Below are 54458 nucleotides of genomic sequence, written 5' to 3' on the forward strand. Positions count from 1 at the left end.
CGGGCCGCGCGCTGACCGCCCACCACGCCGTGCTGGTGATGCCAGTGGTGGACGTGACCGGCCCCACCCGCGACCTCGAAGAACTGGCCGCGCCGAACGAGGACAGCCACCAGATCGTCAAGGACCTGGAAGAAATCCTGGTCAACATCAGCGCCCGCAACTACCGCGAGATGTACAACGACGCGGTGGGCGACAAGCAGACGCTGCACAACCTCTTCGACCTGGGCTACGTCACCCTGAACGACCGCGCGCGCGGCGAGGCGCTCTTCAACGCGATCCTCCGCAAGATCGCCAAGCTGATCCAGGGCGAGAAGTACGTGCCCGACGAGCTGGAAGACCTCCAGAAAGTCCTGGCCGACAAGTACATCTGCAACTTCTCGCTGTTCCAGAGCCTGCCGGACAACTGGGCGATTCAGGCGCTCTTTCCGATTGTGCCGCTCGACCGCCTCAATGAGCGCCCCACCCGCCAGGGCACGCTGGTGGACATCACCTGCGACTCGGACGGCAAGATCGAGAAGTTCATCGACCTGCGCGACGTGAAGGCCACGCTGCCGCTGCACGAACCCGGCAACCGGCCCTATTACCTGGGGGCGTTCCTGATGGGCGCGTATCAGGACGTGCTGGGCAGCGCCCACAACCTCTTCGGCAAGGTCAGCGAGGCGCACGTGACCATCCGCCCCGGCGGCAAGTTCCACATTGACCTCTTCGTGCGCGGCCAGAAGGCCCGCCGCATGATCGAGTCGATGGGCTACGAGGAACCCATGCTGCGCGACTCCATCGAGGACCAGGCCGACGAGGCCCTGGAGGCGGGCACCCTGACCACCGAGCAGGAAAACGAGCTGCTGGAGGACTACGGCGAGGAGTTGCTGGGCTACACGTACCTGGAGTACGAGGAAGGCTGAGGAGTGCCCGCCCCCGGGGCAACGTGAACAGGCCCGCCACGCTCGCCTTCTTCGGCGATGTGGCGGGCCTGCTCTCTGGCCGCCTTAGTGGTTGTCCTGCTGGGTCGTGGTCGTGGTGGTCGTGCCCTGTTGCTGGCCGGTGGAATCGAAGGTCTTGGTGGTGGTCGTGCTGGTGCTGCTGTCGGTCTGGGTCTTGTTGTCGCAGGCGGCCAGCAGCAGGACGGCGCACAGCAGGGTCAGAGCCTTTTTCATGGTTTCACTGTCGCGGCGCGGCGCTGATAGCAGATGAAAGGACCTGGCAGGCGGCCTTTACATTCCGGGGAGACGCCTTCGGTCGATCCAGATGCGTCGCCGGGACAGGGGGTTATGGCAACGGCCGAAGTGCCGAGTCTCAACGCTTCCCCGCCGGACCTGCGATTCTCTCACCGTCGCGCCAGCCATGATCCGGGCATGAATCCCTTCCTGAAATCCGCCCTCGCCGGTTGCGCCGCCACCCTGCCCATGTCGGTCTGGATGCTGGCGGCGCAACACTTCCTGCTGCCCCGGCGCGAGCGGTATCCCCTGCCGCCTGAGCAGATCACCGAACATGCGGCGGAGGCGGCCGGACTGGACGCGGTGGCCGAGAATGAGCCGGTGCTCAAGGCGGCGACTGTCCTCAACCACTTCGCCTACGGGGCGGCCACGGGTGCCCTGTACGCGCCCCTGCGCGAACTGCCCGGCTCTCCCGTCCTGAAGGGGATGGGCCTGGGCCTCGGCGTCTGGACGGGCAGTTACCTGGGCCTGCTGCCCGCGACCGGCCTGCTGAGTTCCGCCACCGAACACCCCGCCCGCCGCAACGCGCTGATGATCGCGGCGCACCTGATCTGGGGCGGATGTACCGGGGTTCTGGCGGAGCGGAAGGGGTAGGCAGGGGCTAAAGGGCGGGAGGGGGCTGACCTCTCCTCACCCCTCCGGGCCGTTCTGCCCCCCTCGCTGTCCCGTGCGGCCCTGATAGGCGCGGCTGGGCAGCCAGTAGCGCACGGCCCAGCGTTGCAGCAGCAGGGCGACCGGCGTGGCAAGCAGCGCGCCCCACACACCCGCCAGCCCCAGGCCGATCAGCACCGCGACCATCAGGGCGGCCGGGTTGATGTGGGTGGTGCGGCCCATCACCATCGGGCCGAGGACATTGCCGCCCACCTGGTTGAGGATGAAGTACAGGACGGCCACCAGCGCCAGGGTGGTGGTGCCCTGCGGGATGGCCTGGAGCAGCGGGGGGATGGTCGCCAGGACCATGCCGACGTAGGGCACCAGATACAGCACGGCGGTCAGCAGGCCCAGCGCCAGCGGGTTGGGCACCTTGAGCAGCAGCAGCCCCAGCCCCGCGAGGATGCCCACGCCCAGCCCCGTCAGGAGCTGGCCCCGGATGGAGCGGCCAAAGGAGACGCTGACATCTTCCGAGAGGCGCGCCAGGGTCGGCTGCCAGTCCCGCGGGAACACCTTCAGGACGCCGCGCCCGAAGCGGGCATAGTCCAGGGCGAAGTACAGGGCCAGTGTCAGCACCAGCCCCGCCTGCCCCAGCCAGCCCAGGATGCCGGTCAGCCTCCCCAGCAGCGAGGGGCCGGAGAACAGCACCTGGTCGAGAATCGGGCCGATGTTCTGGGTGATCTCGTGCGCCTTGGTCTGCACGTAGAGGGCCAGGCGGTACTGGAGGTCGGCCATCATTGACCCGCCATCGGTACGGCTCAGCGCGGCGTTCAGAAGCTGGGTGAGCTGGTCCGCCAGGGCAGGCAGGCTGTTCACGAAACTGCTGACCTGGGTCACCAGCCGCCAGAACAGCAGCGCCACCAGGCCCAGGACCAGCACCAGCAGCAGCAGCACGCCCCAGCCCCGTCCGATCCCGCGTGCCTCCAGCCAGCGCAGCAGGGGGTTGGCGAGGTAGGCCAGGCCGTATGCCACGGCGACCATCACCAGGACGCTCGACAGCCGCCGCGCCAGGACGTACAGCAGCACCAGCAGCAGCGCATAGACCAGCAGCCGGACCGGCGGTCTGGACCACCAGCCCTCCAGCATTTCAGGTACGGTCCATTTTCGGTTCAAGGCGGCTCCTTGAGATTGACTTTAATTCACAGGCAAGGGCAGCGTGCGGCGTCCCCCCCCGCGCACCAACAGGCCGTCCCCGCCGCGCTACCCTGTCCCCCGTATGCCTGAAGCCCTGATCACGCTGGAAATCGAGAAACTCGTCGCCGGAGGGCTGGGCCTCGCGCGGGATGAGTCCGGCGTGGTGCTGGTGCGCGGCGCGCTGCCGGGCGAGCGGGTGGAGGCGGCGGTCAGGCCGGGCCGCGGCGTGCGCCAGGGCGTGACCCGGGAGGTGCTGCGCGCGAGCCCCGACCGGGTGGAAGCCCCCGACCTCCCCACGCTGGACCTTGCCCACGCGGCCTACCCCGCGCAACTGGTCTACAAGCGCGGCTTCGTGGAAGAGGCCCTCTCGCGCATTGCCAAGCTGCGGCATCCGGTGGCCGGGACGGTACCCAGCCCGCACGAGTGGCACTACCGCAACACGGCGCAGTACCTCGTGACGCCCCGGGGCCTGGCCTACCGCGAACGGCGGGGCCGCGAGCCGCTGGTGGTCGGCCAGGACCCGCTGGTGATGGAACAGATTCAGGCCGTGATGGACCGCCTGGACCCGCAGCACCTCGACCCCGCCACGGAGGTCGCCTTCCGCGCCAGCCGCCTGACCGGCGAGGTGGTGGCGGCGCTGATCGGCGCGGGCGAGCCGAGGAACTTCCTGCGCGCCAGCGACCACCTGCTCGACGCCGGGGTGGTCGGCGTGAGCCTGGCCCAGCCCGCCGGAAGACGCTTCGGCGCGGGCGTGCGCCTGATCGCGGGCGAGGCCGAGATTCAGGAGCAGTTCGGGCGCGTGCGGGTGGGCGTGACCGCGACCGGCTTCGCGCAGGTGAACCCGGAGGCGGCGGGCCTGGCGTACCTCCACGCGGCGGAACTGGCCGGGAGCGGGCTGCACGCGGTGGACCTGTACGGCGGTGCGGGCGCCATCGGTCGCCACCTCGCCCCCCACTTCGACCGGGTCACGGTCCTCGACACGGCGGCGGAGGCCCTGTCGCGTGGTCGGCAGGCGGTGGCCCTCAGCGGTGAGCGCAACGTCACCTACCGCAGCGGCGACGCGGCCCGCTTCAGCGAGCTGGGCACCGACGTGATCGTGGTCGATCCCCCCCGCGCCGGGCTGGATGAGGGCGCCCGCGACCACATCCACGCCAGCACCGCCGACCGCCTGGTGTACGTGAGCTGCGACCCCGCGACCTGGGCACGCGACGTGGGCGACCTGACGCGGCGCGGCTGGAAGCTGGGCGAAGTCACGCCGCACGACTTCTACCCCCAGACCAGCCACGTGGAAGTGGTCAGCGTCCTCAACCGCTGAGAGGCGCCGCTCAGAGCCTCTTTGAAAGGGGGGTGGGGCGTCACGAGGCGCGACATCCCCTGACGCTCCCAAAGCGGAAGCTCCCCTGTCTTTAGGACTTCCGCGAAACGTGGTTCTCGGCGGCAGAGAGAAATCTCGGTTTCCCACACTGGGACGGCGGCGCCGTCCACCCCCCTCTGCAAGCAGCTCTGCGAGTCCCAACCTCTCGCGGTGCGAGCTGTACCAGTCCCCCGCAAGGGGGGAGGAGTAAAAGCTGCTCTACAGGCTCTCTCCTTCTGAATCGCGTAAGTCCTAAACCGAAGCCCCCCTAATCTTTTGTCTTTTCAAAATTCTGGAGGGGACGGCCAGGTTCCACCTTGCAACTGGGCAGGCTTAGCAGAGGAGCTTTCGGGCCGCAGGCCCGCAGCCGCCAGGTGGAGATCAATACGTTCCAGGCAGGAACCGCTACCGCCCCAAGCACCTCCATCGCTTAACGGGACACCCTTTGCCGAGCGCAGCGGAAAGCTCCCCCTGCCCCCGGCGGGGGGGAGGGGGCTGGGGGGTGGGGGAACGCCTTCCAACGCCACCGCCCCACCAGAGCAACCTTCCCAACCCGCCGCACAGAGGAGAGCGCCTCCGCCCTTGAGGGTTCTCTCACGCCCTGCGAGATGGGGAGAGGAAGGAGTTAGCCTGCTCGTATGAAGCGGGCCGCCCCCCCCCTCCTGCTGCTGGCCGGGCTGCTGAGCAGCTGCCAGGACCGGGAAGCGCGCGCGGAGAACGCCCGGCTGGCCGCCCGCGTCACGGCGCTGGAGGCCCAGGTGAGAGCCCTGGCGGCCCGCTCCGACACCGGCGCCATCGTCAGCCAGGCCGCCGCCCAGAACTGCGCGAACGACCTGGCGCGGTTTCTGGAAACCACGCGCCAGGACGGCGGCCGCTACCCGGCCATCCAGCTCGTGACGCTGCCCGACTCGTGCATGGACCTGCGGGTGAACTGGCACACGCTGAAGCCGAACGCCTACGCCTTCGACGTGACCGATCTCGGCGGGCACACCCTCGCCAGGCAGAGCGGCCCCTGACCGCCTGGCCTGCTAGGCTCGGCCCATGCTGGACGTTCTGGTGGTGGGCGCGGGGCTGGCGGGCCTGACGGCGGCGCGCGTGCTGACGCGGGCGGGGCGGCGCGTGCGGGTGCTGGAGGCGGCCGAGCAGATCGGCGGGCGCGTGACGACGCGCGAGGTGGACGGCTTCACGCTGGACGACGGGTATCAGGTGCTGTTCCCGGCCTATCCGGCAGTGAGGCGGCAGCTCGACCTGAACGCGCTGGACCTGGTGCCGGTGCCGTCCGCGGCCGTGGTGCGGCAGGGCACGCGGGCGCAGGTGCTGGGCGACCCCCTCCGCGACCCGGCCAGCCTGCCGGGCACCCTGACCGCCCGGGCGCTGACGCTGGGCGACAAGCTGCGGGTGGCCCGGCTGGCGGCCAGTCTGCGCGCGCCTGCTCCCCACACCCTGCTGAACGGCCCGGATGAAACCACCGAGGCATATTTACGCCGTCAGGGGTTCAGCGAGGCGGCGCTCGACCACTTCTTCCGCCCCTTCTTCGGGGGAATCTTTCTGCGGCGTGACCTGCACACCAGCGCGCGGCTCTTCCGCTACGTCTTCCGCATGCTGATGGACGGCGGCGCGGCGCTGCCCCGCGCGGGCATGGCCGCGATTCCCGCCCAGCTCGCGCGCGACGTGGACGTGAAGACCGGCGTGCGCGTCATGCGCCTGCTGCCGCACGGCCAGACGCCGGGCAGCGGCCCGGTGACCGCCGTCACCTCGGCCGGGGACCTTGACGCCCGCTCGGTGATCGTCGCCACCGACCCTCACACCGCGCAGGCCCTGACAGGCGAACCGGTCGCGCGCGGCAGCCTGGACAGCACTTCTCTCTCCTACGCCGCGCCCCGCGCGCTCGACCACCAGCCCCGCCTCCTGCTGAATGCGGAGGGCGGCCTGATCAACACCGCGCAGTGGCTCAGCGAGGTCCTGCCGGAGCGGGTGCCTGCCGGGCAGCACCTCCTGACCGTGTCGGTCCTGGGCCTGCCCGACCTGGATGACGCGGCGCTAGACGCGCGCGTGCGCGGCGAACTGAGCCGCTGGTACGGCGCAGGCGTGGACACCCTCCGGACCCTGGGCATCTGGCGCATCCGCCACGCGCAGTACCCGCAGCCGCCCGAGTACGCCGCCACGCTCCCCGGCCACGCCACCGGCCTGCCCGGCGTGCTCCTCGCCTCCGAGGTCACCTCCATGAGCAGCATCCAGGGCGCGGTGGAAAGCGGTGAAAAGGCCGCCGCCATCCTGCTGGGCGACCTGGCAGGCATGAGCCGCCCGCGCGGGGCCTGAGCCTGGCGGTAGAAGCCGGATCAGTCCCGGTCACGTGCCGCCGCCACCACGGCCGGAAAATGCCCGGTGCAAGGCCACTCACGCTCCCAGCCCGGCCAACTGTGCCCCAGCCGCAGCGGCGGGAGGAGATGGGCGGGGACTTCCAGCCCGCGCACCCCGGCCATCGCCCCCACCACACAGGCCACCGTGTCACTGTCGTCGCCGCGCAGCACGGCGGGTTCCACGCAGGCCAGCCAGTTTGCGGCCCCCGCGTGGGCCACCGCCGCCTCCAGCGTGTCCAGCACGAAGCCGCTCTGGGAGGTCAGTTGCCCCTCCAGCCCGGCGCGGACGCGGGCGCGCACCTGGGCGCGGGCCTGGCGCTCCCGTTCGCGGAAGGCGTCGTGCGCCGCCCGCGTGGTCAGGCCGAGGATTCCGGCATCCAGCAGGACGCGGCGGGCGTCCAGACCGTCCATCACGCGCAGGGCCGCCTCTGCCGCGTTCCGGTAAGGCTGCCCGGCGTGCAGGGCTTCCAGAAACGCGGTCAGGAAGACGCTCGCATAGACGCAGCGTGGGTCAGCGTGCGTGAGGGCCGTGACCGTGGCCGATTCGCGGGCCAGGACCTCCCCCCGGCAACCGGCCACCCAGACCGCCGCAATTCGCATCAGGCCACCGTTTCCAGCACTCTGAAACCCGCTTTCGGCCCAGGCCCGCACGCCGCCATCAAGTGCGCTGGACCTCAGAGCTGCGCGGGTCAGGCCGCCCACGTCCGGAGGTCCAGTCTCCAGCCACGCGCGCAGAGCAGCCAGGACGCTCTCCAGTCCCCCGCCTCGCCCGTAGCCCAGCAGGGTCGCCACCGTCATCTGGCTGTCGTCGGTGCCCTCGCCGGGCGCGAAGCCGAACACGCTCCCCGGCTGGTAGTCGGTAATGCTCTCGCCGTAGCGGGCGCGGATCACTGAAGGCGTCTTGAACTCGGTCGCCGCGCCCAGTGCGTCGGCGGCGGTCAGGGAGAGGAGGGTCTGGAGGTGGGGGTCGGGCATGGGGGCAGGGTACCGGGTGGCGGGGAGCCGAGGGCTTTTAGCCTTCTGCCTTCTCCTCCAGCCACGGAAAACCCCAGGGGTCACTTTGCGAGAGGGCGTCCACCTGCGCCGCATCATGCACGCGTACGGGCAGTGGAAAGTCAGCGGGCGTGACGGGGACACGCAGGACGGGCTGTACCGGATTCGGATTGACCCAGTGTGGTTCGCGCACCGTTCCCAGACTGGGCCAGCCGTATGGCGGCATCTGCTCGAAGCCATTCGGCGGCAGCACGTACACATAGCCGGGGGCGAGGAGCCTGCGTCCGTCCGTCACGGCTGGGTCACGCGGGGCGAGCGACAGGAAGTAGCGCATGGGGGACCAGGCCCCGTCCGGTTCCTGCACCTGAAGGGCCATGTTGAGCATCCGGCGTACGCGCGGGCGGTTGAGGAGGGCGTACATCATCGCCCACAGCCCATCGGAGGCGGCAAATACGCCCGGCTGCTTGCTGAAGTCGTCCGGGCTGAGGTCGTGCGGCGTACGCGGTTCAAACTCGGTCAGGTCACCCCGCGCCGAGCCGTGCAGCAGCCAGCCTTCGCGCGCCAGCCACTCCAGAAACAGCCAGCGGGGGACGCCTTCCGGGAACAGGTCCACATCTCCCGCATTCAGCGATGCCTGAAAGGCCAGGACCGCCGCTTCCGGCAGCTTCACGGATGGGGCTTCGAGCATCCAGGGGTGCAGAGAGCTAGCCGTTCCCCACCACCTCCTCCAGCAGATACTGGAGCCGCATCTGCGCGTTCTCCTGGCTCCCGTACACGCTCCGCAGCAGTTCGCCGCCCGGTGCGAAGGCCAGCCAGTGCGGCGTGCCCTCCGTCTCCCACGATCGGGCGAGGTCCCCGGACAGGTCCAGCGCGACGGGGAAGGGGAGCCGCGCGTAGTCCCGCGCGAACTTCACCAGCGTCGGCTCCACGTCCCCGCGCGGCAGCAGGCGGTGGCCCCGGCTGGTGTGCAGGGCCAGCAGGTTGACCCGTTCCCCGAATTCGGAGTGCAGCCGCTTGAGAAAGGGAATCCCGCGTGAGACGCAACCGGGACACTCCAGGTTGAAGAACATCACCAAACCGGGCCGTTCCCACGCGGTCGGCGGCGGGAGGGGGTCGCCGTGAACGAACTCCTCGGGAGCGGGCCAGTCCATGCAGGTCAGCGTACCTTCCGGCGGGGCCGCGCCTATGCTGAAGGCATGAAGCGTTCCCTGCTGGTGCTGTCCGCGCTGCTCCTCACCTCGGTTTCGCTCGCCGCGACAGTGGCGGAGGTCAAGAAAAAGGGCGTGCTGGTGCTGGGCACCGACCCCACCTTCGCGCCCTTCGAGTTCGCGGGGCCGGGCGGGCAGGTGCAGGGCTTCGACATCGACATTGCCCGCGCCGTTGCCAAAGACCTGGGTGTGCGGCTGGAGGTGCGTCCGGTGGGCTTCGGCGCGCTGATGCCGCAGGCGGTCACGTCGGGGCGGGTGGACATGGCGATGAGCGGCATCACCATCACGCCCGAGCGGGCGAAGGTGGTCAGCTTCAGCCAGCCGTACTACCGCAGCGCGCAGGTCTTCATTGTGCGGGGCGGTAACCCCGGCAAGTTCGCCTGGCCCGCCGACGTGAAAGGCAAGGTGATCGGCGTGCAGGCGAACACCACCGGGCAGTACGCGGCGAATGACACCCTCAAGCCGAAGGGGGCCACCATCAAGGTCTACGACGACTTCGCGGCGGGCCTCGCGGACGTACGGGCGGGCCGCATCGCCGCCCTGATCGGGGACGCGCCCACCGTGGCGGACCTGAAAAAACGCCTCCCCGGCCAGTTCGAGCAGGCCGGAAAGCCCCTCGTCGCGGAGGATTACGGTATGGCCTTCCAGAAGGGCAGCGACCTCGCCGCCGCCGCGAACCGCACCCTGGCGCGGCTGAAGGCCAGCGGCGAATATCAGAAGCTGCTGAACAAGTGGATCGTGCAGAAGTGAACTCCCGCAAGCGGGAGGGTCGAACTGTCTAAAGGTCCAATGGTCTAACCGCTCAGAACCTCGCCTGCTCCGGGTTTCTGGGCGGTTAGACAGTTCGACCCGTTCTCGCCTGAAGTACACTCGGGACGCCCAGTGACGGGCGGGCAGCATGACAAGCGGGGAACGCTGGGGCGTCAAGTCAGCCCACGACCTTCACCTCTCAAGGAAAGGAAGTGGCCGGACGCCCTGTAGCGAGGTCGTCCGGCCCGGTAATGCTATGCCCAAGACACAGCATACCAGAAAGCGCCCCAAGACCCGCAGGAAGGCCAGGAAGCAACGGAAACGGGTGACCCCGTGGAAGGAGCTGATCGGCCTCGCCTCGCTGATCTGGAGCGTCTTCCGGTTTCTATGGGAGCATGGTCATCGGGGCAGTCCCTGACTGCTCTGAACTGGGTTTAAGCCTCTCGCGCCCCGCCTGATTGCCCGCCGCCCCCACTGGGCGGCCCTTTTTTTCGGCACTCTTGTTTGGGCACTAGACTGACCCGTCATGGCCGACCTGCTGACCGGTTTCCGCACCATCCTGACGGGCGAGTACGCGGCGCTGCTGCTGGCCGGGCTGCGCCTCACGCTGGCCGTGAGCCTGTGCGCGCTGGGCGTGTCGGTGGTGGTGGGGACGGCGCTGGGGGTGGCGCGGGTGTTTCGCCTGCCCCTGCTGGGGCCGTTTGGCAATGCCTACGTGGAGGTGGTGCGCGGCATTCCGCTGATCGTGCTGCTGAGCGTCGTGTACTACGGGTTGCCCGCGCTGGGCCTCACGCTGGCGAGCTTTCCGGCGGCGGTGCTGGCGCTGGGCCTGTACTCGGCGGCGTACACCAGCGAGATCGTGCGCGGGGGCCTCAGCAGTGTCCCCACCGGGCAGATCGAGGCGGCGCGCAGCCTGGGCCTCAGCCGGGCCGGGGCGCTGCGGTACGTGGTGCTGCCGCAGGCATGGCGGGTGGCCCTGCCCGCCCTCGGCAACGAGTTCGTCAGCCTGATCCTGGGCAGCAGCCTCGCCAGCGCCGTCACCTTGCAGGAACTCTTCGCGCAGGGCAAGTACATCACCGGCGTCACCTACCGCCAGTTCGAGGTCTACGCCGTGCTGGCCCTGATCTACTTCCTGCTGACTTTTACCCTGACGCGGCTGGTGCGCCTGCTGGAACGCCGCCTCAGCCGGGGGGAGACGCTGGCGGCGCGGCGGGTAATTTAGGGCGGTCAGCCATCAGCTTAGGACTGACGCGATTGGGAAGAAGAAAGCGTGTGGGACGCTGTTTTTTCTCCTCCCCCTTGAGGGGGGACTGGTACGGCTCGCACCGCGAGAGGCTGGGACTTGCAAAGCTGCGAAGCAGAGGGGGTGAATGGGCCCGGCGTCCCAGTGCCACGTTTTCTCAACTCCCCGATATTCCAATCCAGAGTTTCGCGTCAGTCCTAAGCTCTCAGCCCTCAGGGCTGCCCCCCTTCCGCCAGATGCAGCACCGCCACGCTGCCCAGAATCAGGGCCAGGCCCGCCCAGGCGCGGGGCGTGAAGCGCAGGCCTTCCAGATGGCGGCTCAGCAGCGCCGCGCCGACGATGCCCAGACCCCCCCACACCGCGTAGGCCACGCTTAGCGGCACGGCCCGCAGGCTCAGGCCCAGCAGGCCGAAGGCGCACAGCACCAGCGCGAGTGCCGCCAGGCCCGGCAGCGGACGGCGGAATCCATCGGACGCCTTGAGCAGCAGGTTGGCGAGGATGTCCAGCAGGGCCGCGCCCGCCAGACACAGCAGGGCGAGTGCGGCGGTCATGCTTCACTCCTCGCTCGTGTGCCGCCGTGCAGCAGCCACGCCCCCAGCAGCAGCCCGCCCAGCGCCAACAGTTGCAGCTTTGTCAGGTGATCGCCCAGCAGCCACACGCCCAGCAGCGTGACAGCGGCGAGGCCCACGGCTTCCCAGACGGCAAAGGCCACCGCTACGGGAATGCGGCGGAAGGCGAGGGACAGCAGCAGGTACGAGAGAACGATCAGACTGCCCGTGACGGCGACAGCCAGCCAGGGCGTCTGCAAGCCAAACAGTTTGAGGGCCAGCGTGCCCGTGACTTCACAGGCAATGGCCGAGAACAGCGCGATCCAGGCGCGCATAAAAAAACACCTTCCTTATGCTTTCAGGTCAATGCAAGTGATGGACAAAAAAAGATTGAAGAATTTCAAAAACACCTACGTCCAGCTTCGGACGTAGAGGGTATCTATGAGCAACTCAAGGACGGTTGCGTTTCGACACGCATCTCTGCGCATTTGCGTTTCACCCGGCGCCTTCAGGAATGCGGGCCACATCCGGCCCGTGCGAAGCCCCTGCCCCGGCTGGGTGGACGGCTTCGACCTGAACCCAGTCTAGCCGGGCGCGGCGCCGCGAAAGTCAGACTGGCTCACCTTCAGGGCTAGACTGGGCGGCGAATGGTTGAACCGCTCCGGGCACGCCGCCTGCTCCTGATTGCTCCACGCACGTTCGCCTGGGAGGAAGTGACCCTGCCCCCACCCGCGCCCGGTGAGGTGCGGGTGCGAACCCGGTTGAGCGCCGTGAGCGTCGGCTCCGAACTGGGAGCCGTGGAGGGCCGGGTGCCCGGTTGGGCGTACCCCGGCAGGCTCGGCTATCAGACGCTCGGTGTGGTCGAGGCGGTGGGGGAGGACGTGCCCCTCGCATCCGGCACGCGGGTGGTGACCACGCTCGGGCACGCGAGCGCGGGCCTTCACCAGGCCTCCAGCGTGTTGCCCGTTCCTGCCGGGATTCCCGACCGGGTGGCCCTCGCCGCGATTCTGGGCGAGGAGACGCAGAAGGGCATTCGCAAGGTCGTGCCCCGGCCCGATGAGCGGGTGCTGGTGGCCGGGGCGGGCTTGCTGGGCCTGCTGACGGTGTTCAACCTGACGCGCCGGGGCGTGCGTGACGTGACCGTGCTGGAGCCGGAAGCGGAGCGCCGCGCCCTGGCCCGTGAAGTCGGGGCGGTGTCGGCCCTGTCCCCGGGCAGCCTGCCGCAAGACGCCTTCGACGTGGGCTTCGAGTGCAGCGCCTCCCCGGACGGCTTCGCGGAACTGCTGGAACATCTGCGGCCCGGTGGACGGGTCTGTGTGCTGTCGGATGGCAACTGGGGCACGTTGCGTCTGCCGCCCGCCTTCCACACCCGGGAGCTGTCCGTCACCGCGTCCAGCGACGGTGAGGACTACGCCGCCTACGCCCGCTGGCTCTGGCAGCACACGGACCCGGTGCTGGGGCGGCTTTTTGAGGGCACGGTCACCCCGGATGACCTGCCCGCCGCCTTTGGAACGCTGCTCACCCTGCCCCGCCCGGTGTCCCCGGTGGCCGAGTGGATGGGGGAGGAGGCGTGACCCCCTTCTGGCCCGCGTTCTGGCGGGGCTTCCGGGCGCTGGTGCCGCTGTGGCTGGGCGTGATTCCCTTCGCGGTCGCCTACGCGGTTACGGCGCGGGCGGCGGGGTTGAGCGTCCGGGAAACGCAACTGATGAGCCTCACCGTTTTTGCGGGGGCGAGCCAGTTTGCGGCGGCGGGCCTGTTTGCCGGGAGTGCGTCCGCCTGGGGCATCGTCGCCACCACCTTTCTGCTGAACGCGCGGCACGTGCTGTACGGCCTGAGTCTGGCACGGCAGGTGCCCCTCACCCGCCCGCAGCGCGTGCTGGCGGCGCAGTTCCTGACCGACGAGGCGTACGGCGTGGCGGTGGTGAATGGGGTCCGCGAGCCGGGCGGCCTCTCCTTCGGCTTCCTGCTGGGGGCGGAACTCAGCCTGTACGCGGTGTGGAACGTGGCGACGTTCGCCGGGGCGCTGGCGGGCGGCGTGCTGCCGGACCCCGCCGCGCTGGGGGTGGGCGTGATTTTCCCGCTGGCCTTTCTGGGCCTGCTGGTGCCGCTCCTCATTGACCGCAAGGCGGTGCTCGTCGCGCTCGCCTCCGGGCTGGGGGCGTGGGGCCTCGCGCGCGTGTTGCCGGGCGGACTGGTGGTGTTGCTCGCCGGGGTGGGCGGGGCGCTGCTGGGGGCCTGGCTGGTCACGCGGAAGGAGCGGGCGTGAGCGTCCTTCCCGTCATCCTGCTGATGTGGGCGGTCACGTACCCGGCGCGCCTGCTGGGCCTCAGCCTGGGGCGCCTGAAGCTGCCGCCCTTCTGGCTGGCCTTTTTGCGCTTCGTGCCCGTCAGCGTCTTTGCCGCCCTGATCGTGCCGGACGTGCTGGGCAGCCCGGAGTGGCCCCGCCGCCTCATCGGCTGCGCGGTCGGGGCGGGGCTGATCTGGCGCACCCGGAACCTCGCCCTGGGCATCCTGGGAGGCTTCGCGGCGTACTGGGCGGCACGGCTGGCGGGCCTGTGAGGGGTGTGGGCGCTTCAGCGGAGGCCAGGAGCTTCAGCTTGCCTCCAATCTCCGGCCCACACCCCACCTCCCCTTCCCGCGCTATGCTGGGCGGCGCATGACGGGTCAGGCGGCGGTCATCGACGGGAAATACCAGGTCGTGCGGGAACTCGCGCGCGAGGGGCACGTGACCCTCAGCGAGGTTCGCGCGGGCGAGGGCGTGACGCGCCGCGTCGCGTGGTTCGATGTCACCTCACCCCCCGCGCGGCAGGGCTTCCATGCCTACCGGGCGGTCCTGCGCGCGATCAGCCCGGCGGGCCTGACCGACGTGGTCGCGCGCCCCGGGGCCTACTACGCGGTATGGCAGCCGGTCGCCGGGACGCCGCTCTCGGAGGTCGCCGCGCAGCCCAAGAAGCAGGAAGAAACCGTCCGGGCGGTGCAAGCCCTGGCCGCGCGGCTGGCCGAACACGGCTACGCCCTCCCCGACGCGGACGTGGTGGTGGACGGCCGGGATGTCCGGGTGGCCTACCTGCGTCCCGCCCCCGAGGGCCGTACCCCCGAGGAGGTCGCCCGCCTGAACGCGGCGGCACTCGCGCCCTTCACGGGCGTGCCCGTGAGACGCCAGCGGCGGCCGGGCGCGTGGCTGACCTTCGTACCGGGGCTGTTCTTCCTGGGCGGCGCGGTCTACCTGGGGATGCAGGCCACGCAGATCTACCTGAACCCCCCCATCCACGAGGTGCTGGCGGTGACCGGCCAGCCCGCGCCGCAGGCCGCGCAGAAACTCACGGCGGCGGGCTTCCAGGTGGACTATGCCAAGGGGGACGCGACCGGCCTCCCCATCGGGGCGGTGATCCGCCAGGACCCCGCGGCGGGCACCAACCTGCCGGTGGGCCGCCTGGTGACCCTGACGGTCAACAATCCGCCCTCTCTGTCCGTGCCCAAGCTGGAGGAACTTACGGTGGATCAGGCCCGCGGCGCCTTGCGGGACAGCGCGCTGAGCCTGGGGAACATCATCCGGGCGGACGGCACCCTCACCAAGACCCCGGAAGGCCGCGTGATCGCGCAGGTGCCGGAAGCGGGCGCGAACCTCCAGCGTGGGCAACCGGTGCAGCTCATGGTGTCGACCGGCGTGCGCGGCAAGGAAACCTGGATCGCGGACCTGACCGGGCTGACCTTCGAGGCGGCCCGCGAGCACGCCCGTATCGCGGGGCTGGTCGTGAACCGCGTGGTCCAGCAGCCCAGCGACGCCCCGGAAAACACGGTGCTGGAGCAGAAGCCCGCCCCCTACGTGCGGGTGCCGGTGGGCAGCCCCGTCACGCTGACGGTCGCGGCCGCCCGCTACAGCGCGCCCAGCCGCCCGGCGGGCAGCCTCCCCCTCCCGCCGCCCCCGCCCGGCCAGACGCCCTCCGACGAGCAGGCCCCGGCCGACCAGAACGGGACGGATCAGAGCGGTGCCGGGCAAGGCGGGACCGAGCCGCCCGCTGCGCCCGCCACACCTTCCACCCCGCCCGAAGGGACCACGGCTCCCCCGACCACCCCCCAGGACATCCCCGCCACCCCGGCTTCCGGCGCGGCCACGACCCCCGAGGCGGCCTCGCGGTCGGTCCACTTCCGCTACGCATTTCCCGGCGACCTGCCTGCGGGCAGCTACACCATCGTGGTGCGCGACGCCGACGGCGAACGCGAGGTTCAGGGCGCCACCGACAGTGCCCAGCTCGCCGGAGCCGTGGCCGAGGGCGACGTGCTGGTGCGCGGCGACGCGCTGTTCGTCATCCGGCAGAACGGCAACGAGTACGCGACCGTCACGCCGTAGGGCGTGTGGGAAAAGGCCACCCCACGCCTGCCCGTGCGTGCCGCCGAATTGAAGGGGGTCACCTGCTTCACCCCCCTCCGACACCCCACAGCCATGATCTACCTCGACTACGCCGCTACCCATCCCATGACCCCCGAGGCGCTGGCCGCCTACGTGGAGGCCGCCGCGCTGCCCGGCAATCCGGCCAGCGTCCACTCGGCGGGCCAGGCCGCCCGCGAACGGCTGGAGGAGGGCCGCGCCCGCGTCGCCGCTGCCCTGCGGGTGGATGCCCGCACGCTGATCGCCAATGGCGGCGGCACCGAGGGAGATAACCACGTGCTGTTGGGCGTGGCCCACGCCTGGGAGGAGACGCACGGGCGGCCCGGCCACCTCGTCACCACCCTCACCGAGCATTCCGCCGTGCTGGCGCCCGCGCGCTGGCTGGGCGTGCAGGGCTGGGCGGTGACCCTCCTGCCGCCTGACGCGCAGGGGCGGTACCACCCCGGGCAACTCGCGGAGGCGCTGCGGGACGATACGGCGCTCGTCTCCATCCACCACGCGAACAACGAACTTGGGACGGTGCAGGACACGGCTGCACTGGCTGCTGTCGCCGCCGTCCGGGGCATTCCCTACCACAGCGACGCGGTGCAGGCACCCGGCGTGCTGCCCCTGGACCTGAACGGCTGGGGCGTGACGTTTGCCACCTTCAGCGCGCACAAGTGGGGCGGGCCGCGCGGGGTGGGCTTCCTGTACGTGAAACGCGGGACCCTCCTGCCCGCCGTCACGCTGGGGGGCGGGCAGGAGGGCGGCCTGCGCCCCGGCACCCAGAACACGGCGGGTGTGTACGCGGCGGGCGTGGCGCTGACCCACGCGGAGGCGGCGCGGGAGGAGACGTTCGCCCACCTCACCCGCCTCCGCGAACGCTTTCTGCAAGGGGTCGCCCCCATCCCCGGCCTGCGCGTGAACCATCCGCCTGACGCCAGCCCCAAGGTCGCCTCCGTCACCCTGCCCGGCGCGGACGGCGAGGCGCTGCTGATGAACCTCGACCTGCTGGGGGTTTCGGCCAGCGCGGGGAGCGCCTGCGCCGCCGGAACGATGCAGCCCAGCCACGTTTTGACCGCCATCGGCCTCAGCGAAGCGGACGCCCGTTCGACCCTGCGCTTCAGCTTCGGGCGGGCCACCACCGGGGCCGAGGTGGACGCGGCGTCGGATGCGCTGCGGCAGGCGGCGGAATGGAGCCGGGGATGACTGCGGGCCTCCCTGACCCCGCGACCGCCGAACGCCTGCTGCGGGAGGCGGAGGCGCTGAACCCCGGTGGCTGGGTGGCCCACTCCAGAAACGTGGCGCAGGCCGCCCGGTTGATCGCGGAGCGGCACCCGGCGCTCGACCCGGTGCGGGCCCACACGCTGGGCCTGCTGCACGACCTGGGGCGGCGAACCGGGCCGAACCGCGACCGGCACATTCTGGACGGGCATGACGTTCTGCTCTCGCTGGGTTACCCGGACGCGGCCCGCATCGCCCTGACGCATTCCTTCGTTATTCCGGACCTCGCGACGTTGCAGGGCGAGTGGGACGGCACCCCCGCCGAATGGGCGCGTCTCGGCGAACTGTTGGCCGCCGCGCGCATGACGGACGAGGACCGGTTGCTGCAACTGTGCGACACGCTCGCGCTCGCGGACGGCTTCTGCACGGTGCAGGAGCGGATCGTGGACGTGGCCCTGCGCTACAGCGTGAACGAGAGGACGCCCGAGAAGTGGCGGGCGAAACTCGCGCTGAAGGCCGCGTTTGACCGGGAATGTGGCGTCAACATCTACCGTCTGCTCCCGGGGTTGTGTGAGCGTCTGCTCGCGTAAAGGGCCTGCTCGTCTGCCGTCGGCGGTTCGTACCAGCCCAGCCACTCCTCCAGTTCTTCCCGGGTGACCGGGAACGTGCCGGGCGGAAGGTGCCTGTTGCGTTCCTCCAGCCGCCGCCACAACTCCCCGGGCGGCACGTCCAGCAGGTGCAGTTCGGCCCGTACCCCCAGCGCCTTCGCCCGCTCGCGGTACAGCTCGCGTTCCTCACGCGACCACAGGCCGTAATCCAGCACCACACTCAAGCCGAGGCTCAGGGCACGCGCCGCGACCCCCCACAGCAACTCATGTTCCAGAATGGCTCGCCTGTTCCCCGACTCGCCCGCGCCGAAGAGGGGCAGCATCCACTCGTCGGGTGTCAGGCGCAGCGCCGCGTGTTCCTGTTCCAGCCGCTGCGCCAGCGTGGTCTTGCCGGAACCGGGCAGGCCGACGAGGAGGTGGAGGTGGAGGGTGGGCGGCATCCACCTCAGCCTAGAGCAGTTGTCGTAAAGATGAGTTTGTTTTTGACTCTCTCCCCCGGTGGGACTTGCAAAGCTGCGAAGCAGAGAATTCCGGTGTTGGAGGAAAGGCAACTTCAACACCGGAATTCGGACAAATGCTCTAGGCTGGTCGACGGGATTCCCGTTTCCGCCAGCACCTTCTGAAGAGCCTGCTCGAAGCGGCGCACCGTCCCCTCCACGTCCGCCAGCTTGTCCAGGCCGAACAGGCCGACGCGGAAGGTCTTGAAGTCCTGCGGCTCGCCCACCTGGAGCGGCACGCCCGCGGCGATCTGCACCCCCGCCCACGCGAAGGCCTGGCCGGTGTGGATGGCGTCCGCGTCGGTGTAATAGACCACCACGCCGGGAGCCTCGTAGCCGGGGGCGGCCACGCTGACGAACCCTGCCTCCTCCAGCACCCGGCGGACACGCCCGCCGAGGTCCCACTGCGCCGCCTTCGCCCGCTCGAACCCGAACGTCTTCACCTCCAGCACCGCGTCCCGGAACTGGCGCAGGCCGTCCGTTGGCAGGGTGGCGTGGTACGCGAAGCCGCCCCCCTCATAAGCCCGCATGATGCTCAGCCACTTTTTCAGGTCCAGGGTGAAGCTCACCGAGTCGGTCGCCTCCACCCGCCCCACGGCTGCCTCGCGCAGCAGCACCACCCCGGCGCAGGGTGTGCTGCTCCAGCCCTTCTGCGGCGCGGTGACCAGAATGTCGATGCCCAGCGCCTGCATGTCCAGCCACACGGCCCCGGAGGCGATGGCGTCAATCACCAGCAGCCCCCCGACCTCGTGCGTCGCTTCCGCGAGTTGGCGAATGTAGTCCTCCGGCAGAATGAGCCCCGCCGACGTTTCCACGTGCGGCGCGAACACCAGCGCGGGTTGCTCGCGCCGGATGGCGGCCACCGCCTCCTCGATGGGATAGGGCGCGAAGGGCAGGTGGCGGCCCGTACCCTGCTCCTCGGCCTTCAGCACGGTCACCTCTTCCGGCACGCGGCTCATCTCGAAAATCTGTGACCAGCGGTAGCTGAACCAGCCGTTGCGGATCACCAGGCAGCGCTGGCCCGGCGCGAGCTGGTCCACCACCGCTTCCATCGCGGAGGTGCCCGACCCCGGAATGATCGCTGCGGCGTCGGCGTGATAGACCGCCTTCAGTTCAGTGGAGAGGTCGCGCATCACCTCCTGAAAGGCGGCGGACATGTGGTTGAGTGAGCGGTCGGTGTAGACCACCGAGTATTCGAGCAGGCCGTCGGGATCGATATCGGGTCGCAGGGCAGGCATGGGGACTCCTTGGGGTCAGGAAGGGAGAGCGGCGGGCGCTCCGGCTGAGGCGGGGCGGGAGAAGGAGTTAGGGGTGAGTCGTCAGGCATCAGGGGAAGGTGCTGAGGCGTAAGCTGGCGCTCCTCACCCCTCAGAACTGCGCCAGCACCGCCTCCAGCCGCTCCTTCTGCGCCCCGAAGTCCTGCACCCGGCGGCGTTCTTCTTCCACCACCTCGGCGGGGGCGCGGGCCACGAACCCGGCGTTGCCGAGCTTGCCCTGCGCCTGCTTGATCTGCTTGTCGAGTTCCGCGAGGCGCTTTTTCTGCTTGCCCAGCCAGTCCGCGATGTCCACGGTGCCTTCCAGCGGCGCGCGCACGGTCACGCCCTGCTCGACGGCAGAGAGGGTGCGGCCTTCGAGCGCGGGCACCAGCGTCACGCGGGCGATGCTCTCGACCACGCGGGCGTTTTCCTGCACGATGCCCGCCAGATCGCCCTCCACGGCCACGTTCAGGCGGTCCTGCGGCGACAGGCCCAGTTCGTTCTTCAGGCTGCGGGCGGCGCTCACGGCGGCGCGCAGGGCATCGAAGGCGCGGGTGGCCCCCTCGTCGTGCAGCCTGGCGCCAAACTGCGGCCAGGTGTGCAGCGCGAGCTGGCGGCGGTGGCCCAGCGAGGCGTACAGCTCGGAGGTGATGAAGGGCATGAAGGGGTGCAGCAGCTTGAGGATGTGCTCCAACGTGGCCTTGAGGGTGGCGAGCGTGCCCAGTTGTCCGGCGGCGAGGGCGGGTTTGGCCGCCTCGATGTACCAGTCGCAGAACTCGTCCCAGGTGAAGGCGTACAGCGTGCGAATCGCCGCGCCGATGTCGTACTCGTCGAGCTGCGCGCTCACCTCCGCCGTCACCGCGTTCAGGCGGCTGATGATCCAGCGGTCGGCCAGCGTGAGGTCCCCCCGCGTGGAAAGCTGGGCGAGAACCTCACCGCTCCGCAGGGGTGGGTGATCGGCCGCGTTCACGGCGCTGCGGACATAGCGGGTCAGGTCGTCCTCGCCCGTGAGCCCCGGCGCGGCTTCCGCGAGGCGCAGCAGCGCGAAACGGGCCGCGTTCCAGAGCTTGTTGGCAAAGTTGCGCCCCTGCTCGAAGCGCCGGGGGTCGTGCCGGATGTCCTGCCCACCCGTCGCCAGGCTGGTAAAGGCGAAGCGGCAGGCGTCCACGCCATACTGGTCGAAGAGTTCGAGGGGATCGATGCCGTTCCCCTTGCTCTTGGACATCTTCTGGCCCTTGGCGTCGAGGTACAGGCCGTGCAGCATCACTGTGCTGAAGGGGGCCTGTCCGGTCATCGCGTATCCGGCCATCTCCATGCGCGCCACCCAGAAGAACAGGATGTCGTAGCCGGTCACCAGCACCTGCGTCGGGTAGAACTTGCGGTAGTCCTCGCAGTCGGTGTCGGGCCAGCCCAGCGTCGAGAAGGGCCACAGATTCGAGGAGAACCAGGTATCGAACACGTCCGGGTCACGCCGCAGGTTCAGATGCGCGTAGCGGGGGTCCTGGTCGCAGTCGAGGTCGGGGTTGCCCGGGTCGGGCACGTAGACGTTCCCCTCCTCGTCGTACCACGCGGGAATCTGGTGGCCCCACCAGAGCTGGCGCGAGATGTTCCAGTCGCGGATATTCTCCAGCCAGTCGCGGTTGACCTTGCCATACCGCTCCGGCGTCAGCGTGATCTCGCCCGCGTCCAGCCCCGCCAGCACGCGCTCGGCCATCGGCTTCACGTGGACGAACCACTGCGTACTCACGATGGGTTCCACCGGCACCTTCGTCCGCTCGCTGAGGCCGATGGCGGTGTCGTGGTCCTGTTCCTCGATCAGATCGCCGGATTCGGTCAGCGCCTTCACCACCGCCTTGCGCGCGGCGAAGCGTTCCAGGCCCCGGAACTGTTCCGGCACGAGGTCGGACGTGAGGTGGCCTTGCAGGTCGATCACGCTGGGGCGCGCGAGGCCGTGCCGCTCACCCACCTCGAAGTCGGTCGGGTCGTGGGCGGGCGTGATCTTCAGGGCGCCCACGCCGAACTCCCGTTCCACCGCCTCGTCGGCAATGATCGGAATGAGGCGGTCGGTGAGGGGAATACGCGCCTTTTTGCCGATCAGATGCTGGAAACGCCCGTCCTCGGGATGCACGGCAATCGCCTGGTCCGCGAAGATGGTTTCGGGCCGCACGGTGGCGATGCGAATCTCGCCCGGCGCGCCGTTGCTGGCCGGGGTGCTGGCGTCCTCCAGCTTGTACGAGAGGGTATACATCTTGCCCTTGCGGACCTCGCGGTCGATCTCCAGGTCAGAGAGGGTGGTCTGCGAGGCCGGGTCCCAGTTCACGATGCGCTCGCCCCGGTAGGCCAGGCCCTCGTGGTACAGCTTCACGAACTGGTAGCGCACGGCTTTGGAGAGGCCCTCGTCCATCGTGAACCGCTCGCGGGTCCAGTCGGCGCTCACGCCCAGGCGGGTGAGCTGGTTCAGGATGATGCCGCCGGACTCGGCCTTCCACTCCCAGACCTGATCCAGAAACTTCTCGCGGCCCAGCATGTGGCGGGACACGCCCTGCTCGCGGAGTTGCCGCTCCACCACCACCTGCGTGCTGATGCCCGCGTGGTCGGTGCCGGGCAGGTACAGCGCCTCGAAGCCCGCCATGCGCTTGTAACGGATCAGGGTGTCGATCAGCGTGTTGTCCAGCGCGTGCCCCAGGTGCAGGTTGCCGGTCACGTTGGGCGGCGGAATCACGATGGTGAAGGGCGGCTTGCCGCTGCTCGCGTCGGCGCGGAACGGCTCATTGCGCCAGCGGGCCGCCCAGGCGGGTTCGATGGCGGCGGGGTCGAAGGCCTTGTCGAGGGCCACCGCGCTGGCGGCCTCCTGCGGGAGATCGGGCGTGGCCGTGTCGGTCGTGGGTGTGTCCGTCATGTGGAGGCTCCTGTCAAGCCGGGGAAGTCGTAGTCAGGTACGGTAAAGCGGCGTCCATCTCCCAGTCGAGGCCGGGTTGCTCCAGCCTGGCCCAGCGGAACGCGAACGGGTGGCCGTCCGCCTGCCTGTTCCAGGTGGTGGGCAGGTGGGATGGGCTGGCGAAGGCAAAAGCGTGGCAGACCTGCCGCGTGAACCGCTCAGGCAGTTGCGCTTCCCAGCGGTACGAGATGACATGCTGGGGACCGCTGAGGTTCAGGCCGGATTCCTCGCGCAGTTCACGGACGGCGGCTTCGGCGGGCGTTTCCCCCGGCTCGACGCCTCCCGCCGGAAGCTGCATGCCTGCCTCCGGCGCGTCCTCATGTTCAAAGACCAGTACCCGTGGGCCGTCCACAACGACGCAGACGACCTTTTCCCGCAGCCCCCGCTGCGCCGCGTCGGCCCGCGCTTCCGCCTGACTGCTGTAGAACGTTACCATTCCTTGCCTCCTGCCGGGAAAACAAAACGCCTCGCCCGCCGGAGCCTGAACTCCGAATGCGGACGAGACGAGGCGTTCTCTGCGCTGTCCCGCGGTACCACCGCCGTTCCGCGTCCCCCTGGGCGCGGCACTCCCCTCGCGCTGTGTCGGGCGCAACCCGGAAGGCTCTACTGGGCCTGCAATCAGGCCGTTCTGCCCTCGCGCTCGCGGGCGACCTTCCCCGGCGGCCTTCCCGTTCCGGCTCTCAATCCAGGCCAGAACTCCCTGTGGGTGCCGCTTCCGGGTACTCCTCCCGGTCACTGCCTGGACAGTATACGGCGGCGCGGCAGCGAATGCATGCACCCGCTGGGGATCAGCCCACCTCGACCAGCCCCGCCGTCACGAAGGGCCGCAGCGTTTCGAGCGTGGCGCGCGGCGGCTGGCCGGTGCGTTCCAGCAGCGTCTTGAGCGGCAGGCCCTCGGGAATCAGGCTGAGGGCCACGTACTGCGGGCGGGTCACGGGTTGCGCCTCGGTCCAGCGGGCGGTGAAGCGCAGGGGGCGGTTCCAGTCGGGGAACACCCGCAGCAGGCCGCCCCAGGCGTCACCTTCCTCGATCAGGCGGCGCAGGGCCGCGTCCCGCCGCAGCGCCAGCGTCCGCTCGCCGGGCACCACGTCCGGCGCGAACGCGAATTGCCCGCCGTCCAGGCTGCTCAGCACTTGCAGCGCCGCGTCCCCGCTCAGCGCCCCCACCCGCGCGTGAACGATCTCGCCCGGCTCGAACCACAGCTCGCCCCCCCGCGCGTGGGCCACGCTCAGCCGACCCGCCCGCCCACTGGAGAGCAGCATCTGCATGACAGGCATAAAGGGGAAGACCGCCAGATCACCGCGCACCATATGGAAGCAGTCTAAGGGCCAGCCCATTCAAGGGTCTGACAGACCACCGGGGGAAAAGAAAAGGAGAGCCACGCGGGACGCGGCTCCCCTTAGACCGTTAGACCTTTTGACGGTGAGACAGGCGTGCGGGCGCCTCACTCAATGCTGGCCCGCCAGCGCCATTCCGAGGCGCGCTTCATCACGTGGGCGAGGCCGCCAGTGATGGCGAGCTTCTGGTTCCAGGGGAGCTTCATCCAGCCGACCGCCATCAGGCCGCCCAAGCTGACGAACTCGCCCAGGGTGGACGGCTCGTAGGGTTCCAGCGGCTCGCCCTTGGCCAGACGCATCAGGTTCTTGCCGGTCAGGCGGCCCTGCTGCCCGGCGTGCTGGGCGGTGGTGGGCACCGGCTTGCCTTCCTGGTTCAGCGCCAGGGCCATGTCACCGATCACGAACACGTCGGGGTAGTTCTTGGCACGTAGGTACTCGTCCACCGCGATGCGCCCACCGGGGCCTTTTTCCAGGTGCTCGCCCTTCACGATGTCGCGGGCCTGGATGCCGCCCGTCCAGATGATCTTCCCGGCGGGAATGACCTGCTGCTGGCCTTCAGCGGTCTGCACGGTCACGCTGTCGGCGGTGGCACCCGTGATGCGGTGGCCCACCAGGATGTGGATGCCGTAGTCGCGCAGGGTCTTCTCGGCCTTGGCGCGCAGCGCGTCGTCGAGGACCGGCAGAATCTTGGGACCGGCTTCGACCAGGTAGATCTGGACCGGCGGCAGGCCGCGCTCCCGGCTGAGCACTTCGGAACGCTGCGCGAGTTCGGTGACCAGTTCCACGCCGGTCAGGCCCGCGCCCCCCACCACGATGTCGCGGTGGCCCTGGTAGTCCCCGCTGTAGACGCGGTTGATGAAGTTGAAGATCTCGTCGGCGTCGCTGAGCTGCTTGAGTTCGGCGGCGTTCTCGGCCAGACCGGGAATGCGGTAGAAGTTGGTGACCGAGCCGAGGCCCACGACCAGCTTGTCGTAGGTGAGGACCCGGCCATCTTTGAGGGTGACCTCGCGCTCGTCGAGGTTGACGCCCTCGACCTGGGCCTGCTCCAGGTGCACGCCGGTGCCGCGCAGCAGCGGCGCGAGGGGCAGGGTCACCGGCGTGTTGTGCGCGGCGGCCTCGTGCAGGCGGGTTTCGAAGGTATGGAAGCTGTTCTGCTCGACCAGCAGGGCTTCCAGCCCGGGCGTGGGTTTCAGTTTGGTGGCCACCGCGAGGCCCGCGTAGCCAGCACCGAGGATGAGGGTCTTCATGCAAATGCTCCTGTGAACGAATTCACGAGTAGGGTCCAGGGCAAGACCTGCCCATGGCAACCCCCCGGAGTGGCCCTCCGGTCGTGGTCACAGTGTACACCCTACACCAACGCGCCGGGGTTGTTTCCCACCCTGAAGGGACCGTGAGCACCGGCTCCAACCTCATCCCAACCTTCGCCCGGGGCAGGCGGTTTCGTGCTTGAATAGGGAGGTACACACAATCCACGCGGAGGCCCGGCCCGCCCCGAGCGCGTGCAGGACCCGTTCCAGCCCCACACCTCGCCGCACACCCGCACCCCGGAGGTGGACCATGCAGGAGAGTAGCCGCCGTACCCGTACACGAGGTCAGCCATGAACATCACCGTGAACGTCAATGGCCTTCCCTATACCCGCGACGTGGAGCCCCGCACCCTGCTGGTGCATTTCCTGCGCGAAGACCTGGGTCTGACCGGCACGCACGTCGGCTGCGACACCAGCCAGTGCGGCGCCTGCACGGTTCACCTGAACGGCGACGCGGTCAAGAGCTGCACCGTGCTGGCGGTGCAGGCCGACGGGATGGAGGTCCTCACCATTGAGGGCATGGGCACGCCCGCCGACCTCCACCCCCTCCAGGCGGGCTTCTGGGAGAAACACGGCCTCCAGTGCGGCTTCTGCACCCCCGGCATGATCATGAGCGCCGCCGAACTCCTCAAGCACAACCCCCACCCCAGCGAGGAAGAAATCCGCCACCACCTCGAAGGCAACTACTGCCGCTGCACCGGCTACCACAACATCGTCCTGGCCGTGGAGCACGCGGCGCAGGCGATCCGGGAGGCGACGGCGGCGGCGGGGGAGCAGGCGGCGGACGACTGAAGGGCGTCTCAAGGTCTAACCGTCTGACTGTCTAACGGCCAAAAGAGGCGCTGCCGTTCGACGGTTGGACCGTTGGACCGTTAGACGCCGACCAACGGGAGGCAACCCAATGACCGAGCGAACCGACAAATACATGGGCCAGGCCCTCAAGCGCAAGGAAGACCCGCGCTTTATCACCGGGACCGGGCACTACACCGACGACTTCACGCTGCCGGGGACGCTGCACGCGGCGATGGTCCGCAGCCCCTACGCGCACGCGCGGATCACGAACATCGACAGGAGCAGCGTGGAGGGGCTGCCCGGCGTGGTGGCCGTGCTGACGGGCGAGGATGTGGAGGCGGCGGGCGTCGGCCCCATCCCGGTCGGGTGGCTGCTGCCCGACCTGAAGGTGCCCGCCCACCACGCCATCGCGCGGGGCGAGGTGAACCACGTCGGGGACATCGTGGCGGCGGTGATCGCCGAGACGCGGGCACAGGCGGAGGACGCCGCCGCGCTGCTGGCCGTGGAGTATGAAGCCCTTCCCTCCGTGGCGCTGGGCAGTGCGGCCCTGGAGCAGGGATCGCCGCAGGTTCACGACGATGTCCCCGGCAATGTCGCCTTCCGGTGGGAGATCGGGGACGAGGCGGCGCTGAACGAGGCCTTCAACCGGGCGTACAAGACGGTGAAGGTGAAGCTCAGGAATCACCGCCTGATCCCCAACGCCATCGAGCCGCGCGCCTCACTGGCGCAGTTCACGCCCGCCAGCGGGGAATACCTGCTCTACACCACCTCCCAGAACCCGCATATCCACCGCCTGATCCTGGCGGCCTTCGTGATGGGCATCCCCGAACACAAGCTGCGGGTGATCAGCCCGGACGTGGGCGGGGGCTTCGGCTCCAAGATCTTCCAGTACCAGGAAGAAGTGATCGTGATGCTGGCTTCGCAGAAGCTCGGCAAGCCGGTCAAGTGGGCCGCGCGGCGCAGCGAGAGCTTCGTCAGCGACATGCAGGGCCGTGACCACGAGTCCGAAGCTGAGCTGGCGGTGGACGAGAACGGCAAGATGCTGGGCCTGCGCGTGAACACGGTCGCCAACCTGGGCGCGTACCTGACCCTCTTCGCGCCCGCCGTGCCGACCTACCTGTACGGCACACTGCTCAACGGCGTGTACAAGTTCCCGGCCATTCACGCGAAGGTCACGGGTGTGGTCACCAACACCATCCCGGTGGACGCCTACCGGGGCGCGGGCCGTCCGGAAGCGACGTACCTGCTCGAGCGCACCGTGGACGTGATGGCCCACGAACTCGGGATGGACCCCGCCGAGTTCCGCCGCATCAACTTCATCCAGCCCGGCGAGTTCCCGTACCAGACGCCGGTCGCGCTGGTCTACGACTCCGGCAACTACGAACCCGCGCTCGACAAGGCGCTGGAGATGATGCACTACCGCGAGCTGCGCGAGGAGCAGGAGCGGCGCAAGGGGACAAACAACATCCTGGGCGTGGGCCTGATTTCCTTCCTGGAAGCCTGCGGCCTGGCGCCCTCCGCGCTGGTCGGGCAACTGGGGGCGCAGGCGGGGCAGTGGGAAAGCTCGCTGGTGCGTGTCCACCCGACCGGCAAGGTGGAGCTGTACACCGGCTCGCATAGCCACGGGCAGGGCCATGAAACCGCCTTCCCGCAGATCGCCGCCGACGAACTCCAGATTCCCATCGAGGACATCGAGCTGATCCACGGCGACACCGGCCGGATGCCCTACGGCTGGGGTACCTACGGCAGCCGCTCGGCGGCGGTCGGCGGCAGCGCCCTGAAAGTGGCCCTGGGCAAGGTCAAGGCCAAGGCCAAGAAGATCGCCGCGCACCTGCTCGAAGTCTCCGAGGAGGACATCGAACATGAAGGCGGCGTGTTCCGGGTGAAGGGGGCGCCCTCCCAGCAGAAGACCTTCTTCGACGTGGCCCTGATGGCGTACCTCGCTCACAGCCTGCCCGACGGGATGGAGCCGGGGCTGGAAGCGACCGCCTTCTACGATCCCAAGAACTTCGTGTATCCCTTTGGAACGCATATCGCGGTGGTCGAGATCGACACCGACACCGGCAAGGTGAAGCTGCGCGGCTACGGCTCCGTGGACGACTGTGGCCCCCTGATCAACCCGCTGATCGTTGAGGGACAGGTGCACGGCGGTATCGCGCAGGGCGCCGGGCAGGCCCTCTGGGAAGAGGCCGCCTACGACGACGACGGCAACCTCCTGGCCGGGACGTTCATGGAATACGCCGTGCCCCGTGCCGACGACCTCCCCAACTTCCAGACGGGGCACACCGTCACCCCCAGCCCCCACAATCCCCTCGGCGTGAAGGGCATCGGGGAGGCGGGCACCATTGCCAGCACCGCCGCCGTCGCCAACGCCGTGATGGACGCCCTCTGGCACGAGTACGGCATCAAGCACCTCGACATGCCCTACACCAGCGAGAAGGTCTGGCGCGCGATTCGGGAAGCGCGCGGGGGGATGGGGCAGGCGGCGGACGATTGAAGAGGATCTAGACGGTCAAACGGTCTAACCGTCGAACGGCAGCGCCTCTTTTGGCCGTTAGACCGTCAGACGGTTAGACGCCGACCGAAGGGAGGCACACATGTACCCAGCCAATTTCGACTATCAGAAGGCTACCAGCGTCGCTGAGGCGCTGGCGATGATGGCGGCCAATCCCGATGTGAAGGTGATCGCGGGGGGCCACTCGCTGCTCCCGGCCATGAAGCTGCGGCTGGCGCAGCCGCCCGCTCTGCTCGACGTGTGGGGCATCGAGGAACTGAAGGGCATCCGGCGCGAGGGGGACTGGTTCGTGGTGGGCGCGATGACCACGCACGCGGACGTATTGCGTTCTGACCTGCCGCTCTTTCCCGAGGTGGCCTACGAGGTCGGGGACCCGATGGTCCGCAACCGGGGCACCATCGGCGGGTCGCTGGCGCACGCCGACCCCAGCGCGGACTACCCGGCGGCGGCCCTCGCCCTTGGCGCGGAGTTCGTGATCCGTGGGCCACAGGGCGAGCGCGTCGTCCCCGCCGATCAGATGTTCCTGGGCATGTTCGAGAGCGCGGTGCAGCCTGGCGAACTCCTGACCCACATCCGCATTCCGGCCACGGTCCAGGCGAGCGCCTACGAGAAGTTCAAGCACCCGGCCAGCCACTACGCGATTGTCGGCGTGGCCGTCGTCCGGGACGCGAACGGCCAGATTCGCGCCGCCTACACTGGGGCGGGCGAGAAGGCCGAGCGCCTGCCCACGCTGGAAGAACGCCTCAACAGCGGTCAGCCGGTCGGAACGGGACTGGTGGACCCGGGCAATCTCCTCGGTGACCGCTTCGCCAGCCCCGAGTACCGCGCCCATCTGGTGGACGTGCTGGCGGAGCGGGCAGCGGCGCGGGTGTAGGGGAGCGTTCAACTATCAGCCAAAAAAGAAGGTGGGGCACTCTGGCTGGAGTAGCCCACCTTCCTCTTTTTCCACGAACGCCTAACCACTCACCCCTTCACTCGTGCTCGTGCATCCCCGCCGCGTGCGCGTGCCCGTGTTCCAGTTCCTCGGGCGTGGCGTCGCGGACGTTCCGCACGGTCACGTCGAAGTTGAGGACCTGTCCGGCCAGCGGGGGGTTGAAGTCCACCTGCACCTGGTCACCCTCGACGCCCACGACGGTGAAGGGCAGCACGCTGCCGTCTTCGGCCTGGGCGTAGTAGGTGGCGCCCACCTCCACCTCGTCGTCGAAGTCGCTGCGGTCTAGGGTTTCGACGTTGTCCTCGTCGCGCTCGCCGTAGCCGTCCTCGGGCTGGACGGTCACGTGCAGGCTGTCCCCGGCCTTCTTGCCTTCCAGAGCGCGTTCCAGGCCCGGGATGATGTTGCTGTGGCCGTGCAGGTAGACGAGGGGATCGCCCGGCTCGCTGCGGTCCACGACCTCGCCGTCCACCTTGAGCACGTAATCGAGTTCGACGACCTTGTCCTGGGTGATGTTCATGTGCGTTCTCCGTTCCTTGAGGGCTTCGGGAAATCTCGGGCTTGCCCTAGGAGTCTACCCTCTCATCTGCCGGTAAGCGGGATGCCACGCCTGACCCAACGCTTAACCGATGGAGCTGTCCCGCCTGGGCCTATGCTGCCCCTATGACCTCCATCCGCCCCGACTTCCCCATGCACGTCAGCGTTCAGCAGGCGCGCGCGCTGCTGGCCGCGCTGCTGCCCGACCCCGGGACCGAAACCGTACCGCTGGCCCGGGCACGCGGGCGAACCCTGGCCGCCGACCTTCAGGCCCTCGTCAGCCACCCCAGTGCCACCGAGAGTGCTCTCGACGGCATCGCCACCCGGGAGGCGGATACGCTGACCGCCACGCCCGGCGCACCCGTCCGGCTCCGGGTGGTGGGGGAGAGCCGGGCGGGCGTGCCCTTCGTGGGGACGGTCGGCTCCGGCGAGTGCGTCCGGATTTACACAGGTGCGCCCCTCCCGAGCGGCACGGACGCCATCGGTCCGGTCGAGCAGCTCAGGGATGACGGCCCGGACCATGTCCTGCTCGCCCGGCCCGCCAGTGCGGCGGACGTGCGGCAGGAGGGCGGCGATTTCCGGGTGGGGGAGGCCGTGCTGCGGCCGGGTGTCCTGCTGACTCCAGCTCGTGTGGCGCTGGCGGCAGCCCTCGGTCACGCTGAGGTTCCGGTCCGCCGCCGCCCGCGGGTCGCGCTCCTCTCCACGGGAGACGAGGTGATCGAACCCGGGCGGCCTCTCCGGCCCGGCCAGGTGTACGACAGCAACCGCTACGGGCTGCACGCGATGCTGGAAGAGTGCGGCTGTGAGGTGCTGCCCCTCGGCCACGCGCCAGACAGCCCGGAGGCACTCGCGCGGGCCATCGAGGCGGCGGGAGGGGCGGACGTACTACTCACCAGCGGGGGCGTGAGCATGGGCCGCTATGACTTCATGCGGGATCTGCTCTTGGAGCGGGGCCGGGTCGCCTTCTGGAAGGTGCGGATGCGGCCCGGCGGACCCGCGCTGCTGGGCGGCTGGAATGGCCTCCCCGTGTTCGGCCTGCCGGGCAATCCGGTCAGCAGCCTGGTCGTGTTTCAGGTGATCGTCCGCCCGGCGCTGACGGGGCAACCGGTGCAGACGCTCCGGCTGCGTGCGGCCACACCCTTTCGCGGCCTGCCGGACAAGACCGCCTTCTGGCGCGGGGTTCTGCGCGAGGGGCAGGTGTATGACTACGGGAAGCAGGGGAGCGGGGTGCTGCGGTCGCTGAGTGACGCGAATGCGCTGGTGGTGGTGCCGGAGGGGGGAGCGGTGCAGGCGGGGGAGGAGGTGGAGGTGATCCTGCTGTAGGAGCTTTCAGCCGTCAGCCGTAGGGGACATGAGCTTTGAGGCTGAGCCGGATGGCGAGCACAAATGCTCTGGTGTTCTGATGGATTCAGACCTCAGAGGTTATGGCTCCAAGCCCTCCTTGCTGACGGCTGATTGCTGAAAGCTGACCGCTCCCTACAACAGCGCCCGGTGGTCTGCCAGCATGCAGCGGTCCTGAATCACGTCGATGCCGTGCTGGGTGAGGGTGCGGGCGGTGGCCTCGTCGCGGATGCCCAGTTGCATCCACACGACTTTCGGCGGGGGGCGCATGTTCAGGATGTCGTTCAGGTGGTCGCGCACCTTGTCGCTGCGGCGGAAAATCTCCACCACGTCTACGGGCACGGTGATCTCGGCCAGAGTGGCCACCGCCCTGTGGCCGAAGAAGCTCTGGCCGCGGGCCGCCAGCGCCGGGTTCACGGGGATGATGGTGTAGCCCTGACGGTGCATGTACTCCGGCACGTAATAGGCGGGCTTCATCGGGTCGTGGTGAAAGCCGACCACCGCGATGACCTTGTTCTCCTTCAGGACACGAACCACGTCTCGGGACTGCTGAAGCTGCGTCATGCGTTTCCTCCCAGGTAGGCATAAGCGGTATGGGCGGCGTCCAGCGTCGCGTTCAGTTCCGCGCCGGTATGGGCGGCACTGACGAAAATGCTCTCGAATTGAGAGGGCGCCCAGTAGATGCCCTGACCAAGCATCTGCTGGAACCAGGCGGCAAAGGCCCCGGTATCGCTGCGCGCCGCGTCCGTATAGGTGCGGATGGAGCCGTCCGGTGCTTCCTGATGAAAGGCCGTCAGCATCGAACCGATCTGGTTCACGCTGAGGGGCACGCCCGCTCTCTGCGCCGCTGCCTTCAGGCCCGCGGCCAGTTCCGCCGTGTAGGCTTCCAGCCGCGTGTAGATGCCGGGGTCACCCTCCAGCACCTCCAGCGTGGCGAGGCCCGCCGCCATCGCCAGGGGGTTCCCGCTCAGGGTGCCCGCCTGGTACACCGGCCCCTGGGGCGAGACGAAGTCCATCACGTCCGCGCGCCCACCGTAGGCGCCCACCGGCAGGCCGCCGCCGATGATCTTGCCCCAGCAGGTCAGGTCGGGCGTCAGGCCCAGCAGGCCCGTCGCGCCGCGCAGCGAGAGGCGGAAGCCGGTCATCACCTCGTCCACGATCAGGAGGGCGCCCCGGTCGCGGACACGGTGCAGGGCGGCCAGGAATTCCGGCGTGGGAATCAGCACGCCCGCATTGCCCACCACCGGCTCGAAGATCACCGCCGCGATCTCGTGGCCGCGCTCCGCCAGCAGGGCGTCCAGCGCCGCAGGGGCGTTGTACTCGCTGACCAGCGTCAGCCGGGCGTATTCCTCGGGCACACCCGCGCTGCTGGGGGCGGCCTGGCCCAGCGTCCCTTCCGTGTTCGTCAGCAGGCCGCTGCCTGCCTCCACCAGCAGGCCGTCGGCGTGGCCGTGGTAGTTGCCGCGGAACTTCACGATGTACTTGCGTCCGGTAAAGCCCCGGGCCAGCCGCAGGGCGCTCATGGTGGCCTCGGTGCCGCTGTTCACGAAGCGCACGCGGTCCACCCCGGTTAGGCGCGTGACCGTCTCGGCCAGGCGCACCTCGCCATCACTGGGGGCGCCGAAGCTGGTGCCGCGCGTGAGGGCCGCCGCGACCGCCTCCCGCACCGCCGGGTGATCGTGGCCCAGGATCATCGGTCCCCAGGAGCCGATGTAGTCCAGCAGGCGGTTGCCGTCCACGTCCGTCAGGTACGCGCCGTGGGCCTCGCGGATGAAGCGCGGGGTGCCGCCCACGCTCTTGAAGGCGCGGACCGGGCTGTTCACGCCGCCGGGGGTCACGGCCTTGGCGCGGGCGAACAGCGCCTCGGACCGGGTGGTGGAAGGAAGGGACTGCGTCGTCATGCCGCCCACCTTACGGCAACCTGATGAGGGCACGCGGGGAGGGAAGCGACACTTTGGGTGGGTGCCGAGGTGAAAGGCCTGACCCCCGCTGAGGACGCCTGCTCCGCTGACGTATCCGGCTTCGCTGCCCTGCCTGCCCTACTCGAAGGCCCCGGGGTCGCGGCCCGGAAGACTGACACGAGAAAAGCAGGGAAAGCCCCAGCGTTCGCGTTCCCTGCGGATGGCTGCCCCTAGAGCCCCAGCAGCCCCAACGCCGCCGTCTCGGTCAACTCGGTGCGGTAAGGCGCGACCAGGGCGCGTTCTTCGGGGGTGGCGGTCTGGACGGTGGTGTTCAGGTCGGGGAAGCGGCCCTGCTGGAGCGCCTCGGCGGCGCGGGCGAAGTCCACATTGGGGACGCCCAGGGCACGGTTCACGGTGCTGCGGATGACCGCGTAGCGTTCGGGGCTGAGGCCTTCGCGGGCCAGGGCGGCGGCCTCGGCCTGACGGGCGCGGCCAATGGCGCTGCCCGCGTCGCGCAGCACACCGACGACCGTCAGGACATTGGGCGTTTGCCCGTTCTGGATTTCGGTCCAGACCTGCTGGAGGCCCGTGAAACTATCTCCCAGCGCGGTCCGGATATCGCGGCGCACTCGCACGAACCGCTGCACGTCCGCCTGGGTGACCGGCGCGTTCACGTTGCCGGTGGGCGTGGGCGGGGTGACGGTGCCGTTGCCGGGCAGAGTGGGTGACGCTGTGCCTGTCCCGCTGCCTGTCTGGGTCTGCGTTTGCGTCTGCGTCTGGGCGGGCGTGCGCCAGGACTCCAGAAAGGCCCGGGCGGGCTGGATCACCAGGAACCACGCCAGCGCCCCCAGCACCACCAGCACCAGCAGGGTGCCGCCCCCACACCCCAGGCAACCGCAACCCGTTCCACGTCGTCTCATGCCTCCAGAGTACGAGGGGAGGGGGGACGGGGTTCCCGGCGGAAAGGCACCGCCCATTGGGTTGACACAGTGGGTTGACACGGACCCCACGGGCGCCCTTAAATACGGATGTTTTCTCCCTGAGCGAGTGATGAGCGTGGTTCTGCCCGGCTGTGCGTCTGTGCCCAGCCCGCCTTCCCCTTCTTTTGCTGGAGGCCTCATGACCGGTACGAAGAGCCGTTGGTCCGTCCGTCCCGTCCACGCCCTGACCCTGCTCGGCTGCGGCCTGGCGCTGGCCAGTTGCAGTACCACGCCCACGCCCGCCGCCGAGACACGCGCGCAGGACACGCGGACCTTCAAGGCGGTGGAGCCAACCCTTGCCTCGGTGCCCGGCGCGACCCTCTACAAGGGGCAGTACGCGGGGCTTCAGGGGCCAGCGAGTTACCTGATCGAGGTGCCGGACAACTGGAACGGCACGCTGGTGATGTACGCGCACGGCTACGCGGGCACGGGCGAGAACCTGACGGTCGGGCCCCCCTCCATCCGCCAGTCCCTGCTTAGCCAGGGGTACGCCTGGGCGGCCAGCAGCTATTCCGCCAACTACTACGACGTGCGGGCCGGGGTGGAGGACACCAACGCGCTGGCGCTGGCCTTCGGCAGCCTGACGGGCGGAAAGTACGCCGCGCCGAGCAAGTACCTGATCATGGGCGTGTCGATGGGCGGGCATATCGCCGGGGCCGCCGTCGAGAAGGAAACGCTCGACAACGAGCGCAACAAGGTCAATTACGCCGCCGCCCTGCCACTGTGCGGCGTGATGGACGAGGAGTACGAGTTCCAGTGGCTGGGCGACTACACGCTGGCCGCCGCGCAACTCGCCGGGCTGGGTGCCCAGAGCTACCCGCAGTCCGACTACCAGGCCATCTTGCCCGACATCAAGGCCGCGCTGTTCACCGACACGTCTGGCCCCATCTGGCAGGAAAACGCCGGGCAGGGCACGAAGCTGCGCGAGATCGCCCGCAACCTCACCGGCGGGAACCGTCCCGTCTTCGAGCAGGGCTTCCGCCTCGCGGCCTACCAGAACGCGGTGTTCAGCACGGGCGGCTCCGACGGGACGGTGAACGGCATCCTGAACAAGAACTATTACGGCAACGTGGGTGTCATGTACCGCTGGACGACCGGGGCCACCCCCACGCCCGCCGAGGTGGCTTTCAACAACGCCATCCTGCGGGTGAAGGCCGATCCGAACGCGAATGCCGCGCGTCCCGGCGGCCTGCGCTGGATTCCCCGCATCAACGGTGAATTCAGCGTGCCGGTGCTGACCATGCACACCCTGGGCGACTTCTACGTGCCGTTCGCGCATCAGCAGAAGTACCGCCTGGCCGCGCTGGCGAACGGCAACGGCGACCGCCTGGTGCAGCGGGCCATCCGCGCGGCCGGGCACTGCGAGTTCACCGGGCCTGAGATCGTGGAGGCGTTCAACGATCTGGTGACCTGGCAGAAAACGGGGGTGAAGCCTGCCGGGGACGATGTGCTGACCCCGGCCACCGTCGCTGATCCCAACTACGGCTGCCGCTTCACTCGCGGCGTGCGGACTGGTGTGGCGGCCTGCCCGCCCACACCCTGACAGGAAGGGTTCGGAGAAGGAGGGGCGGGTGGGAGGCAGCCCCTTCTCTCTGTGCGGCAAGTTGGAAAGGCGGGCTGCCCTGGTGGGGCGGTAGAGTTGGAAGGCATTCCCCCCACCCCCCAGCCCCCTCCCCCCCGCCGGGGGCAGGGGGAGCTTTCCGCTGCGCTCGGCAAAGGGGGACTCGTTGAGCGGCGGCTTTGTGTTGGGCAGTGACGGTTCCTGCCTGGAACTTGTTGATCTCCACCGGGCGGCTGCGGGCCTGCGGCCCAAAAGCTCCTGTGCTAGGCCTGCACACTGGGAAGGTGGAACTTGGCCATCCCCTCCAGAATTTTGAAAAGACAAACGATAGGGCGCTTCAGCTTTGGCTGGGGTCAAGGCGTCTTGCGTTTGCTGCTCCTCCCCCCTTGCGGGGGAGGCTGGGAGGGGGGTGGCAGCCGCCAGGCTGCCCTCAAAACGGGCCAGGCATTCGGTCATCCATTGGCCTCTCTATGCCCGGCCCGTTCACCCCCACCCAACCTCCCCCCTCAAGGGGGAGGAGTTTCTTTATCGCTCCACACGTCGTTTCTTCTTGATCAGAGACTGACATGCATCACTCAGCTCCTTGCGGGGGACTGGCAGGGTTGGGGAGAGGGGCGGCAAGCGAAGCTCGCCCTCGTACCAAACAAGAAAAATGCTCCTGCTTGCCCGGCCTGCCTTGCACATCAGGCGTCTTGAGGAGACTGGCACAGCTCGCACCGCGAGAGGCCGGGTGGGGGTGAGGGGCCTGGCGTCAGAGGTCCGTCGGAATCTTCAAGCCTTCTGTTCAGACACGCTCTGACCGGTCTGCTACCCAGCAGGCCACAGCACCGTGACCAGTGCCAGCCCCTGCTGAAGCGAGGCGGTGACTGGGCCGCCTGCCGCCTCGTTGCTGACCGTCCAGCCGCTGCCCAGCGGGACGTCCGCGTCGTGGAGGGGCCAGCGGGTGCCGCTGAGGCTCAGGGCGTGCAGGTCGCTGACGGCGAGCACGCTGAGGGTCGTACCGGGTGGCAGGTCGAGGCGCACGTCCGCGCCGGGGAGGAGGGGGTACCCGCTCTCGTCGCCACTGTGCAGGATGATCCCGAGTCCCTCCCGCGCGAGGCGCAGGCTGCCCAGGGCCAGCGCCGCCGTATGGTCGAAACGGCCCCCGAAAGCGCCCAGGAAGATCAGTTCGGTGGCGCCCCGCTCGCGGGCAGCGCGCACGGCGAGTTCGGCGTCCGTCTCGTCCTTGGCGGCCGGGTGGACCTCGCGGGGAGCGTTCAGGTGCAGGCCGTCCGACGAATCGAAGTCGCCCACCCAGGCATCCACCCGCACGCCCAGCGCCGCCGCGTGCCTTCCTCCCCCGTCGGCGGCCACCACGAAGTCGGGGCGGGGGAGGGCCAGCAGCGCGGGCGTCACGACCAGGCGGCCGCCGACCAGCAGCCAGGCGGTCACGGCCTCTCCCGGTCATCGGGGAGCGTCAGCACGCGGGCCGGGTCCACGGTCAGGCGCAGCGTCTGCGCGTGGATGTCCTCCGCCTCTCGCGCGCTCAGGTGCAGCGTGAGGGGGCCGAGGGGGTGCGCCACGGTCACTTCGGTCCCGGTGTCGGTCGTCTGCCGCGCCGTGACCGCAAAGGCGTCTCCCACGCCCAGCCGCACGGCGTCCTCGGGAATGAGGCGGGCCAGGCCGTCCGGCCCCGGCAGCACGTTCGCGTGCCCCAGGAAGGCCGCCACCCAGGCGGTCGCGGGCCGGGCGAACACCTCCTGGGCCGCGCCCACCTGCACCAGCCGCCCCGCGCGCATCACCGCCACGCGCGAGGCCACCGCCAGCGCCTCCCGCTGGTCGTGGGTGACCAGCAGCACGCCCGCCCGCAGCCGCGCGAACAACTCGCGCAGGTCGCCCCTGAGCCGCGCCCGGAGCTGCTCGTCCAGGTTGCTGAGCGGCTCGTCGAGCAGCAGCAGCGGCGCACCCGTCGCCACCGCCCGTGCCAGGGCCACCCGCTGCGCCTGCCCGCCCGAGAGTTCGGTGGTCCGGCGCCCCGCCAGCGGCTCCAGACCGACCAGGGCCAGCGCCTCCCGCGCCCGCCTCTGGGCTTCCGCCCGCCCCGCGCCGCGCATCCGGGGACCGTAGACGACGTTGCCCAGCACGCTCAGGTGCGGGAAGAGGGCGTAATCCTGAAACACCAGCCCGACGTGCCGCGCTTCCGGCGGGAGGGTGGTCACGTCCCGGCCTCCGATGCAGATGCGGCCCGCATCCGGGCGTTCCAGACCCGCCACGCAGCGCAGCACGGTGCTCTTGCCACAACCGCTGGGGCCGAGGAGCGCGACGGTTTCGCCCGCGCCAACGTTGAGGGACACGTCGTCCACCGCTACGGTCGGCCCGAAGTGTTTGGAAAGGTGGTGAAGGGCGAGGGCGGCTGGGATCATTGGAGAAGAATGACGGCCAGGCGTTGCAGGGCTGCCGCCAGAACCTCGGGGGGAACGTCTTCAATCGCCTGAACGTCGCGCGCCTGCCAGTCCAGCGTGTAAATGTGTGAGGCCAGCACCACGCCCCGGGTGATCAGCGTCTCGGGGAGCGCGATTTCCGAGGTATACCCTTTTGCCCGCGATGTGACCGGCATACAGATCATGAGTCCAGTCCGCTCGTTGTAACGGGTATTGCTCACCACCAGGGCCGGGCGGCGACCTCCCTGCTCATGGCCCAGACTGGGGTCAAAGGACACCCAGGTCAGTTGTCCCCTCTCCGGGGCGTTCACCAGTCCAGCTCCCGGCCCACCGGTCTGTACTCGGGGATGTCCTCGTACTTCAGGGGTTCCTCTGGCAAGCCTGCCAGCAGTTCATCAAGACTGATATCGGGTCGCCAGACGGGGCGGTGGCTGGGCAGGAGGCGCAACCCGCCATTTTCCGCCAGCTCCAGCTCATATTCCTGCCCCGCCTCCAGCCCGCCTTCCCGCACCACGCTGGCGGGCACCACGAAGCCCAGGCTGTTGCCGTGCTTGCTGAGTTTCACACGCATCTTGCACCTCTCGTCTGACAGTGTATGACATTTCTATTACGTCACTTCCCCCTCGCCGCCGTCCAGCAGGGTGAAGCTGAGGGCGGCGAGGAGCAGCAGCACGGTGGCCAGCGCGCAGGCTTCGCCCAGGTTGCGCTCGCCGGGGCGGCCCAGGCGTGCGTAGAGGCCGACGCTCAGGGTCGCCCACTCGGGCCGCGTCAGCACCAGCGTCGCGCCGAACTCGCCCAGGACGGTGGCGAGGGCCAGCGCCGCGCCCCCCCGCAGCGCCGGGAGCGTGAGGGGTAGCGTGACCGTGCGGTGCGCCGCGAGGGGACCGGCCCCCAGGGTGCGGGCCGCTTCCAGCGTGCGCGGCGGCAGGGCGCGCAGCGCGGGCAGCAGGCTGCGGGTGACCAGCGGAAATCCCAGCAGCGTGTACGCCGCGATCAGCATCGGCAGCGTGGCCGACAATGCCGGGTAGGCCAGCAGATAGCCCACCGCCAGGCTGACCGGCGACACCATCAGTGGCAGCAGCGAGAGCAGATCGAGGGTGCGCGACCGCGCCAGCCACGCGCCGACCGCGTGGAGCGTGCCGAGCAGCGCCGCGCCCACCAGCGCCAGCAGCCCGAAACGGACGGTGTTTCCCAGCAGCAGCGGCGTGTCCGGATCGGTGAGGACGCCCCGCCAGTACCCCAGCGTCGGCCCGCCCGACCCCAGCAGACCGCGCCCCACCACGGCCAGCAATGGCCCGAAGCAGATCAGCACCACGGCGGTGACGAGGGTCCAGAGCAGGACCGCCGCTCCGCCCCGCGCACCGGGCAGACTGGGCGCGGGCACCCCAACTCCGCCGCGAGTCAGGCCCACATACGCCCAAGTCGCGGCCAGCGTCAGCACGAGTTGCCCCGCGATGAGGGCGCTGGCCTCGCTCAGCCGGAGCTGGTAGGCGGTCAGGGTGTAGATTTCTACCTCCAGCGTCGCGTACCGCTCGCCTCCCAGCGCCAGCGGCAGCCCGAAACTCAGCGCCGAGTACAGGAACACCAGGATGAACCCCGCCGCGAGGCCCGGCAGCGCCAGCGGCAGGGCCACTGTCAGCGCCGCCCGCAGCCCCGACGCGCCCAGCGTCCGCGCCGCGCCGATCAGATTGGGCGGCACCCGCGAGAAGCCGCCGTAGCCCAGCCGCACCATCACCGGCAGGTTGAAAAAGAGGTTTCCCAGGATCAGCAGGGCGGGCGTGCCGTCCAGGTCGAGGCCCAGCGGCCCGGTCAGCCAGCCGCGCGGCCCCAGCAGGGCGGTGAGGCCCAGCACCGCCACCAGCGTCGGTGTCACGAAGGGCAGCAGCAGCAGGCGCAACAGCAGCGCCTTGCCCGGCACCGCGTAGCGCGACAGCAGGTAGGCGAGGGGACCGCCCACCGCCAGCGCGATCAGGGCCGTCACGGTCGCCTGCCCCACCGTCCAGGCCAGCCGTCCCAGGAAGTAGGGGTCGCGCCAGACCCCCAGGTTCACGCCGCCCTCGGCCAGGGTGCGGCCCAGCGGCAGCACCAGCAGCAACAGGATGAAGAGGACCGGGGGGAGGGCCAGAAGCCAGCCGCGCAGGCGGGAAGGCTTCACGGCCTGAACCCAGCCGTTCCGTCACCGCGCCGCAACTCGTAGGCCCACTTCACCAGGGACGGCGGGATCGGCTGGAGAAAGGCAGGCGGCAGCATCGCGCGGCCCAGCATAGGCGAAAGCAGACGCATTCGGCGGGCGCCGGGGTGCAGGGGCAGAGCTGCGCCCGCTCTCAGGTGAGCTGGCCCACGCTGGCCTTCGCGGCGATGAACTGCGCCGTGCGCCGCGCCAGGGCCATGCAGGTGATCATCGGGTTCGCGCCGGAGGAGGTGGGAAAGGCGCTGGTGTCACCGACCCAGACGCCCTGGATGTCGTGCAACTCGCCTTCCGGGCCAGCGACGCTGGTGGCGGGGTCCAGGCCCATACGGGCGGTGCCCATCTGGTGGGCGCTGAACACCGCGTGCCCGCCTGCGCCCAGCGGCAGCGCCCGCCACTCCCGCAGGCGGGCTTCGAGGTCCTGCCCGGCGTGCCAGGGCGCGGCGCGGTCGTGCAGCGTGTAGATGGTGTGCGCCCCGGCGGTGGCCAGGAGGCGGGCGACGCTGGCCTGCCCGTGGAAGAAATTCTCCACGTCCAGCGGGTCGCTGACGCTGTAGGTCACGCGTGCCTGTCCGCCCTCATCCAGCGTGACGCGCCCGGAGCCCCGGTCCCGGGTGAGGTGAATCAGGGTCACGGTGTTCGCGTGACGTGCCATGCGTTCCTTGTGGGTGACGGCGTCCTGCCAGGCACTGGCGGCGGCGGACAGGCCGGTGGTGTACTGGATGGTTTCGATCAGGTAGCCGTACCCGTCCCGGCGTCCCCCGAATTCGTCCACGATGGCCCCCTGGGTCGCGCCCCACCAGTTCTGCTGGTCGTGGTCGAAGACGCCGACCACGGCGCCGCAGGGATGCAGGTGCAGGAACTCGCCCACCGCCGGGCCGCCGATGCCGGAGCGCCGCAGCAGGGCGGGCGTTTCCAGCGCCCCACCCGCGACCACGACCTGCGGCGCCCTCACCGTGAAGTGCCGCCGCTCGCCTGTCCGGGTGTGCAGGGTGACCTCCACCCCGGTGGCGTGCCCCCCTGCGGTCAGGATGCGCCCGGCAGCAGCGCCCTCGATCAGCGTGGCGCCGCGCTCCAGGGCATCTTTCAGATAGGTCCTGGCGGTGCTCTGCTTGCTGCCGGTGGCGTCCCCGAACCCGCAGTGTCCGGCGTGCCGGGGATCGTGCAGGCGCGGGTCCGCGTTGCGGTAGGCCCGCTGGAAGGAATAGCCCAGCCGCATAGCCCCCTCAATCATGCGCTGATGCGTGCCGTTGAACTCGCTGCATTCGTTGTTCGCCTGGAGGCGCCGCATCACCGCGTCGAGGTGGCCGTCGAATTCGGCGGTGTCCAGCCCCCGCAGCCCGGCCCTGGCCCATTCCTCCCGCACCTCGGGGGGGGTGCGGACGCAGTTCATCCAGTTGACGGTGGTGCCGCCGCCCACCGTCTGCCCCGCGAGGAGCGAGACGTTGCCGTCGGCGGTCGCGGCCGGGCCGCCGCGCCAGTACAGGTGCCGGTAGGCCCACAGTTCCGAGCGGCCCAGGTCGGCGTCCGGGTACTGCCGTCCGGCCTCCAGCACCGTGACCTTCAGGCCCCGCGCACTCAGTTCCCCGGCGATCACGCCGCCGCCCGCGCCCGAGCCGATCACGACCACATCCGCCGTGAGGACCGCCCCGTCTTCCGGCTCGGTGTTCGGCAGGTCGGGTGTGGTGCGGGCCTCCGCTCCCAAAGGGCCGCTGTAGCCGAACTGTGGCCAGAAAGGATTCCGCCCCTGCCCGTCGGTCACGGCGTAGCCCAGCATCAGCGTGAGTCGGCGCAGCGCCGTCAGGCCCCCGGCGGCCCGCGCGTTCCGCGCAGCAACGGCGTTCAGCACCCCTTCCCGGACCTTCAACGGCGCGCGGTGCAGCCGGGAGAAAAAGGCCAGCCCGTCGAGCAGCTCCAGCAGGCCCGCCCGGTCGGCCCGCGGCAACTCCGCGATCAGGGCCTCAGCGGCGGCCGGGGCGCCGGTGTCACTGGCGGACGTGGCGAAAAAGCCGTGGGGGTCGGGGCGGCCCTTCAGCGCGGGCAGGTAGGTGTCCATCAGGGCCGCGAGCGTGCGCCGCTGCCGGGGGGTGAGCGGAGTAGGGTCAGACATGCGGACCTCCGTGGGAACGCCGAAGCTGAGAATTTTGGTCTTGGTCTAAAAGCCTAGCGCAAAAAAGCCCCCCTGCACACGGCAGAGAGGCATGGGGAAGAGGTGATCCCCCGGGCCGACTCAACGCGCCCGCAGCACGTTGTTTACCCAGGCGTCCACCAGCCGCTGCGGGTTGGCGAGCAGGCCGGGCTTGACGGGCGTCACGTCGGGCTGCTGGGCGAACTTGAAGACGGGGTCGAGGGGGATGCCGCTCACGGCGGGATAGACCCACATGCGGGTGGGGATGTCGGCCTGGACGGGGGCGCTCAGCATGAAGTCCACGAACTTGCGGGCGAGCTGGGGCTGCTTCGCCCCCTTCAGAACGCCTGCGCCTTCCAGTTGCAGGAAGGTGCTCCCGGGCAGGAAGAGGTTACCGGTCGGGGCCTGCGCCGGGAGCTTCCTGGGGTCGTAGCCGTCGGCGTAGAACACCTCGGCGGCGGGGCTGCTGGCGTAGCTCAGGACGATGGGGTACTTGCCGCCGTTCTTGCTGAAGTCCTTTTCGTAGGCGTCGGACCAGCCGCGCGTGACCTTGAGGCCTCCCAGGCGCGCCTCGCGCCACCATTCCCACGCGCCCGCCTCACCGAAGTGGTTCACGGTGGCGAGCAAAAAGGCCAGGCCGGGGCTGCTGGTCGCCGGGGAGGGGACGACGGTCAGGCGCGCGTACTGCGGCTTTTTCAGGTCGTCGAGCGTTCGGGGCAGGGGCAGGCCCGACTTCTGGAACCAGGCGCGGTCATAGTTGAGCGCCACGAAGCCATAATCCACGGTGTCGAGCAGGCCCGCGTCGTCCAGGCGGTAGGCGGCGGGCACCTTCGCCAGGGCCGGGGATTTGTACGCTTCCAGCAGGCCGAACTGGCGGGCGCGGGGCAGCAGCGTGTTGTCCAGGCCGTACACCACGTCGGCAAGCGGGGCGCGGCGGGTCAGGATCAGGCGGTTCAGCAGTTCCCCGGCGTCGCCGCCCTTCACGAAGCGCACGCGGGCGTTGTTCGCCTTCTCGAACTGCGCGACCAGCTTCTTGTCCAGGTCGAAGGAATCGTGGGTGATGACCGTCAGGGTGGTCGGGGCGCTCTGGGCCTGGGCCGCGCCCGCCAGCAGCAGGCCGAGCAGCAGTGCATTCCTCAACATAAAAATTCCCCCTCGCGTCACGAAGGGGCAGGCGCACACGGGTCGCCCGGTGTCCCCGGGGCCCGCGCATCACGCTCCCTCCGCCGGTATGACCCGGATCAGGTTCCTGGGGTGTGTCTCAGCCCCGCCCTTGGCCGTTCTGGCACTCGTGCGTGGGCACCCCCGGTGACGCGAAAGACACAATAGCAGCGCGGCAAAAGAACGTCAGCGGCCGCGCTCACACCGCGTATCAAGCCTGGTCAGCGGAACAAGTCGCAGTGGTCAGTGGTGACGGCCGGGCACCGGGAAGGGCATGATGGAGTGACCTCTACACAGGGAACGGCGCCAGCGGCGGGAGGACCATGCATTCCACTCCACAGGACACCAGTCAACCGGCCAGACCACAGGGAGGGCAACCGCCGGAGCCTGCCCGCTGGAAAAGCACGCCGCGAGCCTGGCTGATCCTGGGCATCGTGGTGGTGGCGCTCAACCTGCGGCCCACCATCGCCGGGTTCGGGCCGCTGCTGGCACAGATTCAATCCGAGTTGCGGGTGAACGCGGCGACCGTCAGCCTGCTGACGACGATTCCGCTGCTGTGCTGGGGCCTGCTCGCGCCGCTGGCGCCCCTCCTCACGCGGCGGCGCAGTTCGGAGACGGTGATCCTGATCAGCACCGCCGTGATCGGCGTGGGGGCGCTGCTGCGGGTGGGGCCGAGTCTGCCGTGGATTCTGCTGGGAACGGTGCTGGTCGGCGCGGGCATCGCCATCGTCAACGTGCTGCTGCCCAGCCTGGTCAAGCGCGACTTCCCGGAACGGGTGGGCCTGATGACCGGGGTGTACACGCTGGCGGTGGTGAGTGGGGCGGCGCTGGCGTCGGGGCTGGCGGTGCCGCTGCGGACGGCGCTGGGCGGGTCGTGGCGGGCCTCGCTGGGCATATGGGTGTGGCTGGCGGTGGCGGGCGTGCTGGCCTGGCTCCCCGCGCTGTTCGGGCGGCAGACGCACGCGCGGCTCGCGGTGGAGGGGCCGCCGGTATGGCGCAACCCCTACGCCCTGCCCGTCACCCTCTTCATGGGGTTTCAGGGGCTGGTGTTCTTCACCTGGCTGACCTGGCTGCCGCGCGTGCTTCAGGACCACGGCCTGAGTGCCGCCGCGAGCGGCCTGCTGCTCTCTGCCGGGAATATCGTGCAGCTCCCCTTCACGCTGGTGGTGCCGATCCTGGCCGCGCGGCTGTGGAACCCCTTCCCGCTGGTGCTGGGCGCGGCCGCCCTGATCGGCGGGGGGCTGCTGGGGCTGCTGCTGGCGCCGCAGTGGCCGCTGGTCTGGATTCTGCTGCTGGGGGCGGGGTGCGGGAGTACCTTCCCGCTGGCGCTGGTCCTGATCGCGCAGCGGGCGGCGCACCCGGCGCAGGTGCCGCAGCTCTCGGCGCTGGCGCAGGGCTTCGGGTATCTGCTGGCCGCGACCGGCCCCTTCATCTTCGGCGCCCTGCATGACTGGACGGGCGGTTGGAGTGCGCCGCTGGGGTTCCTGATCGCCTGCACGGGGTTGACGTTCGTGACCGGGCTGCTGGCGAGTCGGCCCGGGCGGTTACCCTGACCCATGACCTTTCACCTGATCGCCTGGCTGATTCTTCGGGACCGTGAGGGGCGCGTGCTGCTGGGAAGACGCGCGGGCGTTGCCTACGGAGCGGGCCTCTGGGACCTGCCGGGCGGCCACGTGGAGCGGGGGGAAGGGCTGGCCGAGGCGGCGGCGCGCGAAACGTGGGAAGAAGTGGGCCTGCGGGTGAATCCGGCGGACCTGCGGTTTCTGGGCGTCAGCCGCTATGACCTCGGAGGCGTGACGGGCGCCGATTTCCTGTTCGCGACAGAACGGTGGGAAGGCACCCCGCGTCCCACGCCGGAAGCGTCGGAGGTGGCCTGGTTCGCGCCCGACGCCCTGCCCGGAGACTGCCTGTCCTGGTTGCCGGGGGTGTTGGAGGCGCATCTCGTGAGGCGCGCGTGTCTCTCCGAACAACTGGACGGATTGGAGGGCCTGCGCGTGTTCCCCAAAGAGTAACGGGAGGATGAACCAAACACATCCTTCCAGGTGAAATAATTTCGATTGAAATGACTCCACCTCTTTCCCCCTCCGATGAGCTGTACACGCTGGTGCGCCAGACGTTGCGGCTCTCGCGGCAGTTCCGGCAGGCGCTCGACGAGCCTCTGGAACAGGCCGTGAACCTCAACACCAAGGAAGTGCTGGTGCTGGGGGCGGTGATGGACGGCTTCGACACGCCCGGTGCCGTTGCCGAGCACCACCGCCTGCCCGCGCCCACCGTCACCCGCATCGTGACGAAGCTGGCCGGACAGGGCCTGCTGGAGCGCGTCTCCGACCCCACCGACCTCCGCAAGCAGCGGCTGCGGCTGACCCCGGCGGGCGAGGCAGCCCGCGCCCGCACCCGCGCGGCCGCCCGCGAGATCGTGCATTCGCACTTCGGTCACCTGCCGCCCGCCCGGGTTCGCGCGGCCCTGACCGCGCTGGAGAACCTGGAAGCGAGCCTCGCCCTGTCCCAGGCGAAGCTGCCCCGTGAGGAGGTGAGCGCATGACCGCCTCAGGCCTCTCCCAGCGCGACAAAATCCTGGCCTTCATCGGCATCCTGACGGTGCTGTTCCTCTCCAGCCTGAACATGACGGTGGTGGGCAGCGCGATGCCGCGCGTGATCTCGGACCTGGGCGGCTTTCACCTGTACGCCTGGGCCTTCACGGCCTACTCGCTCGCCACGACCATTACCGTCCCCATCGTCGGCACGATCAGCGACCGCTATGGTCGCCGCCCACTGATCCTGCTGGGCATCGTCGTGTTCGCCCTCGGCAGCGTGCTGCTGGGGTTCGTGCAGAGCATGGGGCAACTGATCGCGCTGCGTGCCTTCCAGGGCATCGGCGGCGGCATGCTGATGGCGATGAGCTTCACGGCGATTGCCGACCTCTTCACGCCCATCGAACGCGGACGCTACCAGGGGTATACCGGCGCAGTGTGGGGCATCAGCAGCGTGGTGGGGCCGCTGGTGGGGGGCTTTCTGACCGACCACCTGGGCTGGCGCAGCGTGTTCTTCGTGAACGTGCCGTTCGCGCTGCTGGCCCTGTACTTCGTGGGCCGCTTCTTCCGGATGCCCGCGCCCACCGGCCCCCGCACGCACCGCCACTTCGACGCGCTGGGGGCGCTGCTGCTCGCGGGCACGGTCGTCACGCTCACGCTCGCGCTCTCCTGGGGTGGCGGCACCTATGCCTGGGGCAGCGCCCGCATCCTGGGGCTGCTGGCCGCCACGCTGGCGCTCGGCGGGTGGTACGTCTGGCACAGCCGTCATCAGGAACAGCCCATCCTGAACCTGCGGCTGCTGCGTGACCCGGCGATCTCGCTGGCGAATCTGGCGGGGTTCCTGACCAGCGCGGGGATGTACGCCGCGATCCTGTACCTGCCGCTCTACATGCAGGGCGTGCGGGGCAGCAGCGCCAGCGGCAGCGGCCTGGCCCTGACGCCGCTGATGTTCGGCCTGATCGTGACCAGCACCCTCAGCGGGCAGATCGTCAGCCGCACCGGGCGCTACAAGGTGCTGATCATGGGCGGCGCGCTGATCGCCACCGCCGCCCTGCTGCTCAGCACCACGCTGGGCACCACGACGCCGCTGTGGATCGCCGTCGGGCTGATGGTGCTGCTGGGTCTGGGCCTCGGCCCGGTGAACAGCCAGCTCACGCTCGCCGTGCAGAACGCTTCTCCGCGTGACCAGCTCGGCAGCGCCACCAGCGGCAACCAGTTCTTCCGGCAGATCGGCGGCACGCTGGCGGTCAGCCTGTTCGGCGCCCTGGTGAACGCGCAACTGGCGCAGAACCTCGCCGCGAAGCTGCCGTCCGAAGCGGCCCGGCTCCCCGCGCCGATGCAGGACGCCATCGCCAACCCGAACGTGCTGTCCAGCCCACAGGCGACCGGACAACTGGAGGCGGCTCTGACCCGCCTGGGCCATGCCGACCTCATCGCCCCCATCCTGACGGCCCTGCGCGGCGTGATGGCGGGCGCGATTGACCACGTCTTCCTGATCGCGGGCGTGCTGGTCGCGGTGGCCTTCCTGGTCACGCTGCTGATGCCCGAACGGCCTCTCGCCGGGCGCAAGGCCGCAGCGCGTGTAGAAGGGCAGCGGGCCGGGGCGACGGACTGAAGGAGCGCAGCACTTGTGCAGCAGGGGGCGCCGCCGCTGGGTGAGCGCCCCCTGCTCTGTGGTGCGACGGTTGAAAGGCAGTTGCCTCCACCTCTTGCCCACGCCGGTCTTGACGTGATGCAGGTCGCCTGGAGCACGGGCGCCGATGCCGCCGCCAGTGCGGGAGGTGTTGGGGGAGAGGAATGAGCGGTCAGCCATCAGCTCTCAGCCGTCAGCAAAAGCTCTTCTTGCTGACGGCTGAGAGCTGAAAGCTCCCTCACGCCTGCGGCACTTCCGCCTCCACCAGCGTCCCGTGACCGGGGCTGCTCAGCACGCGGTAATTCCCGCCCCGGCTCTCGACGCGCTCGCGCATCTGCATCAGGCCCAGGCCCCCGGCGCTGCTGACGCGGCCCGACACCTGTTCCGGATCGAAGCCCGCGCCGTCGTCCTGCACGCGCAGCGTGACGCGCTCGCCGCCGTGCAGCGTCACTGTGACCTCGCGGGCGCGGGCGTGCTTGGCGACGTTGTTCAGGCTCTCTTGCAGGATACGGAACACCACCGCTTCGTCCCCCGGCGCGAGGTGGATGTCCCCGGTCACATTCAGGGTGGAGCGGAGGTTGTTCTGCTGGCCGAAGTCCTCCACGTAACGCCGCACCGTTTCCAGCAGCCCGTAGCGTTCGAGGTCAATCGGGCGCAGCGCGAAGATCGAGCGCCGCACCTCGCGGATCTGCTCGCGCAGCAGGGCGGTGGCGGCCTTCACCTCCGCTTCCGCCTTATCCGGGTCGCTGTGGAGCTGGCGGGCCACCAGGTCGAGCTTCAGGGCGCAGAAGGCCAGCGACTGCGCCACGCCGTCGTGAATCTCGCGGGCGATCCGGGCGCGTTCGTCGCTGATCGCCAGTTCTTCGGAGTACAGGTAGGCGCGGGCGTTGCGGACCCCCAGCGCGGCCTGGGCGGCCAGCAGGGCCAGCAGCGGCAGGCGGGCGCCCTCGAAGGCGTCGGGGCGGGCGTCCCCCAGCACCAGCACGCCGACCAGCCCCTCCTCGTCGCGCATCGGGAAGCCCAGGGCACTTTTTGCCTCGGGGAACACCTCGGCGGCCTCCTGGGCGCTCGCCACCAGGGGCGTGTCCGCCTGCGCCACCCGCCCCACGAAGGCCGGGGCCAGCGCGCCGCTGCTGCTGCTCTCGCCGCCCGCGTGCTGGGCGTATTCCAGCCGCAACACGCCGTCCTGGTCGCTCAGGTAGGCGGCCCGCGCGCCCGCCTGCACCCGCTCGGCCATGTTGCGGGTCACGCGGGCGAGCAGGCGGCGCATGTTGCGCTCGGCGCGGATGGACTGGTCCACGCTGTAGAGCGTCATCAGGTCGAGGGTCCGCTGCCGCGCGGCCTCCACCCCGGTCGCCACCTCGGCGGCCAGCGCCTGCGCGAGCGTCTGGGTTTCCGGCGTGGGCGGCGTGTCGAAGTGCAGCGCGAGCGCCCCGCCCCCCGGAATCCCGACCCGCAGCGGATACAGTTCCGTGCCCGGGGCGGCGGGCGTCTCCCCGGAGGCCGAGCCGCTCAGGCCGCCCGGTACGGTCAGGGTCGCGTGGGTGGCCCCGGTCGCCCGCACCGCGCCGCGCGCCGCGACTTCCACGACCGCGCCCATATCGGGGGCGTCCGTCAGGTCGCGCATCAGTTCCTGCACGGCCTGGAGCTGCCCGTGCGAGGCACTCAGCCGGGCATAGGTCACGCGCAGTTCCCGTTCGGCCCGCTCCCGGGCGCGGGTGCCTTCCGCGATCCATTCCACGGTAAAAAAAGTCACCGCCGGGCCGACCAGTCCGTAGAACAGCAGATGCGCCCAGACCTCCGCGACGGGGTTCCGCAGTTGCGCGATCACGAACTCCACCACCGCCACCACCAGCACGATGAGGGGCGGCAGCAGGTTCCGGACCAGCTTCACCCGGTCCGACAGCGGCACCCCGCGCGGAGCTGGGGGCGGCGGAGTGGACAGCGAGGCGGACGAGTCGGTCATGGGAGACAGTCTAGGGACACGGGTCCGGGGAACCGTGGGGCGGGTCTGAAAGCCACGAAGATGTACAGGGAAGCTGTACAATAAGTCCATGATCGAACGGACCTACACCCAGGCACGGGCTGAACTCGCCTCCCTGATGGACCGTGCTGTGAATGACCGCGAGACGGTGATCATCGAACGCCGGGGGCGAGAAAGTGTGGCCCTGATCGCCGCCGACGAACTCCGCAGCCTTCAGGAAAGCGCACACCTACTGCGCTCACCCGCGAACGCCCGCCGCCTCCTGTCTGCCCTCCAGCGCGCCCTTGCGGACGAGGGGGAAAGCCTCACCCCGGCGGAACTGGTCCGGAGGGTGGGGCTGGATGGCGAATGAAACGGCGCGTGTGGCGGTCTTCCAGCCGGAGTTCATCGAGGACCTGACCTACTGGGTGCAGACGGACCGCAAGACGGCCCTGCGCCTCCTGCGGTTGGTCGAACTCGTTCTGCGCGACCCCTTCGGCGGGCTGGGCAAGCCTGAACCCCTCAAGTACCTCGGCCCGAACATCTGGTCCCGCCGTCTCACCGAAGAACACCGTCTGATCTACCTCGTCCGCGACACGAGAATTGATTTTCTGCAAGGGCGCTACCATTACGGCTGAAAGAGGATGAGGCATGGAAGACCTCTTCCTGCTGTGGAGCCGGGCCGCGCGTGCCCTCGCGCTGATTCTGCTGGTCTTCAGCGGGCTGTTCTGGCTGCTGGACCGGACCTTATTCAACTGGGGGAATGACCCATTTGCCCCCGCCTGCCTTCTGGCCCTCGTACTGATTCTGTGGTTGGTGTCCTGGTGGCTCAGGCGGATGGCACGGCAGAAGGAATGAGCCTCACTCCACCGCGTCCCCGCCCCGCCCCGCCCCTGTTCCCCGCCGGGCCGCGTCCTCCACCTTCCACTTCACCTGCCGCAGAAAGCCCCGGAAGAGGCGGCTCTCGGCGCTGCTCATCAATGCGCGGTCGAGCATCGCACGCCACAGCCGCAGCGTGTGGCGGGCGCGCACGGCGTCGGTGTAGCCGATCAGTTCCATCGTGTCATGCAGGTGGCCGTACATCGCTTCCATCTCTTCGCGGGTGGCGGTCTTGCGGTCGTAGGCCGGGGGTTCATCCTGTGCCTGGAGGAACTCGTAGCACACCAGCAGCACCGCCTGCGCGAGATTCAGGCTGGCGTACTCGGCGGTCGGGACGCGCACCGTCACCTGACACTGCTCCAGATCGCTGTTGACCAGCCCCGTCTCCTCCGGGCCGAAGACCAGCGCGGGGGCGGCGGCCGCGCGCACCAGCGGGCGCACCTGGGCCGGATGCCGGGGCGGGGGCAGGTCGGCGCGGAGGCGGGCGGAGGTGCCCACGCTCACGTCCCGGTCGGCCAGCGCCTCGCGCAGGGTGGGGTAGATGCGCGCACTTCGCAGCAGATCGGCGGCGTGGACCGCCATCGCCACGGCCTGAGAATCGAGGGGATCGCACCGCGGCGCGACGATCCGCAGGTCACTGGCCCCCATGTTCAGCATCGCGCGGGCCGCCGCCCCGATGTTGCCGGGCGTTTTGGGAGAGACGAGGACGACCGCGAGATTCACGTCCGGGATGCTAGCGCGGCGGGGGGAGGCGCAGTGGGCGATCAGCTCTGAACAAGAAGGCTGAGGCGAACACTAAAGCCTGTGATAGCCGGTTCACTGCTAAAAGCTCATCGCTCATCGCCACCCTGTCCCCATGACCGAAGGCCGCCCCCGCACCGTCCTCTTCCTCCACGCCTACCCCCTCTCCGCCGCCATGTGGGAGGACCAGAAAGCCGCGCTGGAGGCGGCGGGCCTGACCGTCCTCGCCCCCAACCTGCCCGGTTTCGGCGGGGAAGAGGGAGCGATTACTTCCCTCGCGGACACCGCCCGCGATCTGCTGAAGACGCTGCCGCCCGACCCCACCTTGCTCGTCGGCCTCAGCATGGGGGGCTACCTCGCTCTGGAACTGCTGGCGCAGGCCCCGGAGCGCTTCGCCCGCGCCGTGCTGGCCGACACCTCCGCCCGCGCGGACGACGAGGAGAAGCAGAAAGACCGCCGTCAGCAGGCCGAGCGCGTGCTGAAGGAAGGCAAGGGCTTCATCATCGAGGCGGCCCGCGAGGAACACCGCCCCGAAACCTTCACCCGCATCCGTCCCATGATCGAGGCGGCCACGCCCCAGGGCATCGCCGGGGCACTCCGCGCGATGGCGGCGCGGCCCGACCAGCGGGATACCCTCCGCCGCCTGAACCTGCCCCTGCTGGCCCTGGTCGGGGAGCAGGACGACCTCACGCCGCCCGACCTGGCGGGGGAAATTGCGGAACTGGGGCACGGCGAGCGGCAGATCATCCCCGGCGCGATGCACCTCTCGAACCTGGAGGCGCCGGAAGCATTCAGCGCGGCGCTGCTGGCCTTTCTGAGGTGAGGGTCACAGGCTGCGGTACAGGGCGAGGTACTGCCGGGCGGGGCCTTCCCAACTGAAATTCAGTTCCATCCCGCGCGCCATTCGGGCCTGCCACTCCACCTGATCCCCAAAGACGGCCCGCGCTTGGCGGCAGGCGGCGGCCAGCGCCCCCGGCGCCGCGTCCGCGAACCGGAAGCCCACGTTGGGCGGCACGGTGTCCACCAGCCCGCCCGTCTCACGCACGACAGGCAGGGTCCCGTAGCGCATGGCGATCATCTGCGACAGGCCGCACGGCTCGAAGCGGCTGGGCATGGCGAAGGCGTCCGCGCCCGCATAGACCCGGTGCGCGAGCGGTTCATTCAACCCCGAGGCAAAGGCCACGCGCGGGTGAAAGGCCCACCCGATCAGGGCTGCCGCCAGGAGGGGATCGCCGCCGCCCAGCACCACCACGTTCCAGCGTTCCACCAGTTCCGGCAGCGCCATGATCAGCAGGTCCATTCCCTTCTGATCCGCGAGGCGGCTCACCACGCCCAGGATCGGCGCGTCGTCCAGCCCGAACTCCGCGCGCAGGACGGCCGCGTTCGCCGCCTTGCCCGCCGCGTCCGCATACGGGCGGATGTCGGGGTCGGTGCGGGGGTCCCAGCGTTCCTGGTCCAGCCCGTTGAGAATCCCGCTCAGGCGGCCTTCCAGCGTCAGGCGCACCAGCAGGCCCTCCAGCCCCTCGCCGTACTGCGGCGTGGTGATCTCGCGCGCGTAGGTCGGACTCACGGTGGTGATCTGCTCCGCGAACACCAGCCCCGCCTTCATCAGGTTCAGGTCACCGTAGAACTCCACGCCCTCGGGGCCAAAGGTCCAGTCCGGCAGTCCGGTCCATTCCCGCGCCTCGGCCAGATTCCAGCGGCCCTGGTACTGGAGGTTGTGGATGGTAAAGGCGGCGCGCCAGCCCGCGAGGTGGGCGTAGGCCACGACCAGTCCGGCCTGCCAGTCGTGCCCATGCAGCACGTCGGGGGTGATCTCCAGCGCCTCCAGCACCGGCAGCACCGCCCGCCCGAAGGCGCAGAAGCGTTCCACGTCGTCGGGGTGGTACAGGCCGGGCCGCTCGAACGCGGGCAGCCCCACGAACAGGAACCGCACCCCCTCCTCCCGCACCTCACCGGCCCAGACCAATCCGGCGCCGGGCACCTCACCGCGCCACACCTCCTGCGGCGTGCCGGACAGCGAGGCGTACCAGGGAGACACCACGGTCACGTCCGCGCCCAGCCGGGCCTGGACGGCGGGCAGCGCGCCCAGCACGTCGCCCAGGCCCCCCGACCGCGAGAAGGGAAACACTTCCGACGCCACATGGAGAACCTGCATGTCCCGCACTCTACCCCCGTTTGACAACCCCCGGCCGCGCTGGTACACTTCCCCTCGCTCACGGCCCGGGCTCTTAGCTCAACGGTCAGAGCAGTCGGCTCATAACCGATTGGTTGCCGGTTCAAATCCGGCAGGGCCCACCACTTCTTGACAGGGCGGCGATACGGGCGGTTAGCTCAGCGGTAGAGCACTCGCTTCACACGCGAGGGGTCGTAGGTTCAAATCCTATACCGCCCACCAGAGAAACCTCGGCTGAGCCGGGGTTTTTTCTTGTTGTGCCATTCGGGACGCGGCGAGTTGACCGACGAGTGACAGAGGAAACACCGAGCTGCATCAAGAGGCGAGTCGAGTCCGGTCGCGAGAGTCGCCCCCACAACGCCAATCTGCGTGGGGCCAGCCGAGGTGAGGTCGTCAAACAACCGCTCTGGAACGGTATTTCTTTGCTTTAAACGCCTAGAGTCGTGGGTTCAAATCCCAGATCGCCCGACAGCAGCACCTCGGCTCAGCCGGGGTTTTTTCTTTGTTTGGGAGACGCCGGAACGCTCTCCTCCTTCTCCACAACCTCAACTGCCGCCTCAGCCGTGGCGGGACAGCCGGACCTCCAGACGGCGCTGCACCAGCTCCAGCAGGCTGCTGATCAGCCAGTAGATCAGCGCGGCGGCCAGGTACGGCCCGAACGGCTCGAAGGTCCGCGCGATCACGAGCTGGGCGCTGCGGAGCAGTTCGACCACCGTGATCACCGAAACCAGCGACGTGTCCTTGACCAGCCCGATCAGCGTATTGCCCAGGCTGGGGAGGGCCACCCGCGCCGCCTGGGGCAGCACGACCAGCCGCAGCGTCTGCCCCGGCGTCAGGCCCAGGCTGAGGGCCGCTTCGCGCTGGCCGCGCGGCACGCTCAGGATCGCCGCGCGCATCGTCTCGGAGAGGTAGGCGGCGGCATTGAAGGTCAGCGCCAGCACGCCGCCCACCAGGGGGCTGAGGGTGATCCCGAACGAGGGCAGGCCGTAATACACCACGAAGATCTGCACCAGCAGCGGCGTGCCGCGGATGAACGAGACGTACACGCCGCTGATCCACTGGAGCGGCCTGATCCCCGAGAGCCGCGCC

At 69.6% G+C, this 54458-nt stretch carries 54 protein-coding genes and 2 tRNA genes (2 of these 56 only partly in view); 28 read left to right on the forward strand and 28 right to left on the reverse strand.

Annotation, left to right across the window (positions count from 1 at the left end; all coding sequences use genetic code 11):
- On the forward strand, nt 1-902 hold the end of the coding sequence (speA, locus tag E5F05_RS08195; RefSeq protein ID WP_164973397.1) for a biosynthetic arginine decarboxylase. 1009 nt of this gene lie to the left of the window's left edge; the window shows 902 of its 1911 coding nt (coding positions 1010-1911); its start codon lies off the left edge, out of view; its stop codon occupies nt 900-902.
- An 84-nt stretch (nt 903-986) separates the two neighbouring features.
- Here speA and E5F05_RS21300 read toward each other — a convergent pair whose 3' ends face one another.
- Nucleotides 987-1154 (reverse strand): hypothetical protein, encoded by a 168-nt coding sequence (locus tag E5F05_RS21300; RefSeq protein WP_164973398.1) that lies wholly within the window; start codon nt 1152-1154, stop codon nt 987-989.
- Nucleotides 1155-1352: 198 nt separating this feature from the next.
- Between E5F05_RS21300 and E5F05_RS08200 the strand changes: the two genes are divergently transcribed.
- The gene (locus E5F05_RS08200; RefSeq protein WP_129118145.1) at nt 1353-1808 is read left to right on the forward strand and encodes a DUF1440 domain-containing protein; all 456 of its coding nucleotides are present in this window, start codon (nt 1353-1355) and stop codon (nt 1806-1808) included.
- A 36-nt stretch (nt 1809-1844) separates the two neighbouring features.
- On the opposite strand, the gene E5F05_RS08205 is transcribed toward E5F05_RS08200, so the two are convergent.
- Complete coding sequence (locus E5F05_RS08205) at nt 1845-2978, reverse strand: AI-2E family transporter (RefSeq protein ID WP_129118146.1); 1134 nt, start codon at nt 2976-2978, stop codon at nt 1845-1847.
- Nucleotides 2979-3081: 103 nt separating this feature from the next.
- On the opposite strand from E5F05_RS08205, the gene E5F05_RS08210 reads away from it, so the two are divergent.
- The 3 genes from E5F05_RS08210 to E5F05_RS08220 all read left to right on the forward strand — a co-directional run bounded on the left by E5F05_RS08210 (nt 3082) and on the right by E5F05_RS08220 (nt 6672).
- A complete protein-coding gene (locus tag E5F05_RS08210; RefSeq protein ID WP_129118147.1) occupies nt 3082-4314 on the forward strand; it encodes a class I SAM-dependent RNA methyltransferase in 1233 nt (410 codons plus the stop codon).
- A gap of 677 nt (nt 4315-4991) precedes the next feature.
- Nucleotides 4992-5369, forward strand: a complete 378-nt coding sequence (locus E5F05_RS08215; protein WP_129118148.1) for a hypothetical protein — start codon at nt 4992-4994, stop codon at nt 5367-5369.
- A gap of 25 nt (nt 5370-5394) precedes the next feature.
- Complete coding sequence (locus E5F05_RS08220) at nt 5395-6672, forward strand: NAD(P)/FAD-dependent oxidoreductase (protein WP_129118149.1); 1278 nt, start codon at nt 5395-5397, stop codon at nt 6670-6672.
- A 20-nt stretch (nt 6673-6692) separates the two neighbouring features.
- On the opposite strand, the gene E5F05_RS08225 is transcribed toward E5F05_RS08220, so the two are convergent.
- The 3 genes from E5F05_RS08225 to E5F05_RS08235 are packed head-to-tail and all read right to left on the reverse strand — an operon-like array spanning nt 6693 to nt 8857.
- Nucleotides 6693-7688: an ADP-ribosylglycohydrolase family protein gene (locus E5F05_RS08225; protein ID WP_129118150.1), complete on the reverse strand. Its 996-nt coding sequence runs from the start codon at nt 7686-7688 to the stop codon at nt 6693-6695.
- Between the two features lie 37 nt (nt 7689-7725).
- On the reverse strand, nt 7726-8376 hold the full coding sequence (locus tag E5F05_RS08230) for a hypothetical protein (RefSeq protein WP_241687088.1): 651 nt from the start codon (nt 8374-8376) through the stop codon (nt 7726-7728).
- Between the two features lie 34 nt (nt 8377-8410).
- Complete coding sequence (locus E5F05_RS08235; RefSeq protein WP_129118152.1) at nt 8411-8857, reverse strand: peroxiredoxin family protein; 447 nt, start codon at nt 8855-8857, stop codon at nt 8411-8413.
- Nucleotides 8858-8902: 45 nt separating this feature from the next.
- On the opposite strand from E5F05_RS08235, the gene E5F05_RS08240 reads away from it, so the two are divergent.
- Nucleotides 8903-9664, forward strand: coding sequence for an ABC transporter substrate-binding protein (locus E5F05_RS08240; protein ID WP_129118153.1), 762 nt, complete (start codon nt 8903-8905; stop codon nt 9662-9664).
- A 526-nt stretch (nt 9665-10190) separates the two neighbouring features.
- The gene (locus E5F05_RS08245) at nt 10191-10886 is read left to right on the forward strand and encodes an amino acid ABC transporter permease (RefSeq protein ID WP_129118154.1); all 696 of its coding nucleotides are present in this window, start codon (nt 10191-10193) and stop codon (nt 10884-10886) included.
- A 233-nt stretch (nt 10887-11119) separates the two neighbouring features.
- On the opposite strand, the gene E5F05_RS08250 is transcribed toward E5F05_RS08245, so the two are convergent.
- Nucleotides 11120-11458 (reverse strand): DMT family transporter, encoded by a 339-nt coding sequence (locus E5F05_RS08250; RefSeq protein WP_129118155.1) that lies wholly within the window; start codon nt 11456-11458, stop codon nt 11120-11122.
- Nucleotides 11455-11790 carry a DMT family transporter gene (locus E5F05_RS08255; protein WP_129118156.1) on the reverse strand — a complete coding sequence of 112 codons (336 nt, stop codon included), beginning with the start codon at nt 11788-11790 and terminating at the stop codon, nt 11455-11457. The genes E5F05_RS08250 and E5F05_RS08255 overlap by 4 nt, the downstream gene beginning before the upstream one ends.
- Nucleotides 11791-12102: 312 nt before the next feature.
- On the opposite strand from E5F05_RS08255, the gene E5F05_RS08260 reads away from it, so the two are divergent.
- From E5F05_RS08260 to E5F05_RS08285, 6 genes are all read left to right on the forward strand, one after another.
- Nucleotides 12103-13029 carry a zinc-dependent alcohol dehydrogenase gene (locus E5F05_RS08260; protein ID WP_129118157.1) on the forward strand — a complete coding sequence of 309 codons (927 nt, stop codon included), beginning with the start codon at nt 12103-12105 and terminating at the stop codon, nt 13027-13029.
- Entirely contained in the window at nt 13026-13721 is a 696-nt protein-coding gene (locus tag E5F05_RS08265) for an AzlC family ABC transporter permease (protein ID WP_129118158.1), read from the forward strand. The genes E5F05_RS08260 and E5F05_RS08265 overlap by 4 nt, the downstream gene beginning before the upstream one ends.
- Nucleotides 13718-14014: an AzlD domain-containing protein gene (locus E5F05_RS08270; protein ID WP_129118159.1), complete on the forward strand. Its 297-nt coding sequence runs from the start codon at nt 13718-13720 to the stop codon at nt 14012-14014. The genes E5F05_RS08265 and E5F05_RS08270 overlap by 4 nt, the downstream gene beginning before the upstream one ends.
- Nucleotides 14015-14111: 97 nt before the next feature.
- Nucleotides 14112-15806 carry a PASTA domain-containing protein gene (locus E5F05_RS08275; RefSeq protein ID WP_129118160.1) on the forward strand — a complete coding sequence of 565 codons (1695 nt, stop codon included), beginning with the start codon at nt 14112-14114 and terminating at the stop codon, nt 15804-15806.
- Nucleotides 15807-15899: 93 nt separating this feature from the next.
- The gene (locus E5F05_RS08280; RefSeq protein WP_129118161.1) at nt 15900-17033 is read left to right on the forward strand and encodes a cysteine desulfurase family protein; all 1134 of its coding nucleotides are present in this window, start codon (nt 15900-15902) and stop codon (nt 17031-17033) included.
- A complete protein-coding gene (locus tag E5F05_RS08285) occupies nt 17030-17638 on the forward strand; it encodes an HD domain-containing protein (RefSeq protein ID WP_241687089.1) in 609 nt (202 codons plus the stop codon). The genes E5F05_RS08280 and E5F05_RS08285 overlap by 4 nt, the downstream gene beginning before the upstream one ends.
- Here E5F05_RS08285 and E5F05_RS08290 read toward each other — a convergent pair.
- The 6 genes from E5F05_RS08290 to E5F05_RS08315 all read right to left on the reverse strand — a co-directional run bounded on the left by E5F05_RS08290 (nt 17596) and on the right by E5F05_RS08315 (nt 24931).
- Entirely contained in the window at nt 17596-18096 is a 501-nt protein-coding gene (locus tag E5F05_RS08290) for a P-loop nucleotide/nucleoside kinase family protein (RefSeq protein ID WP_129118163.1), read from the reverse strand. The two genes, E5F05_RS08285 and E5F05_RS08290, sit on opposite strands and share 43 nt — an antisense overlap.
- Before the next feature lie 113 nt (nt 18097-18209).
- Complete coding sequence (locus E5F05_RS08295) at nt 18210-19391, reverse strand: aminotransferase class V-fold PLP-dependent enzyme (protein ID WP_129118164.1); 1182 nt, start codon at nt 19389-19391, stop codon at nt 18210-18212.
- Nucleotides 19392-19521: 130 nt separating this feature from the next.
- Entirely contained in the window at nt 19522-22308 is a 2787-nt protein-coding gene (locus E5F05_RS08300; protein ID WP_129118165.1) for a valine--tRNA ligase, read from the reverse strand.
- Between the two features lie 13 nt (nt 22309-22321).
- A complete protein-coding gene (locus tag E5F05_RS08305) occupies nt 22322-22783 on the reverse strand; it encodes an NUDIX hydrolase (protein ID WP_129118166.1) in 462 nt (153 codons plus the stop codon).
- A 352-nt stretch (nt 22784-23135) separates the two neighbouring features.
- Nucleotides 23136-23657, reverse strand: coding sequence for a DUF4388 domain-containing protein (locus tag E5F05_RS08310; protein ID WP_129118167.1), 522 nt, complete (start codon nt 23655-23657; stop codon nt 23136-23138).
- A 134-nt stretch (nt 23658-23791) separates the two neighbouring features.
- Nucleotides 23792-24931: an NAD(P)/FAD-dependent oxidoreductase gene (locus E5F05_RS08315; RefSeq protein WP_129118168.1), complete on the reverse strand. Its 1140-nt coding sequence runs from the start codon at nt 24929-24931 to the stop codon at nt 23792-23794.
- A 351-nt stretch (nt 24932-25282) separates the two neighbouring features.
- On the opposite strand from E5F05_RS08315, the gene E5F05_RS08320 reads away from it, so the two are divergent.
- From E5F05_RS08320 to E5F05_RS08330, 3 genes are all read left to right on the forward strand, one after another.
- Nucleotides 25283-25783, forward strand: a complete 501-nt coding sequence (locus E5F05_RS08320; RefSeq protein ID WP_129118169.1) for a (2Fe-2S)-binding protein — start codon at nt 25283-25285, stop codon at nt 25781-25783.
- A gap of 109 nt (nt 25784-25892) precedes the next feature.
- Nucleotides 25893-28280, forward strand: a complete 2388-nt coding sequence (locus E5F05_RS08325; RefSeq protein ID WP_129118170.1) for a xanthine dehydrogenase family protein molybdopterin-binding subunit — start codon at nt 25893-25895, stop codon at nt 28278-28280.
- A 100-nt stretch (nt 28281-28380) separates the two neighbouring features.
- On the forward strand, nt 28381-29172 hold the full coding sequence (locus E5F05_RS08330) for an FAD binding domain-containing protein (protein ID WP_129118171.1): 792 nt from the start codon (nt 28381-28383) through the stop codon (nt 29170-29172).
- Nucleotides 29173-29269: 97 nt separating this feature from the next.
- On the opposite strand, the gene E5F05_RS08335 is transcribed toward E5F05_RS08330, so the two are convergent.
- Nucleotides 29270-29749 (reverse strand): FKBP-type peptidyl-prolyl cis-trans isomerase, encoded by a 480-nt coding sequence (locus E5F05_RS08335; RefSeq protein WP_129118172.1) that lies wholly within the window; start codon nt 29747-29749, stop codon nt 29270-29272.
- 143 nt (nt 29750-29892) lie between these two features.
- On the opposite strand from E5F05_RS08335, the gene E5F05_RS08340 reads away from it, so the two are divergent.
- Nucleotides 29893-31089: a molybdopterin molybdotransferase MoeA gene (locus E5F05_RS08340; RefSeq protein ID WP_129118173.1), complete on the forward strand. Its 1197-nt coding sequence runs from the start codon at nt 29893-29895 to the stop codon at nt 31087-31089.
- Nucleotides 31090-31242: 153 nt separating this feature from the next.
- On the opposite strand, the gene E5F05_RS08345 is transcribed toward E5F05_RS08340, so the two are convergent.
- The 3 genes from E5F05_RS08345 to E5F05_RS08355 all read right to left on the reverse strand — a co-directional run bounded on the left by E5F05_RS08345 (nt 31243) and on the right by E5F05_RS08355 (nt 33928).
- On the reverse strand, nt 31243-31671 hold the full coding sequence (locus tag E5F05_RS08345; RefSeq protein ID WP_129118174.1) for a CoA-binding protein: 429 nt from the start codon (nt 31669-31671) through the stop codon (nt 31243-31245).
- Nucleotides 31668-33008 (reverse strand): glutamate-1-semialdehyde 2,1-aminomutase, encoded by a 1341-nt coding sequence (hemL, locus tag E5F05_RS08350; protein WP_129118175.1) that lies wholly within the window; start codon nt 33006-33008, stop codon nt 31668-31670. Before hemL ends, E5F05_RS08345 begins: the two co-directional genes overlap by 4 nt.
- A gap of 230 nt (nt 33009-33238) precedes the next feature.
- On the reverse strand, nt 33239-33928 hold the full coding sequence (locus E5F05_RS08355; RefSeq protein ID WP_129118176.1) for a hypothetical protein: 690 nt from the start codon (nt 33926-33928) through the stop codon (nt 33239-33241).
- A 199-nt stretch (nt 33929-34127) separates the two neighbouring features.
- Here E5F05_RS08355 and E5F05_RS08360 point away from each other — a divergent pair, with 199 nt between their 5' ends.
- Nucleotides 34128-35531 carry an alpha/beta hydrolase family protein gene (locus E5F05_RS08360; RefSeq protein WP_129118177.1) on the forward strand — a complete coding sequence of 468 codons (1404 nt, stop codon included), beginning with the start codon at nt 34128-34130 and terminating at the stop codon, nt 35529-35531.
- A gap of 825 nt (nt 35532-36356) precedes the next feature.
- On the opposite strand, the gene E5F05_RS08365 is transcribed toward E5F05_RS08360, so the two are convergent.
- The 7 genes from E5F05_RS08365 to E5F05_RS08395 all read right to left on the reverse strand — a co-directional run bounded on the left by E5F05_RS08365 (nt 36357) and on the right by E5F05_RS08395 (nt 43428).
- Nucleotides 36357-36980 (reverse strand): thiamine diphosphokinase, encoded by a 624-nt coding sequence (locus E5F05_RS08365; protein ID WP_129118178.1) that lies wholly within the window; start codon nt 36978-36980, stop codon nt 36357-36359.
- Nucleotides 36977-37951: an ABC transporter ATP-binding protein gene (locus tag E5F05_RS08370; protein WP_129118179.1), complete on the reverse strand. Its 975-nt coding sequence runs from the start codon at nt 37949-37951 to the stop codon at nt 36977-36979. The genes E5F05_RS08365 and E5F05_RS08370 overlap by 4 nt, the downstream gene beginning before the upstream one ends.
- Nucleotides 37948-38280 (reverse strand): type II toxin-antitoxin system PemK/MazF family toxin, encoded by a 333-nt coding sequence (locus E5F05_RS08375; RefSeq protein ID WP_129118180.1) that lies wholly within the window; start codon nt 38278-38280, stop codon nt 37948-37950. Before E5F05_RS08375 ends, E5F05_RS08370 begins: the two co-directional genes overlap by 4 nt.
- Nucleotides 38277-38540 carry an AbrB/MazE/SpoVT family DNA-binding domain-containing protein gene (locus E5F05_RS08380; RefSeq protein ID WP_129118181.1) on the reverse strand — a complete coding sequence of 88 codons (264 nt, stop codon included), beginning with the start codon at nt 38538-38540 and terminating at the stop codon, nt 38277-38279. The genes E5F05_RS08375 and E5F05_RS08380 overlap by 4 nt, the downstream gene beginning before the upstream one ends.
- 36 nt (nt 38541-38576) lie before the next feature.
- Nucleotides 38577-40124, reverse strand: a complete 1548-nt coding sequence (locus E5F05_RS08385) for an ABC transporter permease (RefSeq protein WP_129118182.1) — start codon at nt 40122-40124, stop codon at nt 38577-38579.
- 169 nt (nt 40125-40293) lie between these two features.
- The gene (locus tag E5F05_RS08390) at nt 40294-42267 is read right to left on the reverse strand and encodes an FAD-dependent oxidoreductase (protein WP_129118183.1); all 1974 of its coding nucleotides are present in this window, start codon (nt 42265-42267) and stop codon (nt 40294-40296) included.
- Between the two features lie 120 nt (nt 42268-42387).
- On the reverse strand, nt 42388-43428 hold the full coding sequence (locus E5F05_RS08395) for a thiamine ABC transporter substrate-binding protein (protein WP_129118184.1): 1041 nt from the start codon (nt 43426-43428) through the stop codon (nt 42388-42390).
- A 341-nt stretch (nt 43429-43769) separates the two neighbouring features.
- Here E5F05_RS08395 and E5F05_RS08400 point away from each other — a divergent pair, with 341 nt between their 5' ends.
- From E5F05_RS08400 to E5F05_RS08415, 4 genes are read left to right on the forward strand one after another with little or no spacing between them, the layout of a single operon-like run.
- On the forward strand, nt 43770-44999 hold the full coding sequence (locus tag E5F05_RS08400; RefSeq protein ID WP_241687090.1) for a CynX/NimT family MFS transporter: 1230 nt from the start codon (nt 43770-43772) through the stop codon (nt 44997-44999).
- Between the two features lie 3 nt (nt 45000-45002).
- A complete protein-coding gene (locus E5F05_RS08405; protein WP_129118185.1) occupies nt 45003-45458 on the forward strand; it encodes an NUDIX domain-containing protein in 456 nt (151 codons plus the stop codon).
- A 50-nt stretch (nt 45459-45508) separates the two neighbouring features.
- A complete protein-coding gene (locus E5F05_RS08410) occupies nt 45509-45988 on the forward strand; it encodes a MarR family winged helix-turn-helix transcriptional regulator (RefSeq protein ID WP_129118186.1) in 480 nt (159 codons plus the stop codon).
- Nucleotides 45985-47592, forward strand: coding sequence for an MDR family MFS transporter (locus E5F05_RS08415; protein ID WP_129118187.1), 1608 nt, complete (start codon nt 45985-45987; stop codon nt 47590-47592). Before E5F05_RS08410 ends, E5F05_RS08415 begins: the two co-directional genes overlap by 4 nt.
- Before the next feature lie 256 nt (nt 47593-47848).
- Here E5F05_RS08415 and E5F05_RS08420 read toward each other — a convergent pair whose 3' ends face one another.
- Nucleotides 47849-49576 carry a sensor histidine kinase gene (locus E5F05_RS08420; protein ID WP_129118188.1) on the reverse strand — a complete coding sequence of 576 codons (1728 nt, stop codon included), beginning with the start codon at nt 49574-49576 and terminating at the stop codon, nt 47849-47851.
- An 88-nt stretch (nt 49577-49664) separates the two neighbouring features.
- On the opposite strand from E5F05_RS08420, the gene E5F05_RS08425 reads away from it, so the two are divergent.
- From E5F05_RS08425 to E5F05_RS08435, 3 genes are read left to right on the forward strand one after another with little or no spacing between them, the layout of a single operon-like run.
- Nucleotides 49665-49946: a type II toxin-antitoxin system Phd/YefM family antitoxin gene (locus tag E5F05_RS08425; protein ID WP_129118189.1), complete on the forward strand. Its 282-nt coding sequence runs from the start codon at nt 49665-49667 to the stop codon at nt 49944-49946.
- Complete coding sequence (locus tag E5F05_RS08430; RefSeq protein ID WP_129118190.1) at nt 49936-50211, forward strand: Txe/YoeB family addiction module toxin; 276 nt, start codon at nt 49936-49938, stop codon at nt 50209-50211. Before E5F05_RS08425 ends, E5F05_RS08430 begins: the two co-directional genes overlap by 11 nt.
- Nucleotides 50212-50224: 13 nt before the next feature.
- A complete protein-coding gene (locus tag E5F05_RS08435; protein WP_129118191.1) occupies nt 50225-50431 on the forward strand; it encodes a hypothetical protein in 207 nt (68 codons plus the stop codon).
- Nucleotides 50432-50434: 3 nt separating this feature from the next.
- Here the strand turns inward: E5F05_RS08435 and E5F05_RS08440 are convergent, their stop codons facing one another.
- The gene (locus E5F05_RS08440; protein ID WP_164973399.1) at nt 50435-51175 is read right to left on the reverse strand and encodes an RNA methyltransferase; all 741 of its coding nucleotides are present in this window, start codon (nt 51173-51175) and stop codon (nt 50435-50437) included.
- A 133-nt stretch (nt 51176-51308) separates the two neighbouring features.
- Between E5F05_RS08440 and E5F05_RS08445 the strand changes: the two genes are divergently transcribed.
- On the forward strand, nt 51309-52016 hold the full coding sequence (locus E5F05_RS08445) for an alpha/beta fold hydrolase (protein WP_129118193.1): 708 nt from the start codon (nt 51309-51311) through the stop codon (nt 52014-52016).
- 3 nt (nt 52017-52019) lie between these two features.
- On the opposite strand, the gene E5F05_RS08450 is transcribed toward E5F05_RS08445, so the two are convergent.
- A complete protein-coding gene (locus tag E5F05_RS08450; RefSeq protein ID WP_129118194.1) occupies nt 52020-53351 on the reverse strand; it encodes a glycogen synthase in 1332 nt (443 codons plus the stop codon).
- A gap of 67 nt (nt 53352-53418) precedes the next feature.
- On the opposite strand from E5F05_RS08450, the gene E5F05_RS08455 reads away from it, so the two are divergent.
- Nucleotides 53419-53494 (forward strand) — tRNA-Ile (locus E5F05_RS08455).
- A 22-nt stretch (nt 53495-53516) separates the two neighbouring features.
- Nucleotides 53517-53591, forward strand: a tRNA-Val gene (locus E5F05_RS08460).
- Between the two features lie 335 nt (nt 53592-53926).
- On the opposite strand, the gene E5F05_RS08465 is transcribed toward E5F05_RS08460, so the two are convergent.
- Nucleotides 53927-54458: the 3' portion of an amino acid ABC transporter permease gene (locus tag E5F05_RS08465; RefSeq protein ID WP_129118195.1), read on the reverse strand. The gene runs 140 nt beyond the window's last position; 532 of the gene's 672 nt are visible here — the last part of the coding sequence; the start codon falls outside the window, past its right edge — the gene reads right to left on this strand; it ends in the stop codon at nt 53927-53929.

Origin of the sequence: Deinococcus metallilatus, from assembly GCF_004758605.1 — a bacterium.
GTDB classification, from domain to species: Bacteria; Deinococcota; Deinococci; order Deinococcales; family Deinococcaceae; genus Deinococcus; species Deinococcus metallilatus.

Coding starts and splice junctions, on each gene's coding strand:
- E5F05_RS08430 (WP_129118190.1), top strand. CDS start 49,936: ATGGCGAATGAAACGGCGCGTGTGGCGGTCTTCCAGCCGGAGTTCATC.
- E5F05_RS08260 (WP_129118157.1), top strand. CDS start 12,103: ATGGTTGAACCGCTCCGGGCACGCCGCCTGCTCCTGATTGCTCCACGC.
- E5F05_RS08280 (WP_129118161.1), top strand. CDS start 15,900: ATGATCTACCTCGACTACGCCGCTACCCATCCCATGACCCCCGAGGCG.
- E5F05_RS21300 (WP_164973398.1), bottom strand. CDS start 1,154: ATGAAAAAGGCTCTGACCCTGCTGTGCGCCGTCCTGCTGCTGGCCGCC.
- E5F05_RS08215 (WP_129118148.1), top strand. CDS start 4,992: ATGAAGCGGGCCGCCCCCCCCCTCCTGCTGCTGGCCGGGCTGCTGAGC.
- E5F05_RS08380 (WP_129118181.1), bottom strand. CDS start 38,540: ATGCGTGTGAAACTCAGCAAGCACGGCAACAGCCTGGGCTTCGTGGTG.
- E5F05_RS08240 (WP_129118153.1), top strand. CDS start 8,903: ATGAAGCGTTCCCTGCTGGTGCTGTCCGCGCTGCTCCTCACCTCGGTT.
- E5F05_RS08250 (WP_129118155.1), bottom strand. CDS start 11,458: ATGACCGCCGCACTCGCCCTGCTGTGTCTGGCGGGCGCGGCCCTGCTG.
- hemL (WP_129118175.1), bottom strand. CDS start 33,008: ATGACGACGCAGTCCCTTCCTTCCACCACCCGGTCCGAGGCGCTGTTC.
- E5F05_RS08370 (WP_129118179.1), bottom strand. CDS start 37,951: ATGATCCCAGCCGCCCTCGCCCTTCACCACCTTTCCAAACACTTCGGG.
- E5F05_RS08405 (WP_129118185.1), top strand. CDS start 45,003: ATGACCTTTCACCTGATCGCCTGGCTGATTCTTCGGGACCGTGAGGGG.
- E5F05_RS08300 (WP_129118165.1), bottom strand. CDS start 22,308: ATGACGGACACACCCACGACCGACACGGCCACGCCCGATCTCCCGCAG.
- E5F05_RS08415 (WP_129118187.1), top strand. CDS start 45,985: ATGACCGCCTCAGGCCTCTCCCAGCGCGACAAAATCCTGGCCTTCATC.
- E5F05_RS08245 (WP_129118154.1), top strand. CDS start 10,191: ATGGCCGACCTGCTGACCGGTTTCCGCACCATCCTGACGGGCGAGTAC.
- E5F05_RS08335 (WP_129118172.1), bottom strand. CDS start 29,749: ATGAACATCACCCAGGACAAGGTCGTCGAACTCGATTACGTGCTCAAG.
- E5F05_RS08435 (WP_129118191.1), top strand. CDS start 50,225: ATGGAAGACCTCTTCCTGCTGTGGAGCCGGGCCGCGCGTGCCCTCGCG.
- E5F05_RS08420 (WP_129118188.1), bottom strand. CDS start 49,576: ATGACCGACTCGTCCGCCTCGCTGTCCACTCCGCCGCCCCCAGCTCCG.
- E5F05_RS08200 (WP_129118145.1), top strand. CDS start 1,353: ATGAATCCCTTCCTGAAATCCGCCCTCGCCGGTTGCGCCGCCACCCTG.
- E5F05_RS08390 (WP_129118183.1), bottom strand. CDS start 42,267: ATGTCTGACCCTACTCCGCTCACCCCCCGGCAGCGGCGCACGCTCGCG.
- E5F05_RS08295 (WP_129118164.1), bottom strand. CDS start 19,391: ATGCCTGCCCTGCGACCCGATATCGATCCCGACGGCCTGCTCGAATAC.
- E5F05_RS08445 (WP_129118193.1), top strand. CDS start 51,309: ATGACCGAAGGCCGCCCCCGCACCGTCCTCTTCCTCCACGCCTACCCC.
- E5F05_RS08355 (WP_129118176.1), bottom strand. CDS start 33,928: ATGAGACGACGTGGAACGGGTTGCGGTTGCCTGGGGTGTGGGGGCGGC.
- E5F05_RS08340 (WP_129118173.1), top strand. CDS start 29,893: ATGACCTCCATCCGCCCCGACTTCCCCATGCACGTCAGCGTTCAGCAG.
- E5F05_RS08325 (WP_129118170.1), top strand. CDS start 25,893: ATGACCGAGCGAACCGACAAATACATGGGCCAGGCCCTCAAGCGCAAG.
- E5F05_RS08275 (WP_129118160.1), top strand. CDS start 14,112: ATGACGGGTCAGGCGGCGGTCATCGACGGGAAATACCAGGTCGTGCGG.
- E5F05_RS08395 (WP_129118184.1), bottom strand. CDS start 43,428: ATGTTGAGGAATGCACTGCTGCTCGGCCTGCTGCTGGCGGGCGCGGCC.
- E5F05_RS08210 (WP_129118147.1), top strand. CDS start 3,082: ATGCCTGAAGCCCTGATCACGCTGGAAATCGAGAAACTCGTCGCCGGA.
- E5F05_RS08285 (WP_241687089.1), top strand. CDS start 17,030: ATGACTGCGGGCCTCCCTGACCCCGCGACCGCCGAACGCCTGCTGCGG.
- E5F05_RS08330 (WP_129118171.1), top strand. CDS start 28,381: ATGTACCCAGCCAATTTCGACTATCAGAAGGCTACCAGCGTCGCTGAG.
- E5F05_RS08255 (WP_129118156.1), bottom strand. CDS start 11,790: ATGCGCGCCTGGATCGCGCTGTTCTCGGCCATTGCCTGTGAAGTCACG.
- E5F05_RS08360 (WP_129118177.1), top strand. CDS start 34,128: ATGACCGGTACGAAGAGCCGTTGGTCCGTCCGTCCCGTCCACGCCCTG.
- E5F05_RS08225 (WP_129118150.1), bottom strand. CDS start 7,688: ATGCCCGACCCCCACCTCCAGACCCTCCTCTCCCTGACCGCCGCCGAC.
- E5F05_RS08345 (WP_129118174.1), bottom strand. CDS start 31,671: ATGACGCAGCTTCAGCAGTCCCGAGACGTGGTTCGTGTCCTGAAGGAG.
- E5F05_RS08220 (WP_129118149.1), top strand. CDS start 5,395: ATGCTGGACGTTCTGGTGGTGGGCGCGGGGCTGGCGGGCCTGACGGCG.
- E5F05_RS08305 (WP_129118166.1), bottom strand. CDS start 22,783: ATGGTAACGTTCTACAGCAGTCAGGCGGAAGCGCGGGCCGACGCGGCG.
- E5F05_RS08290 (WP_129118163.1), bottom strand. CDS start 18,096: ATGCCGCCCACCCTCCACCTCCACCTCCTCGTCGGCCTGCCCGGTTCC.
- E5F05_RS08450 (WP_129118194.1), bottom strand. CDS start 53,351: ATGCAGGTTCTCCATGTGGCGTCGGAAGTGTTTCCCTTCTCGCGGTCG.
- E5F05_RS08315 (WP_129118168.1), bottom strand. CDS start 24,931: ATGAAGACCCTCATCCTCGGTGCTGGCTACGCGGGCCTCGCGGTGGCC.
- E5F05_RS08235 (WP_129118152.1), bottom strand. CDS start 8,857: ATGGACTGGCCCGCTCCCGAGGAGTTCGTTCACGGCGACCCCCTCCCG.
- E5F05_RS08310 (WP_129118167.1), bottom strand. CDS start 23,657: ATGGTGCGCGGTGATCTGGCGGTCTTCCCCTTTATGCCTGTCATGCAG.
- E5F05_RS08425 (WP_129118189.1), top strand. CDS start 49,665: ATGATCGAACGGACCTACACCCAGGCACGGGCTGAACTCGCCTCCCTG.
- E5F05_RS08410 (WP_129118186.1), top strand. CDS start 45,509: ATGACTCCACCTCTTTCCCCCTCCGATGAGCTGTACACGCTGGTGCGC.
- E5F05_RS08320 (WP_129118169.1), top strand. CDS start 25,283: ATGAACATCACCGTGAACGTCAATGGCCTTCCCTATACCCGCGACGTG.
- E5F05_RS08400 (WP_241687090.1), top strand. CDS start 43,770: ATGCATTCCACTCCACAGGACACCAGTCAACCGGCCAGACCACAGGGA.